Origin of the sequence: Actinoplanes sp. NPDC024001, assembly GCF_040638955.1 — a bacterium.
In the GTDB taxonomy this organism is placed as follows: Bacteria; Actinomycetota; Actinomycetes; order Mycobacteriales; family Micromonosporaceae; genus Actinoplanes.
On sequence record NZ_JBEZZB010000011.1, the window covers coordinates 1 to 57671 of the forward strand.

At 69.9% G+C, this 57671-nt stretch carries 51 protein-coding genes (1 of these 51 running past the window's edge); 34 read left to right on the top strand and 17 right to left on the bottom strand.

Translation table 11 applies throughout. The annotated features are described in order from the left end of the window. Positions 1-86 precede the first annotated feature (86 nt). A complete protein-coding gene (locus tag AB0F81_RS06460) occupies positions 87-494 on the bottom strand; it encodes a four-helix bundle copper-binding protein (RefSeq protein ID WP_360191938.1) in 408 nt (135 codons plus the stop codon). A gap of 153 nt (positions 495-647) precedes the next feature. On the opposite strand from AB0F81_RS06460, the gene AB0F81_RS06465 reads away from it, so the two are divergent. Then, positions 648-1193 carry an STAS domain-containing protein gene (locus tag AB0F81_RS06465; protein WP_360191941.1) on the top strand — a complete coding sequence of 182 codons (546 nt, stop codon included), beginning with the start codon at positions 648-650 and terminating at the stop codon, positions 1191-1193. Between the two features lie 33 nt (positions 1194-1226). Here AB0F81_RS06465 and AB0F81_RS06470 read toward each other — a convergent pair whose 3' ends face one another. After that, positions 1227-1808 carry an STAS domain-containing protein gene (locus AB0F81_RS06470; protein WP_360191944.1) on the bottom strand — a complete coding sequence of 194 codons (582 nt, stop codon included), beginning with the start codon at positions 1806-1808 and terminating at the stop codon, positions 1227-1229. After that, positions 1805-2089: a hypothetical protein gene (locus tag AB0F81_RS06475; RefSeq protein ID WP_360191947.1), complete on the bottom strand. Its 285-nt coding sequence runs from the start codon at positions 2087-2089 to the stop codon at positions 1805-1807. Before AB0F81_RS06475 ends, AB0F81_RS06470 begins: the two co-directional genes overlap by 4 nt. 419 nt (positions 2090-2508) lie before the next feature. Between AB0F81_RS06475 and AB0F81_RS06480 the strand changes: the two genes are divergently transcribed. The 9 genes from AB0F81_RS06480 (at position 2509) to AB0F81_RS06520 (ending at position 10845) form a co-directional block, all read left to right on the top strand. Next, the gene (locus AB0F81_RS06480; RefSeq protein WP_360191950.1) at positions 2509-2886 is read left to right on the top strand and encodes an SPW repeat protein; all 378 of its coding nucleotides are present in this window, start codon (positions 2509-2511) and stop codon (positions 2884-2886) included. Between the two features lie 383 nt (positions 2887-3269). Further along, positions 3270-3953 carry a response regulator transcription factor gene (locus tag AB0F81_RS06485; protein ID WP_360191953.1) on the top strand — a complete coding sequence of 228 codons (684 nt, stop codon included), beginning with the start codon at positions 3270-3272 and terminating at the stop codon, positions 3951-3953. Then, on the top strand, positions 3950-5290 hold the full coding sequence (locus AB0F81_RS06490; protein ID WP_360191956.1) for a HAMP domain-containing sensor histidine kinase: 1341 nt from the start codon (positions 3950-3952) through the stop codon (positions 5288-5290). The genes AB0F81_RS06485 and AB0F81_RS06490 overlap by 4 nt, the downstream gene beginning before the upstream one ends. Further along, positions 5278-5856: a GerMN domain-containing protein gene (locus tag AB0F81_RS06495; protein ID WP_360191959.1), complete on the top strand. Its 579-nt coding sequence runs from the start codon at positions 5278-5280 to the stop codon at positions 5854-5856. The genes AB0F81_RS06490 and AB0F81_RS06495 overlap by 13 nt, the downstream gene beginning before the upstream one ends. Before the next feature lie 131 nt (positions 5857-5987). Further along, entirely contained in the window at positions 5988-6245 is a 258-nt protein-coding gene (locus AB0F81_RS06500) for a DUF3040 domain-containing protein (RefSeq protein WP_360191961.1), read from the top strand. A 96-nt stretch (positions 6246-6341) separates the two neighbouring features. Beyond that, a complete protein-coding gene (locus AB0F81_RS06505) occupies positions 6342-7958 on the top strand; it encodes a BCCT family transporter (protein ID WP_360191964.1) in 1617 nt (538 codons plus the stop codon). A 137-nt stretch (positions 7959-8095) separates the two neighbouring features. After that, positions 8096-8476 carry an STAS domain-containing protein gene (locus AB0F81_RS06510; protein WP_360191966.1) on the top strand — a complete coding sequence of 127 codons (381 nt, stop codon included), beginning with the start codon at positions 8096-8098 and terminating at the stop codon, positions 8474-8476. A 65-nt stretch (positions 8477-8541) separates the two neighbouring features. Beyond that, the gene (locus AB0F81_RS06515; protein ID WP_360191969.1) at positions 8542-9186 is read left to right on the top strand and encodes a hypothetical protein; all 645 of its coding nucleotides are present in this window, start codon (positions 8542-8544) and stop codon (positions 9184-9186) included. A 90-nt stretch (positions 9187-9276) separates the two neighbouring features. Next, on the top strand, positions 9277-10845 hold the full coding sequence (locus AB0F81_RS06520) for a methyl-accepting chemotaxis protein (protein ID WP_360191972.1): 1569 nt from the start codon (positions 9277-9279) through the stop codon (positions 10843-10845). A 115-nt stretch (positions 10846-10960) separates the two neighbouring features. On the opposite strand, the gene AB0F81_RS06525 is transcribed toward AB0F81_RS06520, so the two are convergent. After that, on the bottom strand, positions 10961-11593 hold the full coding sequence (locus AB0F81_RS06525) for a superoxide dismutase family protein (protein ID WP_360191975.1): 633 nt from the start codon (positions 11591-11593) through the stop codon (positions 10961-10963). Between the two features lie 187 nt (positions 11594-11780). Between AB0F81_RS06525 and AB0F81_RS06530 the strand changes: the two genes are divergently transcribed. Together AB0F81_RS06530 and AB0F81_RS06535 are read left to right on the top strand one after the other, a co-directional pair. Further along, positions 11781-12983 carry an L-dopachrome tautomerase-related protein gene (locus AB0F81_RS06530; RefSeq protein ID WP_360191978.1) on the top strand — a complete coding sequence of 401 codons (1203 nt, stop codon included), beginning with the start codon at positions 11781-11783 and terminating at the stop codon, positions 12981-12983. Between the two features lie 253 nt (positions 12984-13236). Next, positions 13237-13665, top strand: a complete 429-nt coding sequence (locus AB0F81_RS06535) for a hypothetical protein (protein WP_360191981.1) — start codon at positions 13237-13239, stop codon at positions 13663-13665. Here the strand turns inward: AB0F81_RS06535 and AB0F81_RS06540 are convergent. From AB0F81_RS06540 to AB0F81_RS06550, 3 genes are all read right to left on the bottom strand, one after another. Beyond that, positions 13580-14707 carry an alkane 1-monooxygenase gene (locus AB0F81_RS06540; protein WP_360191984.1) on the bottom strand — a complete coding sequence of 376 codons (1128 nt, stop codon included), beginning with the start codon at positions 14705-14707 and terminating at the stop codon, positions 13580-13582. The two genes, AB0F81_RS06535 and AB0F81_RS06540, sit on opposite strands and share 86 nt — an antisense overlap. A gap of 171 nt (positions 14708-14878) precedes the next feature. Next, positions 14879-15469 (bottom strand): TetR family transcriptional regulator, encoded by a 591-nt coding sequence (locus AB0F81_RS06545; RefSeq protein WP_360191987.1) that lies wholly within the window; start codon positions 15467-15469, stop codon positions 14879-14881. 41 nt (positions 15470-15510) lie between these two features. Next, positions 15511-16053: a GNAT family N-acetyltransferase gene (locus AB0F81_RS06550; RefSeq protein WP_360191990.1), complete on the bottom strand. Its 543-nt coding sequence runs from the start codon at positions 16051-16053 to the stop codon at positions 15511-15513. Between the two features lie 48 nt (positions 16054-16101). Here AB0F81_RS06550 and AB0F81_RS06555 point away from each other — a divergent pair, with 48 nt between their 5' ends. After that, on the top strand, positions 16102-16674 hold the full coding sequence (locus AB0F81_RS06555) for a CGNR zinc finger domain-containing protein (protein ID WP_360191993.1): 573 nt from the start codon (positions 16102-16104) through the stop codon (positions 16672-16674). A gap of 35 nt (positions 16675-16709) precedes the next feature. Here the strand turns inward: AB0F81_RS06555 and AB0F81_RS06560 are convergent, their stop codons facing one another. Continuing rightward, positions 16710-17897, bottom strand: a complete 1188-nt coding sequence (locus tag AB0F81_RS06560; RefSeq protein ID WP_360191996.1) for a cytochrome P450 — start codon at positions 17895-17897, stop codon at positions 16710-16712. A gap of 149 nt (positions 17898-18046) precedes the next feature. On the opposite strand from AB0F81_RS06560, the gene AB0F81_RS06565 reads away from it, so the two are divergent. From AB0F81_RS06565 to AB0F81_RS06595, 7 genes are all read left to right on the top strand, one after another. Then, positions 18047-19465, top strand: coding sequence for a M1 family metallopeptidase (locus AB0F81_RS06565; protein ID WP_360191999.1), 1419 nt, complete (start codon positions 18047-18049; stop codon positions 19463-19465). Positions 19466-19559: 94 nt separating this feature from the next. After that, entirely contained in the window at positions 19560-20750 is a 1191-nt protein-coding gene (locus tag AB0F81_RS06570) for a hypothetical protein (protein ID WP_360192002.1), read from the top strand. 275 nt (positions 20751-21025) lie between these two features. After that, a complete protein-coding gene (locus tag AB0F81_RS06575) occupies positions 21026-22201 on the top strand; it encodes a Cmx/CmrA family chloramphenicol efflux MFS transporter (RefSeq protein ID WP_360192005.1) in 1176 nt (391 codons plus the stop codon). A gap of 137 nt (positions 22202-22338) precedes the next feature. Continuing rightward, entirely contained in the window at positions 22339-23631 is a 1293-nt protein-coding gene (locus AB0F81_RS06580; protein WP_360192008.1) for an MFS transporter, read from the top strand. A gap of 14 nt (positions 23632-23645) precedes the next feature. Further along, positions 23646-26093 carry a glycoside hydrolase family 78 protein gene (locus tag AB0F81_RS06585; RefSeq protein WP_360192011.1) on the top strand — a complete coding sequence of 816 codons (2448 nt, stop codon included), beginning with the start codon at positions 23646-23648 and terminating at the stop codon, positions 26091-26093. After that, on the top strand, positions 26090-28276 hold the full coding sequence (locus AB0F81_RS06590; RefSeq protein ID WP_360192014.1) for a glycoside hydrolase family 3 C-terminal domain-containing protein: 2187 nt from the start codon (positions 26090-26092) through the stop codon (positions 28274-28276). The genes AB0F81_RS06585 and AB0F81_RS06590 overlap by 4 nt, the downstream gene beginning before the upstream one ends. Next, a complete protein-coding gene (locus tag AB0F81_RS06595) occupies positions 28273-29730 on the top strand; it encodes an NAD(P)-dependent oxidoreductase (protein WP_360192017.1) in 1458 nt (485 codons plus the stop codon). Before AB0F81_RS06590 ends, AB0F81_RS06595 begins: the two co-directional genes overlap by 4 nt. 21 nt (positions 29731-29751) lie before the next feature. Here AB0F81_RS06595 and AB0F81_RS06600 read toward each other — a convergent pair whose 3' ends face one another. Further along, entirely contained in the window at positions 29752-30747 is a 996-nt protein-coding gene (locus AB0F81_RS06600; protein WP_360192020.1) for a LacI family DNA-binding transcriptional regulator, read from the bottom strand. A gap of 309 nt (positions 30748-31056) precedes the next feature. On the opposite strand from AB0F81_RS06600, the gene AB0F81_RS06605 reads away from it, so the two are divergent. Further along, on the top strand, positions 31057-31431 hold the full coding sequence (locus tag AB0F81_RS06605) for a DUF1330 domain-containing protein (RefSeq protein WP_360192023.1): 375 nt from the start codon (positions 31057-31059) through the stop codon (positions 31429-31431). A gap of 63 nt (positions 31432-31494) precedes the next feature. Then, a complete protein-coding gene (locus AB0F81_RS06610; RefSeq protein ID WP_360192026.1) occupies positions 31495-31770 on the top strand; it encodes a hypothetical protein in 276 nt (91 codons plus the stop codon). A gap of 151 nt (positions 31771-31921) precedes the next feature. On the opposite strand, the gene AB0F81_RS06615 is transcribed toward AB0F81_RS06610, so the two are convergent. Together AB0F81_RS06615 and AB0F81_RS06620 are read right to left on the bottom strand one after the other, a co-directional pair. Next, positions 31922-32587 carry a TrkA family potassium uptake protein gene (locus AB0F81_RS06615; RefSeq protein ID WP_360192029.1) on the bottom strand — a complete coding sequence of 222 codons (666 nt, stop codon included), beginning with the start codon at positions 32585-32587 and terminating at the stop codon, positions 31922-31924. Continuing rightward, complete coding sequence (locus tag AB0F81_RS06620; RefSeq protein ID WP_360192031.1) at positions 32580-34148, bottom strand: potassium transporter TrkG; 1569 nt, start codon at positions 34146-34148, stop codon at positions 32580-32582. Before AB0F81_RS06620 ends, AB0F81_RS06615 begins: the two co-directional genes overlap by 8 nt. Before the next feature lie 168 nt (positions 34149-34316). Here AB0F81_RS06620 and AB0F81_RS06625 point away from each other — a divergent pair, with 168 nt between their 5' ends. From AB0F81_RS06625 to AB0F81_RS06635, 3 genes are all read left to right on the top strand, one after another. Then, entirely contained in the window at positions 34317-36305 is a 1989-nt protein-coding gene (locus AB0F81_RS06625) for an amino acid transporter (RefSeq protein ID WP_360192034.1), read from the top strand. Positions 36306-36711: 406 nt separating this feature from the next. Beyond that, entirely contained in the window at positions 36712-36915 is a 204-nt protein-coding gene (locus AB0F81_RS06630; RefSeq protein ID WP_360192037.1) for an aldo/keto reductase, read from the top strand. 116 nt (positions 36916-37031) lie between these two features. Next, a complete protein-coding gene (locus tag AB0F81_RS06635; RefSeq protein ID WP_360192040.1) occupies positions 37032-37583 on the top strand; it encodes an aldo/keto reductase in 552 nt (183 codons plus the stop codon). 216 nt (positions 37584-37799) lie between these two features. On the opposite strand, the gene AB0F81_RS06640 is transcribed toward AB0F81_RS06635, so the two are convergent. Next, on the bottom strand, positions 37800-38429 hold the full coding sequence (locus tag AB0F81_RS06640; protein WP_360192043.1) for a hypothetical protein: 630 nt from the start codon (positions 38427-38429) through the stop codon (positions 37800-37802). A gap of 347 nt (positions 38430-38776) precedes the next feature. Then, on the bottom strand, positions 38777-41521 hold the full coding sequence (locus AB0F81_RS06645; RefSeq protein WP_360192046.1) for an AAA family ATPase: 2745 nt from the start codon (positions 41519-41521) through the stop codon (positions 38777-38779). Between the two features lie 127 nt (positions 41522-41648). Here AB0F81_RS06645 and AB0F81_RS06650 point away from each other — a divergent pair, with 127 nt between their 5' ends. Genes AB0F81_RS06650 through AB0F81_RS06665 form a run of 4 tightly spaced genes read left to right on the top strand, consistent with a single transcriptional unit; the run spans position 41649 to position 44725 of the window. Continuing rightward, positions 41649-42440: an alpha/beta hydrolase gene (locus AB0F81_RS06650; protein WP_360192048.1), complete on the top strand. Its 792-nt coding sequence runs from the start codon at positions 41649-41651 to the stop codon at positions 42438-42440. 23 nt (positions 42441-42463) lie between these two features. Continuing rightward, complete coding sequence (locus AB0F81_RS06655; RefSeq protein WP_360192051.1) at positions 42464-43399, top strand: alpha/beta hydrolase; 936 nt, start codon at positions 42464-42466, stop codon at positions 43397-43399. 1 nt (position 43400) lies between these two features. Next, complete coding sequence (locus tag AB0F81_RS06660; protein ID WP_360192054.1) at positions 43401-44237, top strand: alpha/beta hydrolase; 837 nt, start codon at positions 43401-43403, stop codon at positions 44235-44237. Between the two features lie 23 nt (positions 44238-44260). After that, positions 44261-44725 (top strand): DUF4396 domain-containing protein, encoded by a 465-nt coding sequence (locus AB0F81_RS06665; RefSeq protein WP_360192057.1) that lies wholly within the window; start codon positions 44261-44263, stop codon positions 44723-44725. Between the two features lie 82 nt (positions 44726-44807). On the opposite strand, the gene AB0F81_RS06670 is transcribed toward AB0F81_RS06665, so the two are convergent. Beyond that, a complete protein-coding gene (locus AB0F81_RS06670; protein ID WP_360192060.1) occupies positions 44808-45749 on the bottom strand; it encodes an alpha/beta hydrolase in 942 nt (313 codons plus the stop codon). A gap of 208 nt (positions 45750-45957) precedes the next feature. On the opposite strand from AB0F81_RS06670, the gene AB0F81_RS06675 reads away from it, so the two are divergent. Continuing rightward, positions 45958-47106 (top strand): zinc-dependent alcohol dehydrogenase, encoded by a 1149-nt coding sequence (locus tag AB0F81_RS06675; RefSeq protein ID WP_360192063.1) that lies wholly within the window; start codon positions 45958-45960, stop codon positions 47104-47106. A 13-nt stretch (positions 47107-47119) separates the two neighbouring features. Continuing rightward, the gene (locus AB0F81_RS06680) at positions 47120-47689 is read left to right on the top strand and encodes a hypothetical protein (RefSeq protein WP_360192066.1); all 570 of its coding nucleotides are present in this window, start codon (positions 47120-47122) and stop codon (positions 47687-47689) included. A 9-nt stretch (positions 47690-47698) separates the two neighbouring features. On the opposite strand, the gene AB0F81_RS06685 is transcribed toward AB0F81_RS06680, so the two are convergent. Next, positions 47699-49786 carry an ATP-binding protein gene (locus AB0F81_RS06685; RefSeq protein ID WP_360192069.1) on the bottom strand — a complete coding sequence of 696 codons (2088 nt, stop codon included), beginning with the start codon at positions 49784-49786 and terminating at the stop codon, positions 47699-47701. A 182-nt stretch (positions 49787-49968) separates the two neighbouring features. Between AB0F81_RS06685 and AB0F81_RS06690 the strand changes: the two genes are divergently transcribed. From AB0F81_RS06690 to AB0F81_RS06700, 3 genes are all read left to right on the top strand, one after another. Further along, positions 49969-51117 carry an endo-1,4-beta-xylanase gene (locus AB0F81_RS06690; RefSeq protein WP_360192072.1) on the top strand — a complete coding sequence of 383 codons (1149 nt, stop codon included), beginning with the start codon at positions 49969-49971 and terminating at the stop codon, positions 51115-51117. 9 nt (positions 51118-51126) lie between these two features. Beyond that, a complete protein-coding gene (locus AB0F81_RS06695) occupies positions 51127-53325 on the top strand; it encodes an alpha/beta hydrolase-fold protein (RefSeq protein ID WP_360192075.1) in 2199 nt (732 codons plus the stop codon). A 133-nt stretch (positions 53326-53458) separates the two neighbouring features. Further along, a complete protein-coding gene (locus AB0F81_RS06700; RefSeq protein ID WP_360192078.1) occupies positions 53459-54610 on the top strand; it encodes a hypothetical protein in 1152 nt (383 codons plus the stop codon). Positions 54611-54689: 79 nt separating this feature from the next. On the opposite strand, the gene AB0F81_RS06705 is transcribed toward AB0F81_RS06700, so the two are convergent. Both AB0F81_RS06705 and AB0F81_RS06710 read right to left on the bottom strand, forming a co-directional pair. Then, on the bottom strand, positions 54690-56015 hold the full coding sequence (locus AB0F81_RS06705; RefSeq protein WP_360192081.1) for a hypothetical protein: 1326 nt from the start codon (positions 56013-56015) through the stop codon (positions 54690-54692). A 47-nt stretch (positions 56016-56062) separates the two neighbouring features. Beyond that, a protein-coding gene (locus AB0F81_RS06710; RefSeq protein WP_360192084.1) for an ABC transporter permease subunit crosses the window boundary here: on the bottom strand, positions 56063-57671 show its 3' portion. It continues 350 nt past the right edge of the window; only the last 1609 of its 1959 coding nucleotides appear in the window; its start codon lies off the right edge, out of view — the gene reads right to left on this strand; the stop codon is at positions 56063-56065.

A 57671-nucleotide genomic window follows, 5' to 3' on the forward strand; every position in this document is an offset into this window, starting at 1 on the left:
TTGGTCGTTGTCGTGGGGGGGGGGGGGGGGGGGGCCCCCGCGGCGGCGCGCGCGGCCGCCCCCCCCCCGCCCCCCCACGGCCGTGATCAGTTCATCGCCGCCAGCAGTTCTCGGCACGCCTGCCCGCAGGCGCGGCAGGCGCTCGCACAGATCCGGCAATGCTCATGCATGTCGGCGTGCTGGGCGCACTCGTCAGCGCAGGTGCGGCAAGCCGTGATGCACGCCTCCAGGAGGCTGCGGCTCAGGTTCGCGTCGTAGCCGGTGTGCCGGGACAGCACCCGCGCGGCGGCGCCGCAGACGTCGGCGCAGTCGAGATTCGTACGGATGCACTTGGTCAGGTCCGCGACCATGTCCTCGCTCAGGCAGGCGTCGGCGCACGCCGTGCATGCCTCGGAACAGGAAATGAGCGCGTCGATCGCCGCGGCCAACTTGGCGCGATCCAGATTGATGGACTTCGGATAGGTCTCCAGCATGGACATGGTCGTTGTGGCCATCGAAAGCCTCCTGTACGAGGGCGCCGGTCAACGATGCGCCTACCCGCGAGCCCGCCCCGGCTATCGTGCGAGAGCTGATTTCGTGAACGTGGCGCAGCACCGTGAACCTGGGCCGGCCTGTCCACGCTTGTTGATTAACGTCAAGAAAATGTCATGTGGCTGCCGGAGTGCTGCCATGTCGCCCGGCGACCCTTTGTCGACACCGACGAAGGAGAGTGCCCGGAGATGGTGAAGCCGCAACCAGGCTCGGCAGCAACAACAACGAACATCCGGCAATCTGTTGTCGGCTACGACCGGAGCGTCAGCCCGATCAGGGTGGAGGCCCATGCGGGCATGGCCCTGGTGACGGTCCGCGGCGACCTGCGCGCCAGCGGCGCTTCCATGCTGCGTGACGTCCTCACCTGGGCGGTGGAGCATCACCGTGGCGTGGTCGTCGACCTCTCCGCCGCCGCGACCATCGACCGGCTCGGGCTCAGCGTGCTCATCCAGGCGCAGGACCGGGCCCACGCTCGCGCGACCGGCCTCTGCTTCGCCGAACCGTCGGACGTCCTGCGGTCGGCGTTGTCCGCTCTGCGTGCCGACGCCATGTTCGTCATGTTCGACCTCTGCGCCGATGCCTTCGCGTGGTTGCGTGCCGCTGTGTCGGACCGGCGAGGCCCGACCGGCGAGGCCGTGCAGCTGCCCGCTGCCGCGGCGTAGCGATCCCGGGGCCGCCGGTCCTGGGCCCGGTGCTCAGGCCCGGCGATAGGAGTCGAGCGCCGCGGTCGTGTCGGCGAACACGTCGAAGACCCTTTCGAGCCGCATCGTGTGCAGGACGGTCAACACGTAGCGCGACGGAGCGGCCAAGGCGAGGGTTCCGCCGCGCTGTCTGGCGTCCTGCCGGGCCCGGACCAAGAGACCCAGGCCTGCGGAGTCGATGACTCCTGCCGCGCGCATGTCCACCAGCACGTGCCGATGCGACTGTGTCGCCTGGCCCAGTGCCTCCTTCAGCACCCCTGACGAGTCGGCGTCGATGTCCGTCAGCGGCGCTATGACGATGAGGTCGAGTTCGGCCAGTACGTGCAGGTCGTACGCGGCGCCGTGCAGTTGCGCGGTGTCCGCTGGGCGTGGGCTCGGCAGCGCCGGTGGTTCGACACTGCACGGCGGGCAATGGTGTCTACCCGTGGCGAACGGGGAACCGGTCCAGCCCAGAGGACCCATCAACGGCCACACGACATCGCTGTCGTGGGTCATCTCGACCGTGGTTTGGTCAGCGCCGCACGCGTCGCAGATCAGGATCGTCGTTCGCGCGTCGACGCCGGGTACCGCGGTCACCGTACCCGGCTGTCGCGGTCGTGCCGGGCCGGAGGCCTGTCGGCTGTGGCCGCAACCAGGCTGATCGTCAGAGCAGCGAAGATCACCTGCATGACGACGTCGCCGGTGGTCAGCTCGGCGGGTTGGCTGTCGGCTAAGTGACCCGTGATCGTGGCCAGCACCGCGGCGCCTACGGCGGCCGCCATCGGGACCCAGAATGGGATCCGGCGACTGCCCGGCATGATCAGGTTGCCTATGGCGCCGACCGTTACGCCCACGGTGACTGCTGCCACCAGATGCATGACAGTCATCGGTATGACTCCCTTGAGTCGAATGATTTGCTCGAGGGCCGCTGACCTGGCCTGTCCGACCGTTTCAGTGTGAGCGGTCCAATTGGCAGAACACCTCCCACGCCATGACGGTTGCGTGACAACGGCGCGGCGAGCCGTCGCCGGCAGCGTGGATGTCCCGGACCCGGGAATGCCTGATCCGCATTCAAAGCCGTCGGCAGTGCCTGAATGGGGCGCGCAGGTTTCGTTCGCCGGACTCCGGGCCGGTGACTGAATCGGCTGTCTCCGATGCTTCGCCGTGCCGTCCTGTTCCCGCATATCATGAGAATCGTCATCGTGATCGGGAGATCCGAAGGGACAATGCAATGCATTTGCGCGTCCATTTTCCTGCTGTGCGACCGCATTCGACGGCCAGCGGTTCACGAGGTCCGGTGCGGCGTCTGGTCGACGAGATGATGCACAGTCCCAGCGAACTGATCGTGCTGGTGGGGACCTGGCTGATCCTGGCGCCGATGGTGCTCGACCACGGCGCCGCGGACATCGCCTTCATCGGCTGGAACGACGTCATCGTCGGGCTGGCAATCGTCGCTCTAGCCTTCCTGCGCGTCGTCATACCTGCCGGTACGGCACCACTGAGTCTGGTCACCATGGGCCTCGGCGCGTGGTTGACCGCCGCGCCGTTCGTCCGCGGCTACGACTCCGCGGCACCGCTGGCGACCGTGAACGACATCATCGTGGGCTGCGCCGTCCTCGCTCTTGCCGCTGCCAGCTACAGGACTGAGCGTGCAGGGGGTCCTCGGTGGCGATGAGCCCCACGGTCCCCGGCGATTCGCGCCATGACGTGGAACGCGTGCTCGGCATCTGGGCTGGTGGGGCTGCCTCACCGGTCGCGTGCAGGCCGGTGAGAGTCATGTGACCGCAGTGCGAGTGGCGGCGCCCGAACCGGTACGCCGCCACTCGCGCTGCGTATTAAGACCTCCTCATGGCCTCGACAGCAAATATTGTGTACCGGTGTGGCGGTTTCGGTCCTGTTGTATGACAACCACATGACAATTCCACCATTCGTCGCCGTTGCCATGAGTCGCCTGATGATCTGCAGCGTCTGCCGCCCCATCGATGACAGTTGCATGACAAATCGCGTTGACGCCCTTGCGGTCCGCTCATTGCTCGCCGCGCAGGGCATCATGCGGTTATGAGCGCCGTGCTGCTGATCGAGGACGACGACCGCATCCGCATGTCTCTGACCATGGCACTGGAGGACGAGGGATACACCGCCCACGCGGTGGCCACCGCCGAAGAGGGCCTGGCCGTGCAGCGTGAGAGGGCGGCGGACACGGTGCTGATCGATCTGATGCTGCCGGGCATGGATGGCTACGAGTGCATCCGGCGGATACGCCGTACCGACGACGTGCCGATCGTCGTGGTCAGCGCCCGTGACGACACCCATGACATCGTGGCCGCCCTGGAAGCGGGAGCGGATGACTACGTCGTCAAACCGGTCGCCGTCAAGGAGCTCGCGGCCAGGCTGCGCGCGCTGCGGCGCCGGGGCCGGTCCGCCCCACCGGCCGGACCCGTGACGTCCGTGCTGACCTTCGGAGATCTGGAGATCCGTCCGGAAGCCGGTGAGATCAGACGGGCCGGCGTGCCGGTCTCGGTGACCCGGACCGAGTTCCGGCTGTTGTGCGAGCTGGCGGACCATCCCGGCCTGGTCCTGTCCCGGCATCAGCTCCTGCTCCGCGTCTGGGGTCACGAGTTCGGCGACGAACGAGTCGTCGACGTGCATGTGGGCCGGTTGCGTCACAAGATCGAAGCGGACACGGCGAAGCCCCGGCACTTGGTGACGGTGCGCGGTCTGGGCTACAAGTTGCAGCCATGAAGCTGATCGGCCTGCGCGCCCGGGTCAGCGCCGCCTTCGCGATCGGAGCGTTGCTGCTCTCGGCGTGCATCAGCTTCGTTTCGTACGAGTCGACCCGCAACACCCTGTTCGCCGAGCGTGAGCGTACCGCCGTGCGAGCCACCTACTACGACGCCGCGGTGGTCAACGCCGGCATCTCCGGCCCGTACCCGGACCTGATCGCGGTGCTGCGCTCTCTGGACACCGGCGCTGACCGGTATGTGTTGTTGTACTTCGACGGGCGATGGCATTCACGCAGCGCCGACCCGGCTGCTGATACCGCCGTACCGGTAAGGCTTCAGGAGATGACCGCCGCCGGTGAGCCGGGGGCACAACGTATCGCCCGCAACGGTGAGCCGGCCCTCATCGTCGGTATCCCTCTGTCGAGGGGAGCGGCTTTTTACGAGATCGTCTCGTTGGGTGAACTCGAACGCACACTGCAGCTGCTGGCGCTGGTGCTGACGGCCGTCGCCATCATGGTCGCCGCCGGCGGCGCGGCGCTGGGCTGGTACGTCACCCGGCACGCGTTGCACCCGATCGCCGCGGTCGCCGACGCCGCTCGTGGGATTGCCGCAGGTGATCTGACCACCAGACTCCCCGCCATCGAACCGGACCTGGCACCACTGACGGTTGCCTTCAATGACATGGCCGACCAGTTGACCCGCCGGCTCGAACGCGATCGGCGGTTCGCTGCCGATGTCAGCCACGAGTTGCGGTCACCGCTGCAGACCCTCGAAGCCGCAGCCAGCGTGATCGCGAAGCGCCGGGACAACCTCGACTCCAGGTCGGCGGCTGCGGTCACTCTGCTCACCGCAGAGGTCGGCCGGTTCCAAGCTCTCGTCAACGACCTGCTGGAGCTGTCCCGCAGTGACCAGCCGGCTCAGCGGCAAGCCGTCGACGTAGCGGAGTTGGCTCGACGCGTCTGCCGCTCACGCCAGCTTCCCGAGGAGTTGGTGCAGCTGGCCCCGGACGTCCCGACGGTGTGGCAGGTCGACCGGCGCCGCCTTGAGCAGGCCCTCGGCAACCTGATCGACAATGCGGTCCGCTATGGCGGTGGCCCGACCGCGGTGCGCGTCGGGGCGGGCTTCGTGGAGGTCGACGACGCTGGGCCGGGGGTCGCCGAGGCCGACGGGGCGGTCATCTTCGATCGCTTCGTCCGCGGCCCGGCCGCGAACGCCCGGGGCGCCGGTGACGGCACTGGCCTGGGCTTGGCGATCGTGGCCGAGCACGCAGCCGCCCATGGCGGCACCGCTATCGTCACCGAGCGGCCCGGTGGCGGCGCCCGATTCCGCATCGACCTACCCGGATGCCTGCCATGATCAAGTTACGCTTCCTCACCACCGTGACGGCGACGGCGTTACTGCTGGCGGCCTGCGGGGTGGCCGCGCAGGACGAGCCGCACCGGGTCGAACTCCCGCGCCGCCCCCTCAACGTCACCTCATCCGCTGCCGTGACCCAACCCGCAGGCGACGCCGCTCAGGTGCTGTGTCTGGTCCGGGAGAACCGGCTCTCGCAGACAGTCCGGCGCGTAGATTCCGTCTCCGACCCGCAACGGCACCTCGACCAACTGCTCGCCGGCCCGACCCCGGCCGAACAGGCTCAAGGCTTGTCGTCGGCACTTGCCGCCACGGACCTGCGGGTTCGGCTGCCGGCCGGCAGCATGACCGCCGATGTGGAGATCAGTGAACCCGACGAAGGCGCCGCGCGCAGCGACGAGGTGCTCGCCTACGGGCAGATCGTCTGCACTCTGACGTCACGCTCCGACATCGCCGCGGTGTCCTTCCGCCGCGACGGCGAGCCGCTACAGGTACCCCGCGGTGACGGGACACTGTCCAACGGCGTGCTGCGTGCCGGTGACTATCGCTCGCTCATCGGGCCTTCATGACGGCATCGACGGCGAATGTCACAAGAGTGTCATGAATACGCGGGCGGGGATGCCGCAGGATCGGGGTATCACGTCAAACCGAGTATTCGCACGCCGCTGGAGTGCGCGGAACCGATGGGCGGTGAAGGAGAGTGTCCGCCAAAGACACGCGACGGGAGTTCGACGAGATCGTGGGGCGTCTCGCAGCCGAGGAGCCATCGCTGGCCCGCCCGGTGCGGATGATCCCGCGTCGGGTGATGGTGACCATGTGGGCCGTCGCCGGTGCGCTGGTGTGGGCCGGTCTGTCGATCCTCATGGTGGTGTGGGGTGCTCCCGGTGTGGTGCTGACAGCTGCGACCGTGGCGGTCGTCGTGGGAGTGGCGGTTCAGCGCGGCAGGTCTCAACCCTGACGTTGAGCGGCGGCCGCGAGGCGCCACGGCGGCCAATCGCGTACGTACCTCAGTGTTTTGATCCGATAGCGCGCACGCCCCGAGAGTATGAACAGCATGAGGGGTGTTTCGTCCGGGTCGCGGCGTGCCGGTGCCGACCCGGTTCTCGTCACCAGCGCCATGATCGGAATCGCGGCGGTCGTGCTGTGGGGCGCCCTGGCGCCGGATTCGCTGGCCCGCGCCGGTGAGGCCGGCCTCGACTGGGTGATCGGCACCTGGGGCTGGTTCTTCGTGATAGCCGCCGACGCGTTCCTGGTGCTGGCGGTGGTGATCGCGGCCGGCCGGTACGGCCGCGTGCGGCTCGGCGCCGACGATGACGCGCCGGAGTTCACCACGCTGGCCTGGACAGCGATGATGTTCAGCGCCGGGATGGGGATCGGGCTCATCTTCTACGCGGTGGCGGAGCCTGTTCAGCACTACTCGGCGCCGCCGCCCGCCACCGGTGTCGCGCCGCAGACCGGTGCGGCCGCATCCGTGGCGATGCAGTACACGCTGTTCCATTGGACGCTGCACCCGTGGGCCATCTACGCCGTCGCCGGGCTCGCGCTCGCCTACTCCACCTTCCGCAAAGGGCGGGGCAACCGGATCTCCGCGGCCTTCCAGCCCCTGCTCGGCCGGCACGCCGACGGCGCCACGGGCCGCATCATCGACCTGCTCGCCGTGTTCGCCACCGTGTTCGGCACCGCCACCAGTCTCGGCTTGGGGGCGCTGCAGGTGGGCGCCGGCCTGGGCATCGTGGCCGGGGTGCCGGACAGCAGATGGCTTCCGGTGATCATCGTCGGTGCGTTGACCCTCGCCTTCCTCGTCTCGGCGTTCTCAGGTCTGCACCGGGGCGTCAAATGGCTGTCGACGATCAACGTCTGTCTGGCGGCTCTCGTGATGGTGTTCGTCTTCGTGGTCGGCCCCACGGTGTACCTGCTTGAGGTGCTGCCCGCGTCGGCCGGCGACTACCTGAGGAATCTGCTGTTCATGTCGACCCGGACCGGGGCGTTCTCCGACCCGGAATGGCTCGGCGCGTGGACGATCTTCTACTGGGCGTGGTGGATATCGTGGGCGCCGTTCGTCGGCACCTTCATCGCCCGGATCTCGCGCGGGCGTACCGTGCGGCAGTTCGTCACCGGCGTGCTGCTGGTGCCCAGCGGCGCCAGCACCGTCTGGTTCACCGTGATGGGTGGCAGCGCGCTGCGCGCCGAAGCCGACGGCACCGCCGATCTGGTCTCCGACCTTCGCGACGGCGCCGAGTTCGCCCTGTTCGGGCTTCTGGACGCGCTGCCCGCCGCGGAGGTGACCAGCGCACTCGCCATGGTCCTCGTGGCGCTCTACTTCGTCACCAGCGCCGACTCGGCGTCGCTGGTGCTGGCGTCCCTGTCGTCACGGGGAGCGCTGCGCCCGCACCGCGCGTTGGTGGTCAGCTGGGGAACACTGATCGGCGGAGTCGCCGCGGTGCTTCTGCTGGCCGGGGGACTGAACGCCCTGCAGCAGGCGACGATCATGGTGGCGTTTCCGTTCGTCCTGGTGATGCTGGCGCTGGCCGTAGCGCTGCTGCGAGACCTGGCCAACGATCCGGCGGCCGGCCCACCGCGGCGCGGGACACACCCGCACGGGCTCGGCGACGCGGTCCGGACGGTCGGCCTCGATCAGGACGGCGGCGTGCGGGGACGCCGCCCGAAGTAGGCCCGCGATCATCCGCCTTTCCTCCACATGTCACGAGATCGTCATGACTCTGGGCAAGCACCGCCTGATTCCGCCGAAATGCTGAACCCGTGGCGGTGGGCGATGATCGAAGGGGCACGTGCGATGGGGGTGATGAGGTGACGGCAACACCGGCAGCCGGGCAGGAGTCCGCTCAGGTCGTCCTGACGGTGACCGCACCCGCGGCGGTGCTGCGGGTGTTCGGCGATGTGGACCTGGACGTCGTCGGGGAATTGCGGGCCGCGCTCGACGAAGCGGTGCGCCGGCGGCCGTACGTCATCGTCGATCTCAACGCGGCCGGCACCATCGACAGCCTGTGCCTCGGCGCGCTGGTGTGGGGTCGCAGCCGGGCTCGCCGCGCCGGCGGCGACCTGCTGCTGGTCGCGCCGTCCCGGTTCGTGCAGACGGTGTTGCGCGGCATGCGCTTGGACACCGCCTTCCGGGTGTTCGCGACCGTGCCACAGGCCATCACGAATGCTGCTGCGACGACTCGCCCCTGACGGGCCGGTGGTTCAGGTCGGCTTCCCGGTCGCACCGGCTTCTGGCCCGATCCGAGGTGAGGCTCATGTCGTTGCAGCTCGAGGCAATCATCCCGACCTCGAACGGCGCTTTCCTCATCCGCGATGTCTCGGCAGACACCGTCGAGGCGCAGCGGCCGGCCTCCGAGGCCGCTCGGATACCTGGCAGCCGCGGCGGCCGCATGTTCGGTGCAGCCGGTCCCGTGCTCCTCATCCGGTGCGCGCACCAGTACGGTAGGCCCTCGCTGCGGATCACGACCGGGTCCGGGCCCGCGGAGCCGGAGTGGCAACGCGAGGCTGTCGTAGCGTTGAGCGCGCCGACCGGCCGGATCTGCCTGGACGCCGGAGACAACGACGTGCCGTCGCTGTTCGCCGAGGTCGCCCTCGCCGGCGGGCCCGGGATCTACCCGGTGGAGATCTGGCACGCCGGGCGACAGGAGATGCGGGCGCAAGCCGCCCAGGTGCAGGCAACCACCCTGTACGCAAGCACGGCCGACACGATGGCGGCCTGGCGCGGACTCGACGGTCTGGAGCGCTACCTGCTCCGGATCGCCAGTGCTCCGCAACGTGAACATCCAGCCCGCAGGCGGCGCCTTGGGCGCGATGTCCATGAGGTTGCGGCATGGCCTCAATCGGTCGACCGAAGTGTCGATGGGACAGTGCGGGAGGCAATAGCTGACGTCGTTTCATGACCAGCCCGCGCTTATTAGGCATATGGTCTAGAAGTGGTCTATATGGGTATGGCTGCCGATCGTCCGAAGGCACAGCGATTCCTTGCGAATATGAGCGTCAACATCAAGATCGTTGCTGCGGTCACCCTTGCTGTGCTGGTGGGAATCGCGGTGGGTGTCGTCGGTCTGCGAGCGCTCGGCACTGCAAGCGCCTCCGCCGAGCAGATCTACGCCAGCAACCTGGCAAGCGTCAAAGCCGTGGGTGACATCAAGTCGGCGATGGCGCAGACCCGAGTGGACCTGGCCAACCATGCGATCTCTACCGACGACGCCACTATGGCCAAATACGAGGACAGGTTCGACGCCGACCTGCAGGCTGTCGAGGCGGGATTCACCGCGTACGCCAACAGCAACCCGGCCGGTGATCCCGCCGTGATCGCGGGCCTGCAGGCGGACTGGCGGACGTTCGTGCAGGTCGCCGACGAGAAGCAGATACCTGCCAGTAGAGCCAACAATTTGGCGACCTGGCAGAAGACTCGCGACGCTGAGATCACCCCGCTGCGTACCAAGACCGACCAGAGCATTGAGGTTCTGGCGGCCGCTGAGAACGCCGACGCCAGGAACAACGCCACCGCGGCGCAATCAGGCTACGAGTCCAGCCGTACCACCTCGATCACGTTGCTGATCGCCGGATCCTTGCTCGCCCTGCTCCTGGGCGTCCTCGTGGCGCGCCAGATCGTCCGATCGCTGGGCAAGGTCCGGCACGTCTGTGAAGGGCTGGCCGCCGGCGACCTCACACGTACGACCGGCCTGCGCTCCGGCGACGAGCCCGGACTGATGGGCCGTGCTCTCGACGAAGCAATGATCCGCCTCCGGCACACCGTCACGACCATTGCCTCGTCTGCCACGTCGTTGGCCGGTGCATCGGAGCAGATGTCCAACACCGCGCAGCAGATCGCGGCGTCGGCTGAGGAGGCCACCGCCCAGGCCCAGACCGTGTCGGCGGCCGCCGAGGAGATCTCGCGCAGCGTCAGCACCGTCTCGGCGGGCAGCGAGGAGATGGGCGCTTCGATTCGCGAGATCTCTCAGAACGCGGCCGAGGCCGCACAGGTCGCCACTGACGCTGTCACCATCACGGCAGCCACCTCCCTGACGATGAACAAGCTCGGCGCGTCGTCCACCGAGATCGGCAACGTGATCAAGACCATCACGGCTATCGCCGAACAGACCAACCTGCTCGCACTCAACGCCACCATCGAAGCAGCCCGCGCCGGCGAGCTGGGCAAGGGGTTCGCGGTCGTTGCCTCTGAGGTCAAGGACCTGGCTCAGGAGACGGCTCGAGCCACCGAGGACATCTCCAAACGGGTCGAGGCGATCCAGACCGACACCGGCGGTGCGGTCTCCGCGATCGAGGAGATCAGTCACGTCATCGCCCGGATCAGCGACTTCCAGACCACCATCGCCTCCGCCGTGGAGGAACAGACCGCCACGACCGCCGAGATGAACCGCAGCGTCTCCGAGGCCGCGACCGGCACCAGTGAGATAGCAGAGAACATCACCGGCGTCGCCGAAGCGGCCCGCCTCACCAGCGAAGGCGTCAGCCAGACGCAGCAGGCGACCACTGAGCTGGCACGCATGTCTGCGGACCTGACCGCCCTGGTCGGCAACTTCCGATACTGATCGCTGACAGCGCCCCGGAACATGCGCTGGGCGCCGATCACCACGCCGGCATCGCGATAGCCGTCGGCACGAGGATGTCGGTTCCTCCGCAGGCGCGGAGAAAGGGCGCTGGAGGTCAGCCGGGCAGGGTCAGGCAGCCGACCCGGGCGCCCGCCTGTCCGGCCTCACCCGGTGCGGTCTTGGTGGGCTGGGCGTGGATGACCAGGGAACGCGGCGCGCGAGGCGGATCGAAAGTCCACGGTTGGGTGGCGGTGGCCGTGGCGTTGCCGCCGGTGTCGGTCGTGAAGTCGAGCCACACCTCGTTGCGGGGATTGGCGTAACTGGGGTCGACCGACGGCGGGGAGGCCGCCGCGGCCGGGTCCGTCTGTCGTTGATAGTGCGGCCCGGCCGCCTCACCGGTCGGCCCGCACGGGTTGACGTGCAGGTGAGCGCCGTAACCGCGGCTCGGCTGCAGTCCGCTCACCGTCAGTTGCACCGCGGTGCTGTCGGCGGCCGGCAGGAGGTTGACGTCAACGGTCGCTCCGGCCGGAACGAGCGCCGGGTCGTAGGTGACGGCGGTCGCGCCCCCCGCATACGGCGCGAACGTGCCGGCCGCAGCGGCCGGAGTGCCGGACGCCGGTGAGCTGGCTGCTGTCGCCGACGGTGTCGGCGCTACGGCCGGCTCGTCGATGTCTTCGGCGCACCCGGCAAGCGTCACGGGTGCCAATGTCAGGACAGTGGTCATGAGCAGGCCGGCACGGTGACGCATGGTGTCTCCTGTCGTCGAGGGCTCATTGCGTACCGGCATACCCGACAACAGTGGGTAGAACCCTCGAAAGCACAACGTGAGCCTCGCGTGTTCACGGTCCAGTGAAGCGGAGCGGCGGTTTCCCGGCACGCTCTCCGGGTACGCGCCTCGCCGTACCCCGCTGCCCGACGGACGAAGGAGCATGCGCATGAGGCGGAGAACCCTCGGAGCGACGGCACTGGCGGCGACGACCACAGCACTCGTCTCCCCGGCCGTACCCGCTGCCGCCCATCGGCCGGGTGACGGCACCGGCAATCCACCGGCCGGTGTGCCCACCGCCCGCGGACCCCGGCAGAGTCCACCGGCTCCACAGATCGGCCGGCTGGACGTGGTGCACCGCTTCACCGGCCCGATTCCCGCCGGCGTCACGGTCTCCGCTCGCGGACGAGTCTTCGTCACGTTCCCGCGCTGGGCGGATCCGGTCGACGCCACCCTGGTCGAACTCGTCGACGGTCGCGAGGTGCCGTTTCCTACCGCCGCGGTCAACCGGCCGGACACCGCGAACGCGGCGCAACACTTCATCTCCATCCAGTCCGCGGTGGTGGACCCGGTCGACCGGTTGTGGGCGCTGGACACCGGCCGGCTCAACTTCGGACCGCTGATCCCCGGCGGCCCGAAACTCGTCGGCATCGACCTGCGCACCAACCGGGTGATACGTACCATTCGGTTCCCGGCGGACGTGGTGCTGCCCACGACGTATCTCAACGACGTCCGGTTCGATCTGCGCCGTGGCCGTGCCGGGCTGGCGTTCATCACCGACTCCGGCGACGAAGGACCCAACGGCATCATCGTGGTCGACCTGGCCAGTGGCCGTTCCTGGCGCAAACTGACCGGTCACCCCAGCGTCCGGGCCGAACCCGGTTTCACCGCCGTGATCGAAGGCGAGCCGATCGCCGGGTTCCGCACCGGCAGCGACGGCATCGCCATCGACGCCCGAGGGGAGCGGCTGTTCTACTCGCCCATCGCGAGCCGCACCCTGAACAGCGTGGCCTTGGACGCTCTCGCTGATCCCGGTGCGGACGACGACACGGTCGTCCGGACCGTCCGCAATCACGGCCTCAAGGGCCAGAGCGACGGGCTGGAATCCGACGACCGCGGCCGAGTCTACGGCGGCGACACCGAACGCAACGCGATCGTCCGGCGCCGGACCGACGGCCGGTACGAGACCGTCGTGCAGTCACCGGCGCTGCTGTGGCCCGACACCTTGTCGATATCCCGCGACCGTCACCTGTACGTGATCGCCAACCAGCTGCACCGCCAGCCGCAGTACCAGGGCGGGACCGACGAGCGCGAGAAGCCGTACGCGCTGCTGCGCACCCCGATCGACGCCGGACCGGTACGTCTGCGCTGACGCCATGCTGCCCGGGCCTCTTGTTACAGCCCGCCGGACCCGGGTGAGCGAGCCCTGTCTGCCGACGCGGATGGCTCAGGAGGACGGCCTGCTCGCGGCGCGCCGGGTGTGGGAACGATTCTCGGTGTCCGTCGCCTGATCCGCTTCGACGACGGCGTCGGTCCGGGGAACACTCCGAACGGCGTGACCGAAGGACAGCGGGACCCCGCTGTCCTTCGGCCGGGTCACGGTCGGCGGGCCGTAGACTGCCGCAATGGCAGTCGGTCGATGGGTGCTGTTGGCTCTGATGGTGCTCGCGGCCCCGCTGCTGTGGTGGGCCGGGGTCGCCGGTACCGCCTCCGCCGCCCTGGCCGCCCGCCCACCCGGCGACGAGAGCCTGCCGTCCTTTGTCGCGAGCTACCGCAGCGGCGGGCTGGTCATGACCGCCGTCTTCGCGCTCCTCAACCTCTGGCTGGTCCTCGGCCTGCTACCGGCGGCCCGCAGGCTGCGCGAGGGCCGGACCGGCACCATCGTCCGCGTGATCGTCGCGACGGTGCTGCTCACCGGCCTGGCCTGGGCGCCTCGCCGCAGACGACGGAGTGCCGAGGCTGACGAGGCTAGCCCGGTCCACTTCGGTATCCGGGGGCGGTGTTGGCGCGGGTCGCGTCGCCGCCGTAGTGAGCGAGCACCCGCCGGTCCATGACGCGCCGCCACAACGGTGGGATCAGGGCGAGCAGCAGCATGGTGGCGTACCCGGCGGGCAGTTGGGGTGAGACGTCGAAACTGCGCAGCGTCTGATAGCGGCGCAGCGGGTTGGCGTGGTGATCGCTGTGCCGTTGCAGCTGGAAGAGGAAGATGTTGGTGGTCAGCCGATCGCTGTTCCAGCTGTGCCGCGGGTCGACCTTCTCGTAACGTCCGGCGGCGTTGCGTTGCCGCGCGAGGCCGTAGTGCTCGAGGTAGTTGACCGCCTCCAGCACCGAGAAACCGACCACGGCCTGGAGCGCGAGGAAGGGCAGCACGGCCGGGCCGAAGGCCACGGTCAGGGCGGCGAAGAGCACGACGGTCATGGCCCAGGCGTTGAGGATGTCGTTGCGGGGATGCCATCGGCTGCGCGAGCGCAGCCGATGGCGGTGGGACTCCAGGCGCCAGGCCGATCGCAGGCTGCCGATGACCGTACGCGGCCAGAACCGCCAGAACGACTCGCCGAGACGGGAGCTGGCGGGGTCGTCCGGTGTCGCGACGCGAACGTGGTGCCCGCGGTTGTGCTCGACGAAGAAGTGCCCGTATCCGGTGGGCGCAAGGGCGATCTTGGAGAGCCAGCGCTCCACCGTCTCCCGCTTGTGGCCGAGCTCGTGGGCGGTGTTGATCGCGATGCCGTTGACCAGGCCGGCGGTGAGCACCAGGCCGATGCCACCGATCACCCCGGGGCGGGAGACCCAAGCCGCGCAGGTGGCGACGAGGGCGGCGTACTGCGCCGGCAGGAACAGGTAGGTGATCCATCGGTAGTACGGGGAGGCCTGCAGCGCCGGGACCACCTCCTCGGGGGGATTCGCGTGGTCGTCCCCGATGAGCACGTCGATGACCGGGATGACGCCCAGGATGAAGACCGGGGTCAGCCACCAGGCCCAGGCGGAGCCGGTCGCGCCGGCGAGCAGGAGGGCGGCGAAGGGGAGCGCGGGCACGACGAGCGCCAGCGGCCAGAGTGGGCGCTTGGTGTCACGCCACGGCGTAACGGCGAGGTCCATGCCCATAGATGGTTTACAAAGTCTGGGTACGTGTCAAGGAACCGTGCGTCTAGCTGCGCTCTGTCGACTTCTTTGACATGAGCGCAATTGATGTAAAGTGCATGGAGTGGTCGGAGGGACGTCCCTGTCGTACCGCCCCCGTTCAGACGGGGACGCCCCCCGATCATCGGCTCAGCGCATCAGGCGCACGAACACCTCGGCGAGCACGTCGGCAGACTCGGCCGGGGACGCGAGCGGCACGATGATGTGGCTGACGGTCAACCGCACGACGGACTCAGCGGCCAGCGTGACCGCCGCCGGGTCGAGGTCGGGCAGGTGGACCGCCGCCCACTCCTCGATCACCGCTCCCGCGGCTGCCAGCACCGCGCCGGACCGCGTGGTCAGATAGGGCAGCAGCTCGTCAGCGCCACCGCGCGCGCTGGTCAGGATGGCATGGACCAGCGGATTGCGGGCCGCCTCCTGCAGTGTGTGCAGAATCGCGGCGTGCCCGGCCGCGCGGATGTCGCCGCCGTGGTCGAAGAGCTGGCTGCGCACCTCGGTGACGAACTGGTCGATCTCGCGGAGCGCCAGCGCTTCGGCGAGGCCGGCCCGGCCGTCGAACTCGTTGTAGACCGTCTGCCGGCTGACCCCGGCGGCACGAGCCACATCGGCCATCCGCACATGCTCCCAGCCGCGCTCCACCGCGAGCTGCCGGGCGGCGCCGATGAGGGTGTCACGAAGCCGCGCGCGGCTGGCTTCGCGGTACGAAAGGCTGCTGTCCATCGGGTCCAGAGCCTAGTCATCGCGGCGCCCTGAGCGCGCCGTCAGGGCTCCCGTGGGCGATCCAGCCGGTAGACGTAGTGGCGCCGGTCGTCGATCGGGTTGTCCGGGTCGAGCTCACCCTCGGCGACCCGCCTCAGGCCCGCTTTCTCCAGCACCCGCCACGACCCGACGTTGTCGGCGTGCACCGCCACGATCACGCACTCGGCGTCGCGATGGTCGGCCCAGAGCTGGTCGAGTGCCGAGCGGATCAGCCGGGTGCCGATGCCACGCCCGACGTCTGCCGCGTCCCCGATCAGATAGTCGATCGTCATCGCCCGGGGCGGCACGGCGGTCAGCGGCGTCAGCTCGTGCAGATATTCCGGGTAGTCGTGCAGGAACGAGCGTTGCAGCAGCCCGAGCGGTGCGCCGTCGAGAAACGCCAGCAGGTCCTCGTTCGGCTCCTCGCGGCGTGCGGAGGGCCCGAAGTCGCGCGCCACCGCCTCCATCGACGTCTCGTGGTGCCACCAGCGAGCCACGTGCGGTGCCGCGAGCCACCGCGCCAGCAGCGGAAAGTCGTCCGGGGTGACGTGCCGCCAGGTCATCATCGGCTGACGGTAACACGCAAGGTTTACCGTCAGCATAGAATATTGTCCATGCTGGACGTGGAGCTGCCGATTCTGGGCACCGAGCCGCTGGTCGTGGAGTTCGCCAACACCCTGTACGGGGACGAGGACTTCCTCGGCACGCCCGAGCTGGCAAGGCTCTGGTTCACGGCTGCCGGCACCGCGGCACCGCTGGACACGGCGGCGGCCGCCGCCCTGCGAGACAGCATCCATGCCCTGTTCGCGGCGACGGTCACCGCGGCGCCGCCGCCCGCCGCCGCGATCGAGCAGGTCAACGCCGCCGCCGCCCAGGCGCCGACGTTTCCCCGACTGATCCAGCAGCCCGCCGGAGCGCTCGTGGCGGCCCGCCAGGACACCGCGACCGGTGACGCCGTACTTCTCGGCAGTCTCGCCGCCGCCTGCATCGCGTTGCTCACCGACGACCGCGCCCGGCTGCTGCGCCGCTGCGAGAGTCCGGACTGCTGCCTGTTCTTCGTGCAACACCATCCGCGCCGGCGTTACTGCCACGACTCCTGCGCCCACCGCGACCGCCAGGCCAGGTACTACCGCCGCCGCACATCAGCATCACGCCTGTCGCCGGGGGCGAGCAGCCCGGACGCCTAGCGCGCCGCGTGGACGAGCGGGCGATCGTTGCCGTCTCAGGGTGCTTTCGCAAACCGGAGCGGCAGTTCGTTGGGCCCGTGGGTGCCGATCGCCGGCCGCCAGGTCATCTCGCCGGCGATCACCGGCGGGCCGAGACGGCGGACCAGGATCGACAGCGCCTCGCTCAACTCGGCGTGGGCCAGCGCGGAGCCGAGGCAGTAGTGCGGACCGGCGCCGAACTGGAGGAGCGGCGCCGTGCGGTCGGCCGTGATGTCGAACCTCTCCCCGCCGGGGTAGGCGCGCGGGTCGCGCTGAGCGGTCTGCACGGCCATGGTCACGAAGGTTCCGGCGGCTATCGGCAGACCCTGGAACTCGAAGTCCTCGGCCGCGCGGCGGAAGAGGCTCGCCGCCGACGGCCGCCAGCGCATCGACTCGTTGACGGCGTCCTCGGTCAGCTCGGGCCGATCCCGCAGGAGGGTCCACTGCCGCGGATTCTCGGCGAAGCTGACCATCATGTTGGAGAACTGGTGGCGGGTGTTGTCGTGCGCTCCGAAGACCAGCGTGACCAGCAGGTTGCGCAGCTCCTCGCGGGTGACCGTCTGCTCGACCTGCCAGGCGGCGACCATCCGGGAGATCAGGTCGTCGGCGGGATGCCGGGTCCGCTCGTCGATGAGCGTGTCGAGGTAGCCGTCCAGTCCGGCGACGGCCTGTTCAACGCGTGCCGCCGTGTCACCGCCGGTGGCCAAGGCGAAGATCAGCCCGATGTCGCTGGACCAGGTGCTGAATATCTTGTGGTCGGCGGCGGGCACCCCGAGCAGCTCGCTCATGACCGCCAGCGGCAGCCGATTGGCGAAGGCGTCGACGAACTCGGTCTCGCCGGCGTGGGCGATGTCCTCGGTCAGCGCCTCGGCCGTCGCTCGGATGAACGGCCGCAGCAGGTCGACAGTGTGCGGGGTGAAGGAGCGGCTGACCAGGCCGCGCAGCCGGCGGTGCTCGGCGCCGTCCCAGTTGACGATCATCGGCACCCACCAGTCGTGGATCGGCCCGGAGGTGATGCCGTTGCGCCGCAGGTAGTCGTCGCCGCCGTGGTCGAGCCGGCGGTCGCGCAGCAGTTGCTGCGCCTCCGCGTGACGCAGCACCAGCGGCCCGAGCGGGCTGTCGGCGTACCAGCCGGCTTCCTGCGCGGCGACCACCTCCGCCGCGTCGAAGTCGAACGCCGGATCGACAACGTTGAGGAACGACATGCGGTGCCCCCGTCCGGTCAGGCGTGTGTGACCGAGTGTGTCGCACCGTCCACAAGAGCGGAATGGTCCAACGGCCGGTCGGGCGTTCGTCGGCCCGACGAATTCGATCGAGCGATGCGGTGATCGGCCGGGACCGATAGCTTGTGTCCATGGTGCGCAAGGTGAGCGTGGCTCTGGTCCTGGCGGTGTCCACATCGGTCGTGCTCGCGGGCGTGCCCGCCGGCGCCGCCGTCCGTCCCGGGACGCCGGGGTCGGCCGGCGTGGGCGACCCCTATTACCCGCTGGACGGCAACGGCGGTTACGACGTCAAGCACTACGACCTGGCGGTCACCTACGCGCCGGCCACCGACGCGCTGGCCGGCACGGTGAAGATCCGGGCCCGGGCCACCCAGCATCTGTCGGCGTTCAACCTCGACCTCGACGGCCTGACGATCCGGTCGGTCACGGTGGACGGCCGCCCGGCCACGTGGTCGCGTGCCGGCACCGAAGTGACCGTGACCCCGCGCCGCTCGCTGAGCAGGGGAGAGTCCTTCGACACCAGGATCGTCTACGACGGCGTGCCCAAGGTGATCCAGGACCCGGACCTCGGCGACGGCGGCGCCTTCACGACCGACGACGGGGTGATCATCCTCGGTGAGCCGGACGTCGCGCAGGCGTGGTTCCCGTCCAACGACCACCCGAGCGACAAGGCCTCCTTCTCGATCGCGCTGACGGTTCCGAAGGATCTGCAGGCGATCTCCAACGGCACCCCGGCCGGTCGATCGAGCGCCAAGGGCTGGACCACGTGGCGCTGGCAGCAGCGCGAGCCGATGGCGACGTACCTGGCGATGGCTGCCATCGGCAGGTTCGACGTGACGTCCTACCAGAAGAACGGGATCCGGTTCGTGGACGCGATCGACCCGGCTCTGCCGCCGGCGACGTATGAGCGCGCGGCCAAGTCGTTCGCCCGCCAGCCGGAGATCATCGACTTCCTCTCCGGCTACTTCGGGCCGTACCCGTTGCGGTCGGCCGGCGGCGTGGTGGACGCCAACGGCCAGTGGGGTTACGCGCTGGAGACGCAGGGCCGCCCAATCTACACGCCGCAGAACTTCCGGACGCAGGAGGGCGGCTACCGCATCATCGTGCACGAGCTGGCCCACCAGTGGTACGGCAACAGCCTCACCCTGGACCGCTGGCGCGACATCTGGCTCAACGAGGGTTTCGCCTCCTACGCCGAGTGGCTGTGGAGCGAGCACGAAGGCCTGGCCACCGTGCAGGAGTCCTTCGAGGAGGCGTACGCGACCCCGGCCACCTCGTCGCTGTGGCAGGCCAAGGTCGCCGACCCCGGCCCGCCGAACCTGTTCATCGGCGCCGTCTACGACCGCGGCGCGATGACGCTGCACGCACTGCGGCTCACCGTCGGCGACCGGGACTTCTTCCGCATCCTGCGGTCGTGGGCCCAGCTCAACCGCAACGACAACGTGACGACGGAGGGCTTCATCGCCCACGCCGAGCGGGTCTCCGGCCGCGACCTCGACGCGCTGTTCACCGCCTGGCTCTACACGCCGTCGAAGCCGGCCCACCCGTGAACCTGTGACGCCTGGCCCGGCGCCCACGATGCGGGAGCATGGCAGATGTTTCGATCCGATGCGGGCTGCCTGCCGTAGTCCGTATCGCTGAGACATGTATCCCGGTGAATGGGGGTGCCAGGTGGCCGATCAGTTCGACCGGGCGTCGTCGGGTCCGCGACACCCGAGCGTCGGGTCGCGCCTCTGGTTCCGCAGCAACACCGACGGGCCGGTGGACGTCACCGATGCCGGCGGCGGATCACCAGCCGGCAACTCGATGGCCGGCCGGCCCACCGTCCCGTTCACCGGCAACGCGCCCACCCTGCCGCCGAGCAGCGTCGCTGAGGAGATGCCGGTCGCCGGGCGGCCGGTCAGCGCGCCGCCCATCGGCTCCCGGCCGATCGGTAACGCGCGGGCGGACGCTGCTCCGGTCAGCGCGCCGCCGGGCCGCTCCGGTCCGCGGGTCGCAGGCCGGGTCGTGCTCATCTATGAGCAGCAGATCCGCAGACCCTGGCGGCTGTGGGCGTTCACGGCGGTGCTCGTGTCGTTGACCGTGGGGGTGGTGCTGGGCCAGGCCGAGGCCTACCAGCCGGCCGCTTCGCGTTCGGCAGCCGGGCAGGCGAGTTCGGCTGTCCCGGTGGTGCAGCCGTCCGCCGCGATCCCGCCCTCGGCGCCGGTGCCGCTGACCGCTCCGCTGGGCGCGATCAAGCAGCGGCGACTCGAGATCACCGGCGCGGCGACCACGTTGCGCATCCGTACGGCGGATCTCGGCGAGTCGCTGTTCACCGTCACCGCGGCCGACCAGAGCGCCGCGCCCCAGTTGACCGAGACCGGGGACGCCTCGCTGCTCACCCTGGTCGCGGGGGCGACCGGCACGGTGGGCGCCGAGGTGGTGCTCAACGTCAAGGTGGCCTGGACACTCAAGCTCACCGGCGGCGCGATCGACCTGGACGTGGACTCGCGTTCCGGCGGTCTCGTGGGTGTCGAGCTGGCCGCTGGTGTCTCCCGCGGCGTGCTTCAGCTGTCCCCGCCCGGCGGCACGATGCCGCTGGTGATCGCGGGCCCGGTGGGGGAGCTGACCGTTCGTACGGGGAGCGCCCCGGCCCGGGTGCGCCTGGGCAAGGGCGCCGGCCGGGCAACGGTCAACGGCAAGTCCCGGCGCGGCGTCAAGGCCGGCGTCGTCCTGCGCGACGACGGCTGGCCCGCCGCGGCGGACCGGTATGACATCCGTGCCACCGCTGAGGTGAGCACCCTCCTGGTCGAACGGTTGCCCGCACGTGCCGGAACCGGCGCCTCAGGCCGGTGACCCGACGGTCATCGAGCCACGAGCATGACGACACAGAGCTGATCGCCAAGCGAAAACCGGTTGCCTGATGACCGGTGGGCTTGAGTAGGGTTTGCGCCATGTCGAGCCCTGAGGCAGCCAAGGTGGGGGCTTTCGGTCACGCCGTCAGCCCCCTGAGCCACTGAGCTCATAGCCCGCCCCCAGCAGCCATGGCTGCGTGGGACATCGGCGCGCACCCTGGGCGCTGACCGCGGTGACGAGACGTCTCCTCGTTCTCTCTCACCTCGGAGCTCTCGATGCCTCTGCCTCTCTACCTGCTTGCCCTGGCGGTCTTCGCCATGGGCACCTCGGAGTTCATGCTCGCCGGCCTGGTGCCGGACATCGCCACCAGCCTCGACGTGTCAGTCGCCGCCGCCGGACTGCTGACCTCGGCGTTCGCCGCCGGCATGATCGTCGGCGCGCCGCTGATGGCAGCGCTCGCCCGCCGATGGCCGGCCCGGGCCGCCCTGCTCGGCTTCGTGCTGACGTTCGCCGCGGCGCACGTCATCGGCGCACTCACGACGAGCTTCACCGTCCTGCTCGGCACCCGGGTGATCGCCGCCCTGGCGAACGCCGGCTTCCTGGCTGTCGCGCTGAGCACGGCGGCCACGCTCGTCGCCGCTGATCAGAAAGGTCGGGCGCTGGCGGTGTTGCTCTCGGGTACGACCGTGGCCACCATCGCCGGCGTTCCCGGCGGCGCGGTGCTCGGTACGGTGCTCGGCTGGCGGGCCACCTTCTGGGCGATCGCGTTGCTCTGTCTGCCCGCGGCCGTCGGCGTCGTGAAGGGCATCCCTTCCGCGGCGGCCGGTAAGGACGCTCCGGCCGGCCCGTCGCTGCGAGACGAGATCGCCCAGCTCGCGGCGCCCGGGCTCGTCCTGGTCATGCTGCTCGGTGCCCTGGTCAACGCGGCCACCTTCGCCACGTTCACCTTCCTGGCGCCGATCGTGACCGACACCGCCGGGCTGGGCGACCTGTGGATTCCGGTCGTACTGGTGCTGTTCGGTGCCGGTTCGTTCGTCGGGGTCACTCTCGCGGGACGGCTCTCCGATCAGCGTTCCGGTCTCGTGATCGCGGTCGGCGGCCCGTTGTTGCTGCTCGGGTGGGTCGCAATGGGCGCTCTGGCCACCCAGCCGGCAATGCTCCTGCTCCTGACGTTCGCACAGGGCGCGCTGTCCTTCGCGGTGGGCGGCACCCTGATCGCCCGGGTGCTCTATGCGGCAGCCGGCGCCCCCACCATGGGCGGGTCGTATGCGACCGCGGCGCTCAACATCGGCGCCGCCGGTGGGCCGATCGTTGCGGCGGCGACGCTCGGGACCGGTGCCGGCGACCTGGGCCCGGTGTGGGTCAGCAGCTTGCTGGTGGGGGTCGCGCTGCTCATCGCCCTGCCGCTGCGGCGATTCCTCGCACCCCGCGTCGGCCAGCCCATTCGGTAAAAGGCGGGAGCCCCAGGCACTTGCGCGCGCTAGTTAGCGATGCTTAACTTCCTCGAAACTAGTGCGCGCTAGTGGCCTGCAGCACTGACAGCAGGCCGGCGCCGTTTCGGCTTCGCACCTGTTCGTGGAGGACTCCCGTGACCCTTGCCGCCGGCGATCCGCCGCCACCGGCCATACCTGCCGAAACACCCCCCGCCGACGGCGTCGAGAGGGTGAACGCCACCTACATCTGGCTGATCGTCGCGGCGCAGTTCGGTGTCTTCGTCGCCTTCATCACCCCGATCGCGATCTCCCTGGCGATCCGCGTCGGCCAACTCGCCCCGGGCCACGAGGAATACCTCGGCTATATCACCGGCACCGGCGCGCTGGTCGTGATGCTGCTCGGCCCGATTCCCGGCATCCTCAGTGACCGCACCCGCACCCGGCTGGGCCGCCGCCGGCCGTGGATGATCGGCGGCACCGTCCTCGGCGTGATCTCCCTGGTCGTGATGGCCCTGGCCCCGAGCGTGTGGATCCTCGGCCTCGGCTGGATTCTCGCCCAGCTGGGATGGGGAACGGTGCTGGGCAACCTGCAGAACTCGACCGCCGACCGGCTACCGGAGGAGCAGCGCGGCAAGGTCGCCGGGCTCAGCGGCTTCGCCCAGCAGATCGGCCCGGTGCTCGGTGTCGTGCTCGCCGGAGGCCTGGCCGGCAACAGCCTGCTGCTGTTCCTGGTGCCCGGCGCCGTCGGCGTCCTGCTGGTCGGCCTGTTCGTGCTTCTCGTGGCCGAGCGCGACAGCCGCGGCCGGGACCTCGGCGCCCCGTTGAACGGCAAGGCACTGGCCGCCAAATACGTCTACAACCCCCGCCGTTACCCGGACTACTCGTGGAACTGGCTGGGCCGCTTCCTCTTCTACTTCGGCCTCACCCTCAACACCACCTTCACCGCGTTCTTCTTCGCCGCCCGCCTCGAGGTCACCGTCGAAGAGGTCGCCGGTCTGATCGCCGTGCTGGGTGGGGTCGGTGTGCTGGCCACCGCGGCCGGTGCGATCGGCGGCGGGTTCCTCTCCGACCGGCTGCACCGCCGCCGCCCGTTCGTCCTCGCCTCCGGCGCGGTGTTCGGGCTCGGCGCGGTGCTGATGGCGATCGCGCCGAGCACGCCACTGCTGTTCGCCGGATCGCTGATCTGCTCGGTCGGCATCGGCGGGTTCGCCGCCGTCGACCAGGCGCTGCTGCTCGACGTGCTGCCCGAACGCGAGACCGACGCCGGCCGGTTCATGAGCATCACCGGGTTCGCCACCTCGATCCCGCAGGCGGTCGGCCCGTTCGTCGCCCCGCTGTTCCTCGCCGTCGGCGGCGGGGAGAAGAACTACACCCTGCTCTACCTGGTCGCGGCCGTCTGCACGGTGCTCGGTGGCCTGGTCGTCCTGCGTATCAAGTCCGTCAAGTAAGGAAAGGCCCCTTCGTGTCCTTCATCAGTGCCGCGCCGGGTGAGCACGCGGTCTACTTCCGCCGCGACTTCACCGCCGCGAAGCCCGTCCGGGCCACCCTGCAGGTCACCGCTCTCGGCATCGTCGAGCCCTACCTGAACGGGACCCGGGTCGGCGACGACGTGCTGACCCCCGGCTGGACCTCGTACCGGCACCGCATCGACGTGCGCAGCTACGACGTCACCGACCTGATCACCGAGGGCGAGAACGCGGTCGGCGCGATCGTCGGCGAGGGCTGGGCGTCCGGCCGGCTGGGCTGGGAGAACAAGAGCGCGCACTACACCGACCGGCCGGCGCTGTACCTGCGGCTCGAGCTCGATTTCGGTGACCGGGTCGAGACGATCACCAGCGACGCGAGCTTCCGCGCCGGGTCCGGCGCGGTGCGCGCCAACAGCCTCTACGACGGTGAGACGTACGACGCGCGCCTCGAACCGCGGGGCTGGGACCGTCCCGGCTTCGACGACTCGCAGTGGGCGCCCGCCCAGCTGTTCGAGTGGAACCTCGACGCGCTGAACGAGCAGCCCGCGCCGCCGATCCGCCGGATCGAGGAACTCGCCCCGGTCGAGATCAGCACCAGCCCGTCCGGGAAGACGATCGTCGACTTCGGGCAGAACATCTCCGGCTGGGTGCGCTTCACCGTCACCGGCGCCGCGGGGGACACCGTCACCCTGCGGCACGCGGAACTGCTCACCCCGGCCGGGGAGCTGGAGACCGAGCCCAACCGTACGGCTGAGGCGACCGACCGCTACACCCTGCGCGGCGGCGAGCCGGAGACCTGGGAGCCGCGGTTCACCTTCCACGGGTTTCGCTACGTGCAGGTCGACGGGCCGATGCCGGAGTCATTGACCGCGGTGGTGGTGCACAGCGAGATGACCCGCACCGGCTGGTTCGACTGCTCCGACGACCTGATCAACCGGCTGCACGCCAACACGGTGTGGTCGATGCGGGACAACTTCGTCGGCGTGCCCACCGACTGCCCGCAACGCGACGAACGCCTCGGCTGGACCGGAGACCTGAACGCCTTCGCCCCGACCGCCGCCTTCCTGTACGACGTGCGCGGCGTGCTGCGCTCCTGGCTGGCCGACCTGGCCGCCGAGCAGAAGGCGACCGGCTTCGTGCCGTGGGTGGTGCCGGACGTGACCTCGACTCCCACCCCGCCGACCGCCCTGTGGAGCGACGCCGCGGTCAGCGTGCCCTGGCTGCTCTACCAGGAGTACGGCGACCCGCAGATCCTGGCCGACAGCTACGAGTCGATGGCCGCCTTCGTGCGCCAGGTCGAGGGCCTGCTCGACGAGCACGGGCTGTGGAGCTCCGGCTTCCAGTTCGGCGACTGGCTCGACCCGGACGCCCCGGCCGACAACCCGGCCGGCGGCAAGACCGACCGGCACCTGGTCGCCTCCGCATACCTGTGCAAGACCACCCGGGAGATGGCGCAGGCCGCGGCGGTGCTCGGCCACGCCGAGGACGCCGCGCACTTCACGGCGCTCGCCGAGAAGGTCCGGGCCGCCTTCCGCCACGAGTACCTCACCGGATCGGGCCGCGTCGTCAACGAGTCCGCCACCGCCTACGCCCTGGCCATCACGTTCGGCATCCTCGACGACGACCAGCGGACCAGGGCCGGCGACCGGCTCGCCGCCCTGGTCGCCAAGGCCGATTACCGGATCTCCACCGGATTCGCCGGCACCCCGCTGATCACCGACGCGCTCTCCAGCACCGGCCACCTGACCGAGGCGTACCTGCTGCTCACCCAGAAGCAGTGCCCGTCGTTCCTGTACCCGGTGACCATGGGCGCCACCACGATCTGGGAGCGCTGGGACGCCGTGCTGCCCGACGGCACCCTCAATTCCACCGGGATGACCTCGCTGAACCACTATGCGCTCGGCGCGGTCGCCGACTGGCTGCACCGGGTCGTCGGCGGTCTCGAACGCACCGAGCCCGGCTGGCGGCGGATGCGGATCGCGCCCCGGCCCGGCGGCGGTCTGACGAGTGCCCGGGCGGCACACGACACCGTGCTCGGCCGCGCCGAGGTGGCCTGGCGCATCGACGGCGCCCTGATGTCGATCGAGGTCACGGTGCCTGAGGGCAGCGAGGCGACCGTGGTGCTGCCGCTGCACCCGGCCGACGCGGTCGAACAGGTCGGCCCCGGCACCCACGCCTGGCACTACCCACTGCCGGAGGACTTCGGCGTCCGGCAGGAGTACACCATGGACACCCCGCTGAAGACCGTCGCCGACGACCCGGTGGTGTGGCCGCAGGTCAGCGCGGTGTTCGCCAAGTACTTCCCCGGCATCCCGATCGACGGCTCGGCCCCCGAGGCCGCCGCGATGTCGCTCACCACCGTCCTGCAGTACATCCCCGGCATCCCCGCCGGCCTTGAGGACGACCTGCGCGCCGCGCTCACCCCGGAAGGAACCACCCGATGATCGACATCTCCGCGCTGACCCTGGAGCAGAAGGCGTCCCTGCTGTCCGGCCGCGACCTGTGGTCGACCAAGGCGGTCGAGGACGCCGGCGTGCCGTCGATCGTGCTCACCGACGGGCCGCACGGTGTCCGCCGGCAGGTCGGCGCCGCCGACCACCTGGGCATCAACGGCAGCGAGCCGGCCACCTGCTTCCCGCCAGCCGTGGCCGTCGGCTCCTCCTGGGACCCGCAGGTCGCGACCCGGATCGGCCAGGCCCTCGGCGTCGAGTCCAAGGCCATCGGCGTCACCGTCCTGCTCGGCCCGGGCGTCAACATCAAACGGTCACCGTTGTGCGGCCGCAACTTCGAGTACTACTCCGAGGACCCGTACCTCTCCGGGGTCTTGGGCGCCGCGCAGGTGCGCGGCCTGCAGGGCGAGGGGGTGGCCGCGTCGGTCAAGCATTTCGCGGCCAACAATCAGGAGACCGACCGGATGCGCGTCAGCGCGGACGTCGACGAGCGTGCCCTGCGCGAGATCTACCTGCCCGCCTTCGAACGGGTGGTGACCGAGGCCGGCGCGGCCACCGTGATGTGCTCCTACAACAAGATCAACGGCGTATACGCGTCGCAGAACCGGTGGCTGCTCACCGATCTGCTGCGCGACGAGTGGCGCTTCACCGGCCTGGTCATGTCCGATTGGGGTGCGGTCAGCGACCGGGTCGCCGCCCTCGAAGCCGGCCTGGACCTGGAGATGCCCGGCACCGGCGGCGTCACCGATCAGCAGATCGTCGACGCGGTCCGCTCCGGCGACCTGGACGAGACGGTCGTCGACGAAGCAGTCCGCCGGGTTCTCGCGCTGGTCGAGCAGTGGCCGGCTACCGGCGGGGAGTTCGACGCGGATGCCCACCACGCCCTCGCTCGCACGCTCGCCGCCGAATGTGCCGTGCTGCTCAAGAACGACGGCGCGACGCTGCCGCTGGACCCGTCGGCGGCCGTCGCCGTGATCGGTTCCTTTGCGGCCGAGCCGCGCTATCAGGGCAGCGGCAGCTCCCGGATCAACCCCACCCGCCTGGACATCGCCCTGGAGGAGATCCGGGCCATCGGCCGCGACGTGCGGCACGTGCCCGGCTTCACCGTCGACGAGGCCGTCGCCGCCGCCCGTGACGCCGACGTGGCGATCGTATTCGCTGGCCTCGGCGACACCGAGGAGTCGGAGGGCTTCGACCGGGAACACCTGGACCTGCCCACCGAACAGGTCGACGTCATCCGCGCGGTGGCCGGCGCGGCTCGTCGTACCGTGGTCGTTCTTGCCAATGGGGGTGTGGTCAGCCTGGAAGGCTGGCATGACCAGGTCGATGCGATCCTGGAGGGCTTCCTGCTCGGCCAGGCCGGCGGCGGCGCGATCGCCGACCTGCTCTACGGCGTGGCCAACCCGTCCGGGCACCTGGCCGAGACCATCCCGCTGCGGCTGCAGGACAACCCCAGCTACCTGAACTTTCCCGGCGAGCAGCAGCACGTGCGCTACGGCGAAGGCGTGATGGTCGGCTACCGGCACTACGCGAGCGTGCCGGCGCCGGTGCGCTACCCGTTCGGACACGGCCTGTCCTACACCAGCTTCGCCACCCGTGCGGTCGGCGTCGAGGTGACCGGCGACGACACCGTCGAGGTGACGGTCACCGTCGCCAACACCGGGAAGCGGGCCGGCAAGCACGTCGTACAGATCTACGTCGCCACCGATGCCGGCCCGGTGCGCCGCCCGGCCCGCGAGCTGCGTGCCTTCACCAAGCTCGACCTGGAACCGGGGGAGGAGCGCACCGTCACCCTGAGCCTGGACCGGCGGTCCTTCGCCTACTGGGACATCGAGCAGCAGGGCTGGGTGGTCGCGCCTGGCGAATACCGGATCCAGGTGGGCGAGAACGCCGCCACCGTGATCGCCGAGGAGAGCGTCACGCTGACCGGCGACGTGATCGCCGCTCCGCTGTCGATGGACTCCACCGTCGGCGAATGGTTCGCGCACCCGATCGCCGGGCCGGCGCTGATGCAGGGCATGGCCGCCGCGATGACCGAGGAGCAGCGGGCCCAGGCCGAGGAGCAGCATCACCAGCTGCGGATGGTCGAGTCCATGCCGATGCGCCAGTTCGCCGGGTTCCTCGGCGACGCGATCCCGCCGCAGGCCCTGGAGCAGCTCATCGAGGCGACTCGGTGAAACGGGTCTTCCTCACCGGCGGTACCGGCAACTGGGGCCGCCACATCCTGCACGAGCTCGCCGGCCGCTTCCAGGTTGTTGCACTCGTCCTGCCGGGTCAGCAGCTCGCTGCCATCCCTGACGTCGAGGTGGTCCACGGCGACCTCACCGACTACGAGACCGTTGAACGCTGCGTGCGCGGCGCCGACTTCGTGCTGCACGTCGGGGCGGTCGTCTCCCCGTTCGCCGACGACCACCCCGAGCTCGCCCACAAGGTCAACGTCGGTAGCGCCCGCAACATCGTCAACGCGGTCCGGGCGCAGCCCGACCCGGGCGCGATCGGCGTGGTCATGGTGGGTTCGGTCGCCGAGACCGGCGACCGCAACCCACCCCATCATTGGGGCCGGGTCGGCGATCCGCTGCGGGTCTCACACTTCGACGAGTACGGGCAGACGAAGGTGATCGCCGAGAAGGTGCTGGTCGACTCCGGCCTGCCGAAGTGGGCGTGGCTGCGCCAGACCGGCATCTTCCACCCCGGCATGCTGCAGATCCGCGACCCGATCATGACGCACTCGCCGTTCGCCGGGGTGATGGAGTGGGTCTCCGCCGAGGACGCCGCCCGGCTGATGGCCAACATCTGCGAGGACGACGTGCCGGCCGAGTTCTGGGGCGGCATCTACAACATCGGCGGGGGAGACGCCTGGCGGCTCACGAACTGGGAGTTGCAGCTCCGGATCAGCGCCGCGCTCGGCGTCCGAGACGTACGCACCTGGTACGACCGGAACTGGTTCGCCACCCGCAACTTCCACGGCCAGTGGTACACCGACTCCGACCGCCTGCACGCCCTGGTGCCGTTCCGCCAGGACACCTTCGAGCAGGCACTGTCCCGCGCGGTCGCCGCCAACCCGGGACTGGCCCGGGCCGGCCGGGTGCCCGGCTGGCTCGTCAAGCACCTGGTGATAAAACCGCTGACCCGCAAGCCGCGAGGCACCATGGCGTTCCTGCGCGACCGCGACGAGGAGAAAATCAACGCCTACTTCGGATCCCGCGAGCAGTGGGCGGCGATCGGCGACTGGTCGACATTCGTGCCGCCCGAGCCGGACCGAACCCCGGCCCTGCTGGACCACGGCTACGACGAGGCCAAGGACCCCGCCGAGTGGGACAGCACCGACATGCGGCAGGTGGCCGACTTCCGCGGTGGACGGCTGCTGTCCGACACCGTGGGTCGCGGCGACATCGCCAACCCGTTGCAGTGGCAATGCGCCGAGGGGCACGCCTTTCACGGCAGTCCCCGGCTGATCCTCACCGGCGGCCACTGGTGCCCGCGGTGTGTCCGCGACACCGCCGGATACACCCGTCAGGCCCGGCAGAACCGCTTCCTCGGCCAGCTGTTCACCGCGCTTCCGGAACCCCGGCAAAGCCAGCTCAGCCGTGATGGTCACCGGCACAGCAGCGGACGTTGCGCCGCACAGTGACGTGGCTGCGGTAGCGCTGACTCAGCCGCGCGGCGTGGCGGTGGACTCGCGAGGAACCAGGTTCGCCGCCACGTCCGGTGCGCCGCCGGGCGCCGGGCGCCCGTCGGCCAGGTGCAGGGCCTCCTGCGCCACGTGCCGGCCGACGCCGATGGTGTCCATCCGCACGCTCGACAGCGCCGGCACGAACATCGCGGCCAGCGGACTGTCGTCGTGCCCGATCACTGAGAGGTCGCCAGGCACGGACAAGCCGGCACGCAGGGCGGCGCCGGCCACGGTGGCCGCGATGTCGTCGTTGTACGCCACCACGGCGGTCACGCCCTGTGCCCGCCACTCCGCGACCGCTTTGGTGGCCGAGTCGTCGCGGTGGTCGACGTCGCGGGCCGCTGGGTCGTCGAGGCCCAGCCGGCGTGCGCACTCGCGGGCGGTCGCCAGGCGTTGCCCCTTGAGCGAGCTGAGACGCGGATCGGTGGTGCCGGCGAACGCGAGGCGCCGGTGGCCCAGCCCGTGCAGGTGCTCGACCTGCAGGCAGGTGCCCGTCGTGACCGAGGAGGCGGCGGCCTCGTCAGGCTGATGATCGGGATTCGGGTAGATCTTGGTGATGCCGCTGGCCCGTAACGACGCCACGGTCTCGGTGTCAAACGCCCCGAAGCCGACGACCACGTCCGGATCGAGGGACTCCCACAGCGGCCGGCTCTGATCGCCGGGATGCCGGGTGTAGGTGACCAGCGAGTATCCGGCCTCGTCGAGCGTGTGGGCGGCCTCCTCGAGATACTGGCGCATGCTGTGATCCAGCGGCCAGTCCGGCAGCACCAGCAACACCAGACGGCTGCGGCCACGGGCCAGGGTCTGTGCGGCCCGGTGCGGCCGGTACCCGAGCCGGCTGGCCGCCGACAACACCCGATCCCTGGTCCCGTCGGAGATCTTCTGTCCAGGGGTGTTGTTGAGCACGAACCCGACCGTCGCGCGCGAGACGCCGGCCGCCTCGGCGATGTCGGCGGCAGTGATGCGCCGTGTCACGGTGTCCCTCGCAAGGCTCGCTCGGTCGAATCCGTACACTATAACTTGCGCGTGCTAGTGGGCTGTTACCACCACAAGAGCATCTGACCAGCCACGTTTCTTGACCGGCAATGCCGGGCCGTGCCGCGCTAAGACCGCTTGCGCCGCGGTGACCGCACGGGCCGGAGCCGCCGTCATCGTTAGGACGTGCCGGAACGCGAGGTCATCCGACACTTGCACTAGGAGTGCAAAATCCCACTCCGGTTGGTGTGACCGTGGCCGGGGGTGGCTCGCGATACTTGCGCGGGGCGTCGAGAGAGAGGCATGTCGATGGCTGTGGATGCCGAGGGCGATTTCCTGACCGCTTTCCTCGCCGACGAGCCGGACCAGCCGGTGGTGATGCTCAACCTGCTGCGTTTCGCCGAAGGCGGCCGGGATCTGTATCAGCAGTATGCGAAGGCCTTCGGTGAGCAGATCGCACCGCGCTTCGGAGTCGAGGTCGTCTACGCCGGTGACGGCACCAGTGCGCTGATCGCCGAGCCGGGTCAGCAATGGGACGCGGTCCTGTTGGTGCGCTATCCGTCCCGGAAGGACTTCGCTCGCATGATCACCGACCCCCAGTACCAGCAGATCAGCCACCTGCGGTCGAAAGCGCTGAGCGAGGCGGTGCTTCAGCCGACACGCCCCTGGAGTCGGCGGCCCTGACCCGTTGCGCTACGACGTCCGCCGGCCTGGACGTCTCCCAAACTCGTCGACCCTGACATCGCGGTGATCGGCACACCCGCAATGATCGAATACCACGGCGCCATGCACATCGTCGCCCGCGGCAACGACAACAGCATCATCTGGCACTGGTGGGGCACCAACGGTGACACGTGGAACCGAGAGAAGCTCCCCGGAGCGTTCATCGGTATCCCGGACCTAGCCGTTTACGGCAACCAGTTTCAGGTGTCCGGCCGCGGGATTGACGGGATGCTCTACACCGTCTGGTATGAGAACGGCAGGTGGAGCACCAGCTACCACGGCATTCCTGTAGGAGATTAGCGGCTTCGAGACGCCGCTCGCAGGTGGCTGCAGACACCCGGATCCGCCGGGGCGGGTGAGAAGGTGCGTCTTCTCGTCCGCCCCGGCAACACAATTCAGCCGCCGGCGCGACCGGATCCTGCAGCCCTGTACGGCAGCCGCGCTCCGGGTATCAGGCCAGGTTGGCGAAGGTCTCCACGGCGCGGGTGCGGCCGGCCACGATGAGGATGTCACCGGCGTAGACGGTGGTGTCGGCGGTGGCGTAGGTGAACTCCTCGCCCGGCCGTTTGATCGATACGACGGTGACGCCGTACTTGGCGCGCAGCCCCGCGTCGGCCAGGGTCCGGTCGTATGCCTCCTCCGGCGCCAGCGTCTTGACCAGGGCGTAGTCGTCCTCGAACTCGATGAAGTTGAGGATCTGGCCGGTGACCAGGTGGGCGACACGTTCGCCCATCTCGTGTTCGGGCAGCACCACGTGGTGGGCGCCGACGCGCTGCAGGATCCGGGCGTGCTGCCGGCTGATGGCCTTGGCCCAGATGTTGGGCACGCCCAGGTCGGCCAGCAGCGAGGTGGTGAGGATCCCGGCCTCGAGGTCGGTGCCGATGCCGACCACGGCGTGGGCGGTCTCGTGCACACCGAGTTGGCGCAGCGCCTGTTCGTCGGTGGTGTTCGCGATGGCGGTGTGGGTGAGCTGGTCGGCGTAGCTCTGCACCACCGCGGCATCGGAGTCGATGCCGACCACCTCCCAGTCCTGGCGCATCAGCTCCAGGGCGAGGGAGCCGCCGAAGCGGCCCAGGCCGAGCACGACGATACGGTTGTCGGTCGTCTTCCTAGCCAACGATGGGTCGCTCCTCGGGTAGTTCGTAGCGGCGGGTGCGTTCCCGCAGCGCGAGTGCTGCCGTGGCGGTGATCGGGCCGAGCCTGCCGATGAACATCAGCAGGATCAGGATGACCTGCCCGGCGGTGCCGACGTGGGCGGTGATGCCGGTGGAGAGCCCCACGGTGGCGAACGCCGAGATCGTCTCGAACAGCACCCGGTCCAGCGAGAACGGGGTCAGAGCGAGCAGGGCCAGGGTGGACGTCGCGATGACGCCGACGCTGAGCAGCGCGACGGTCAGCGCCTGCCGCTGCACTCCGGCGGGCAGCCGCCGACCGAGGGCGTGCACGCTGGGTTCACCGCGGATCTCAGCGAGGATGACGAACCCGAGCAGGGCGAAGGTGGTGACTTTGATGCCGCCCGCGGTGCCCGCGCTGCCGCCGCCGATGAACATCAGCGCGTCGTGGACGAGCAGGGTGATGTCGCGCAGCTGGGACATGTCGAGGTTGTTGAAGCCGGCGGTGCGGGTCATCACCGAGGCGACGAAGCTGGCGTGCAGCTTGTCCACCAGGCCGAGCCGGCCCAGGGTAGCCGCGTTCGACCACTCGGCGACGCCGATGGCCAGCCATCCGGCGGTGAGCAGCAGCCCGGTCATCCCCAGGGTGATCTTGGTGTGGATCGACCAGCGGCGCGGAGTGCGCAGTTCACGGCGTAGCTCGGACAGCACGGGAAAGCCGATGCCGCCGATCACCACCGCTGCGCACAGCGGCAGGCAGATCATCGGGTCGGCGACGAAGCCCATCAGCGAGTCGGCGTAAAGGCCGAACCCGGCGTTGTTGAACGCCGACACCGCATGGAAGACGCCCAGGTAGAGGGCGTGCCCCGGAGCGCGGCCGTAACCGTCGGCGAACCGCCAGGTCAGGATCGCGGCCACCGCGACCTCGACGCCGACACTGATCCGCAGGACGTTGAGGACGACCCGGCGCACGTCACCGACGCCGATGCTCTTGGTCTCGGCCTGGGTGCCGAGTTGCAGCCGCATCCGCAGCCGGCGGGCGACGAGCAGGCCGAGCAGCGACGCCAGGGTCATGATCCCGAACCCGCCGATCTGGATCAGCGCGAGGATGACCCCTTCGCCGAACCCGGACCAGTACGTCGCCGTGTCCTCGATGACCAGGCCGGTCACACACACCGCCGAGGTGGCGGTGAACACGGCGGTCACCAGGTCCGCGCGGTGGCCGCCGGCGGTGGCGAACGGCAGTGACAGCGCCATCGAGCCGACCACCACGGCGGCGGCGAAGCCGAGCACCACCATGCGCGCGGGATGTGCCACCGCCTGCCGCAACAGGACACTCACCGCGGCCGGGGTGTGCCAGCGCCGTACCTCTGCGCGCGCCCGCAGCCAGAGATGGTGGAGCAGCGACCGCAACCGCGCACCGCGCCGCCTCCGGGCCGGCGCTGGCGCCGGCGCCGGCCGCGACAGCGGCGACCAGACCAGCAGCCCCACTCCGAGGACGAAGGCCAGGAACACACCGACGATTGCCAGTACGCCCACCAGCAACTGTGCCCAGGTCGACTCCACCGGCCCATGATTCACCCCGGGCACCGCTCAGCGCCTCGCCCGGCGGCTGGCCGGCAGTTTATTAACGCTCTTTATACGCCCCGGCGCTGCCGGGAAGGCGGTCGAGGGCAGAACCGGGACGTAGCGTGAACGGCCGTGCCAGAACGTGCAACGGACGGAAAGACCCAGATGGATACCACGACACCGGCGGCGGACCCGGTGATCCCGGCGGTGGTCGAGTCGCCGGAGCGACGGCTACCCCCCTCGTACGGATTCGCGGGATGGCTGTTGCGGCACCAGGTCCAGCCGGTCGGTCCGGCGGCGGGGGAGGCGCACGCCGAACAGCACTCCTGGTGGAAGGTCATGTGCCTGACCGGAGTCGACTACTTCTCCAGCCTGGCCTACGTGCCGGCGATCGCGGTCGCCGCGGCCGGCGCGGTCTCTCCACTGGCCACGCTGCTGATCGTGGCGTTGACCCTGTTCGGGGTTCTGCCGATGTACCGGCGGGTGGCGAACGAGAGCCCGCACGGCGCCGGCTCGATCGCGATGCTGGAGCGGCTGCTGCCGTTCTGGCGGGGCAAGCTGTTCGTGCTGATCCTGCTCGGTTTCGTGGCCACCTCCTGGATCATCACGATCACCCTGTCGGCGGCGGACGCGTCCGTGCACATGGTGGAGAACCCGTACCTGCCGGGATTCCTGCACGGGCACGAGGTCGCGCTGACGGTGGCGCTGCTGCTCGTACTCGGTGGGGTTTTCCTGCTGGGGTTCAGCGAGGCGGTCAGCGTGGCCATCCCGCTGGTGGCGGTCTTCCTCGCCCTCAACGCGCTGATCATCGGGGCCGGGTTCGCCGAGATCGCGGCCGACCCGTCGGCGTGGTCGACGTGGACGGCGGCGCTGACCGACCTCGGTGGTGGCCTCGGGGTGCTCGGCCCCGCGGTGCTCGCCTTCCCGCTGCTGGTGCTCGGCCTGTCCGGGTTCGAGACCGGGGTCAGCATGATGCCGCTGGTCGCCGCGGACGGCGCCGACGAGCAGCAGCGGATGCGATCGCGAGTCCGCAACAGCCGCAAACTGCTCACCACGGCCGCGGTCATCATGAGCGTCTACCTGCTGGCGGCGAGCGTCGTCACCACCGTGCTGATTCCCGCCGAGGAGTTCGCGCCGGGCGGCGCGGCCAACGGGCGAGCCCTGGCGTGGCTGGCCCACGAACAGCTCGGCGAGGCGATCGGCACCGCCTATGACATCTCCACGATCCTGATCCTGTGGTTCGCCGGTGCCTCGGCCATGGCCGGGCTGGTCAACATCGTGCCCCGCTATCTGCCCGGCTACGGCATGGCGCCGGAGTGGGGCCGCGCGGTACGGCCGGTCGTGCTCGTCTACACCGCGATCAGCGTGATCATCACCATCGCGTTCGGCGCCGACGTCAACGCCCAGTCCGGCGCCTACGCCACCGGCATCCTCGCGATGATGGTCTCCGGCGCGTTCGCGGTCACCGTGTGGGCGGTGCGGCATCGGCGCGGCTTGGCCACCATCGGCTTCGGCCTGCTCACCGCGGTGCTGCTGTACGCCCTGATCGAGAACATCCTCGAGAAGCCCGACGGCATCGCGATCTCCGGCCTGTTCATCGCCGGGATCGTCACCGTCTCGCTGGTTTCCCGGGTCGCCCGCACCACCGAGCTGCGCGCCGACCGCATCGAGTTCGACGAGGCCGCCCGCCGATTCATCACCGACACGCTGCGCTACGACGGGCGTATCAATCTCATCACCAACCGGCGGCAGGCCGGCGATGCCGCCGAGTACGAGCAGAAGGAACGTGAGCAGCGCTACGACAACCCGGTGCCGGGCAGCGCCGACGTGATCTTCCTGGAGATCGACGTGATCGACCCGTCGGAGTTCAGCAACACCCTCACCGTGCGCGGCGTCCAGATCGACGGCCACCGGGTGCTGCGCGCCGAGGCGCCGGCCGCGCCGAACGCGATCGCCGCGATCCTGCTCACGCTGCGCGACACCACCGGCGTGCGGCCGCACTGCTACTTCGCCTGGGCGGAGGGCAGCCCGCTCGTGCACATGGTCCGGTACTTCCTGCTCGGGCGCGGCGACACCGCTCCGGTCACCCGCGAGATCATCCGTAAGCACGAGCCGGACCCGGCGAACCGGCCCGGCATCCACGTCGGTTCCTGACCGCGTGATGGATCGAGAAAGAGCAACCTGGCCAGGTTCGGCAGTACGCCGCCGGGTGGCTTGCTCGATCCTGCCGCGACTCCGGGACGCTTAAGGAGCCTGGAGCAGACCCCGGACGCCTGCCGGGCGATGGTCGACCGCGCGGCGCTCAAGGTCCTCGTCCGCCCCTGAGAGGAACTTTCGATGACCTGGACTGATGGCGAACGCTGGTTCCGCCGCGCCCGGGCCTCCGGCATCGGACGCATCCGCGAGGCCGAGCCGGGCACGCAGGACGGCAATCGACGCGGCCGATCACCGCAAGTACGACCGGTACGGCCCCGCGATCGTCGGCTCCGTCACCGGCCCCGACGCGCCCGCGGTGACTATCCGGCTGCTGCCCACCGAGTGACCAGAGAGGCATTTCACCATGGAACTGCGACCGCTGGGACGCACGGGCGTCCACGTCAGAAAGCTGTGCCTCGGCACCATGATGTTCGGTGACTGGGGCACCAAGGACCACGACGAGAGCATCAAGATCATTCATCACCGCGGCGGCTCACGCCGGTGGATCATGAAGTCGGTGGAGGACTCGCTGCGCCGGCTTGGCACCGATTACCTCGACCTCTACTAGATCCACCGATGGGACCCGGCGGTCGACCTCGACGAGACCCTGGGCGCGCTGACCGACCTCGTCCGCGCGCCGGCAAGATCCGCTACCTCGGCCACTCCACGTTCCCGCCGTCGACGATGGTCGAGGCGCAGTGGGTCGCGGAAAGACGAGGCCGGGAGCGGTTCGTCACCGAGCAGCCGCCGTACAACATCCTGGTACGCAACATCGAGAACGAGGTGCTGCTGGTCACCCAGCGGTATGGGATGGGCGTCATCCCGTACAGTCCGCTGGCCGGGGGCTGGCTGTCCGTCCTCTACCGCAAGGACGCGCAGGAAGGCCCGATGTCGCAGGCGCGTAAGCGCCCCGCCGCCCGCTTCGACCTGTCGCTGCCGGAGAACCAGCGCAAGCTCGAGGCGGCCGCGCAGCTCGCCCGGCTGGCCGACGACGCCCGGCTGACGCTGATCCAGCTGGCGATCGCGTTCGTGCTGCGCCACCCGGCGATCACCGCGCCGATCATCGGTCCGCGCACCATGGATCACCTGGAGTCCCAGCTCGCCGCCGCGGACGTCGTGCTCTCCGGCGACGTGCTGGACCGCATCGACGAGATCGTGCCGCCCGGCCTGACCATCAACCCGGCCGAGAACGGCTGGGTGAGCCCGTCGCTGCAGCCGGCGGCGCGTCGCTGCTGAACGACCCACGCGAGCACGCCCGTCCCGGTCGGCGGGTGCTCGCGTGCTCTCGACGAAGGGGAAGTTCCGGTGCCGGCACCGCGCCCGCGACCCGGCTACGGCCGGCGCCCCACTAGCTCGGCAGCGCGCCTGGCCTCGGCGATCGTCCCCGGCGGCGCAGACGCTGAGACGATCCTGGTGGATCGCGGCGACGCCGCCCCGACCTTGCCTACCCGGTCAGTGCACCGTGTCGTTGAGCTCATTCCTGCGCGATGTTCGGTTCTTTGACGAGCCGGCAGTGACCGTATCGATCAACTTGGCAAGCGTCACGCCAACGAGCGCGGTGGCCAGCAACAGGCCTGTGGCGAGAAGTGGCTGATTGGTGCGCTGAAGCGTAAGTTCGGCATTTCCGAAAGGAATCTGTTCGCCGGTCGCGGGATCAGGCATGGAAACCCAATCCCTGGATATCCCTACAAGCCCGATCTCCAAGTCGTCGACGGTGACGGTCTCGCCCTGAAGGATGCAGTAGCGATGGCCGTCCAAGTCGATCTCGATAATGTCCTTACCGTTGCGCCCTTGGTTGTTCATGGGAATCTCATCGGTCAAATCCGGACACCGGGTCTTGATTTGCTCTGCGTCCCACTGATTTTCCAGGAGTGCCCATTGGCCGAAGATCTTCTTGCCGTCGTAGAAAGGGGCAAGCTTGGTCCGGTAGTCGGTGTTGACCCAGAGGTGGTCGGCGCCGAAGCCGCGAGGATCCGCACTAACCAATACTGCGCAGACGGCGACAAGGGCCATCGTCAGTAGTGACCACGCGATGAGTGATCGATTCCTGCGAAAACGCCCCGCGGAATGCTCCACGTCCATGTACGTGAGCGTAAAGGTGCTTAGCTACGGTTTTCCACCGTTCGAGTGGCAGCGTAATAGAGCGGATCTTATGCCGGTGAACGTTGCCGCACTTCAAGCCTCAGTTATGCCAATTGTTCATCCGTTCACGTGTGCAGGAAACGGGCCTGGCAGACATCAGCGGAGAGTTGTCTCGATTCAAGATGCAGGTTCAGCTTTCCAGGACCACCCCTGCCTTCCGGAGGCATTGATGGTGTCTATGAGTGAACTGTCGATGGCCGTCGCTGAGCACCGAACTCGGCGCCGAGGCCGTCGGTCTCCATGGCGGTGCCGGTCACCACCGCATTGGCACGCGGCCGCGGACATGATCAGGAATCGCGGGGGAGTACGTCGTCGAGTTGGCGCCGTGACGTCACCGCCAGCTTCCGGAACACCTTGCGCAGGTGGTAGTCGACGGTGTTCGGCGAGATGAACAACCGGTTGGCGATGTCATGGTTGGTGGCGCCGGTCCGGGCCAGCTCGGCCACCGCCGTCTCCTGCGGTGTGAGCGCGTCACTCCCGCTTGCCGGGCGCGCCGGAACCCGATGGCCGGTGGCCTCGATCTCGCTGCGGGCCCGGTCGCCGAACAGGCGCGCGCCGATGGTGTCGAACAGGTCCGCCGCGGCACGCAGCTGGCTGCGCGCGTCCCGGCGCCGGCGTTGCCGGCGCAGCCACTCGCCGTAGAGCAGGTGGGTGCGCGCCAGGTCGAGAGGGACGGCCGCGGAACACTCGACAGCCCGCAGATAGTGCCGCTCGGCCGTCTCGTCGGTGCTGACCAGAGCCTGGCAGCGGGCCAGCAGCCCGGCCGCGCGGTCGGTGCCGCCGGCCCGGGCGTGCTCGGCGAACCGGGCCAGCAATCCGCGGGCCCGGCCCCGGTCGCCGACCCGGGAAGCGCACTCCACCAGGTCGGGCAGCGCGCGGATGCCGGTCCGCGTCGACGGTCCGTGGTCGAGGCGTCGCGCGATCACATCCGCCGCCGGATAGTCACCGCGGGAGATCTCCAGCAGCATCAGGGCGATCCGGTGAGAGGTGACCAGCGCACCCGCACCGACATAGGTCATGCCGGCGACGGCGGCCTCGTGCTGCTCGCGCAGCAGGGTCTCCTCGCCGAGCAGCGCCGCCAGTTCCGGGTTGACCAGGTGGTAGCCGACCATGTGCGGCGCCATCTCGATCGACAACCGCACCTGCTCGGCCTCGCTCATCAGCGCGGTGGCGGTGCGCAGGCGCCCCTCGTCGGTGATGCAGATCGCCCGGCTGTTGAGCAGATGGACCAGGTCGAACAGGGCGCCGCGGCGACGCATCACGGTTTCCGCCCGATCCAGGACACGCAGCCGCAGGTCGCTGTCCCACAGCAGATGCGCCGCCCACATCGCGGCGCGCGCCGCCAGGATGACGTCGTCGTCCGACATCGACGGGTCCAGGTAGCCGCGCACGGCGTCACGCAGCGGCCCGGCGGCGGCCGCGACGCCGTCGAGCACCGCGGTGGCGTGCGCGAGAAGCAGACATCCGACGGTGCCCGGCAGATCGCCGGCGCTGTCGCGGACGCGCCGGGCGATGGCGGGCAGGCTGGTGCCCTCGATCAGGTCGTCGGCGGTGAGCGCCTCCAGGAACGCCTCGAACAGGGCGTCGCGGCAGGCGAGGCCACCACCGAACGCGGACGCCGCCTCCATCAGCATCGCCGGGCGCCGGGCGCCGGCACCCGGTGCGGACAACATCACCGCGGTGCGCGCGGAGGCGACCAGGACGCGGCCGCGGGCCGCTCCCGCCAGCCGGTGACCGGCCAGGCTCTGCAACAGGGCATCAGCCTGTACGTACGCGCCCGCGCGCACCGACGACTCCAGCGCCGCGAGGGTACGGGCGATGCGGCCCTCACCCTCGCCGGACAGGGCAGCGGCGCGCACCAGCAGCGCAGCCCGGCCGGTCGACCCGCCGGCGTCGCCGGTCCGCTCCGCGGCAGCCTCCAGCTGGGCGGCGACCGTCTCGTCGGGACCGTCCGCGGCGGCCGCCAGGTGCCACACCCGCCGCTCGGCGTCACGTGCGCCGGACAGGGCACCGGCCAGCGCGGCATGGACCCGGCGCCGCTGTACGGTGCTGGCGGCGTTGTAGACGGCCGCCCGGACCAGCGGATGACGGAACTCGACGTACCCGCCGTACCTGATCAACCGGGCCTGCTCGGCCGGCTCCGCGCTGGATGCCTGCAGGCCGAGGGCCTGCGCCGCCCGGGCGATCGTCGCGCCGTCGCCGGTGTCCTCGGCGGCGGCGATCAGCAACCACAGGCGGGTGTCGTCGGGCAGCCGCTCGACGTGCCGCAGGTAGTGCTGCTCCAGGGTGTCGCCGACCGGCACCGGCTCGGGCAGCGCGGACCGGCCGGTCAGCTGGCCGGTGGTCAGTTCGCGGGACAGGTCGACGATGGCCAGCGGATTGCCGCCGACCGCGGTGACGATCCGGTCGGCGACGCCGGCGTCGACCGGCTGCTCGACGACGCTGCGCAGCAGCTGGCGCGCCGGTTCGGCGGCGAGCCCGCCGAGCGGCAGCGCCGGCAGGTCGGTGAACACGGCCGGCCCGCTGTCGGGCCGGGTCGCGAACAGCATGGCGATGCGCTCGCTCCGCAACCTGCGCGCGACGAACGTCAGCGCCGCGGCGGACTCGGTGTCCAGCCAGTGCGCGTCGTCGACCCAGCAGACGACCGGTCCCGCGGCGCTCAACTCGGTCAGCAGCGCGAGCAGGGCCATGCCGAGCACGGCCCGGTTGACCTGCCGGTCCAGCTCCATCCCGACGATGGCGAGCAGCGGCTCACGGTACGGGTCGGGCAGCGCGGCCACCCGTTCCTCGTGTCCGCGCAACAGCCGTTGCACAGCGGCGAACGGCAGATCCTGCTCGACCTGAACGCCGCGCAACCGCAGCAGCCGCATCTCCGGCATGTCGGCGAGAACCGACTCGATCAGGGCGGTCTTGCCGACGCCCGGATCACCGGTGACCACGTGCACCCGGCTCGCCTCGCGCCGAACAGCCCGGAGGCTGGAAGACAGTAGTTCCCGCTCGGTCTCGCGGCCGATCACTGGCACCCCGGCCATGCACATCCCCGTTGTCGCGTCGTAGCCGAGCGCGACACTAACAGCGCCACGCTCCCACGAGCTGCCCCGTCCCAAGACTACGAATCACGTGTTTCGGCGCGGTTCCCGCGGCACCGAAGATCGCTGCGTGGGTTACGTGATCGCCGAGGACGGCGCGCAGCTGTACTACCGGGACTGGGGACCGTGCGGCGGACCCGTCGTGGTGCTGAGTCACGGCTGGCCGCGGCACAGCGACCAGTGGGAGGTGCCGGCCCTGTTCCTGGCCCGGCACGGGTTCCGCGTCATCGCCTATGACCGGCGCGGGCACGGCCGGTCCGCGCAGACCTGGGACGGCAACGATCTGGACGGTTACGCCGACGACCTGGCGCTGGTGGTCCAGCACCTGGAGCTCGGCGCGTTCAGCCTGGTCGGTAGCTCCACCGGGACCGCCGAGGTCTGCCGTTATCTGCGGCGGCACGGCACCGACCGGGTGCAGCGGCTGGTGCTGGCCTCGACCGTCACCCCGGGCGGTGTCCCGGCGGCGGTCGCCGCCGCGCTGCTGGAGGGTTCGCTGCGCGACCGCGCCCAGCTCTACGCCGACCTGGCCGCGGACGTCTACTACGGACGCGACGGGGTCTCCGCCGGGGTCCGGCTGGCCTTCCAGTGGCAGGCGCTGCAGGCCGGGGCGCACAACGCGTACGCCGCTCTCGCCGCCTGCACCGCGGTCGACCTGCACGCCGACGTGGCGGCCTGCCGGGTGCCGACGCTGATCGTGCACGGCGACGCCGACCGGATCGCCCCGGCCGACACCGCGGGCCGGGCCACCGCGGCGCTGCTCGACCGGGCGTCGCTGCTGCTCTATCCCGGCGCCGCGCACGGGCTCACCGAAACCCACGCCGAGCGGTTCAACGCTGATCTGCTGGCTTTCCTGCAGTCCTGACACACCCGATTTCCAGGAGAGACATGATGTCCCACCCCGTGCTGGAGCCTGCCGCGCAGGCGTTCGCCGACGCGACGGCGAACCCGCCGTATCTGTTCGATCTCGGCCCGGTCGCCGGTCGCAAGACCGTCGACGAGGTGCAGAGTCCTGAGGTGGAGGTGCCGGGAACGACGAAGGTGTCGTTCACCGAGCCCGCCTTGACGATCTTCCGGCCCGACGGCGCCGACGGTCCGCTGCCGGTGATCCTCTACATCCACGGAGCCGGCTGGGTGTTCGGCAACAACCACACCCACGACCGGCTGGCCCGGGAGCTGGCCGCCGGAGCCGGGGCGGCGGTGGTCTTCCCCGATTACAGCCTGTCGCCGGAGGCGCAGTATCCGACGGCGATCGAGGAGAACTACGCGGTCGCCCGATGGGTGCTCGAGCACGGCGCCGAGCACGGCCTGGATGCTTCGCGGATCGCGGTCGCGGGTGACTCGGTGGGCGGCAACATGTCCGCCGCGCTGACCCTGATGGCCAAGGAGCGCGGCGATCTGAGGTTGGCCGCGCAGGTGCTGTTCTACCCGGTCACCGACGCGAACTTCGACACCGGCTCCTACGAGCAGTTCGCCGAGGGCTACTTCCTGCGCCGTGACGCCATGCGCTGGTTCTGGGACCAGTACACCACCGACGAGGCCCAGCGCGCGCAGATCACCGCGTCGCCGCTGCGAGCGACGACCGGCCAGCTCGCCGGCCTGCCGCCGGCATTGATCATCACCGCCGAGGCCGATGTGCTGCGCGACGAGGGTGAGGCGTACGCCGCCAAGCTGCGCGCCGCCGGCGTCCCGGTGACCGCCGTGCGTTACCAGGGGATCATCCACGACTTCGTGATGCTCAACGCGCTGCGTGACACCCACGCCGCCCGCGCCGCCATCAGCCAGGCCATCGCGTTCCTGCGCACCGCCCTGAAGGAGAACTGACATGAGCCTGCAGACCGACCTGGCCCAGATCGAAGCCGCCAACGCCTCCGGGAAACCGCCGGTCGTGTTCATCCATGGGCTGTGGCTGCTGCCGACCAGCTGGCAGCGGTGGGCCGAGGTGTTCGCCGAGGCCGGCTACGCCCCGGTGCTGCCGGGCTGGCCGGACGACCCGGACACGGTGGAGCAGGCCAACGCCCACCCGGAGGTGTTCGCGAACAAGAGCGTCGGGCAGGTCGCCGACCACTTCTGCGACCTGATCGGCAAGCTGGACCGCAAACCGGCGATCATCGGCCACTCGTTCGGCGGGCTGCTCACCCAGATCAGCGCCGGCCGCGGCCTGTCCGCCGCGTCGGTGGCGATCGACCCGGCGCCGTTTCGGGGCGTGCTGCCGCTGCCGATCTCCGCGTTGCGGGTCGCCAGCGTCGTGATCGGCAACCCCGCCAACTACCACCGGGCCGTGCCGCTGACCTACGACCAGTTCCGCTACGGCTTCGCGAACGCCGTCACCGAGGACGAGGCCCGGCAGCTGTACGCGACCTACGCGGTCCCGGCCTCCGGCGAGCCGCTGTTCCAGGCCGCCACCGCGAACCTCAACCCGTGGACCGAGGTCAAGGTCGACACCGGCAACCCGGACCGCGGCCCGCTGCTGATCATCTCGGGGGAGAAGGACCACACCGTGCCGTGGGCCATCGCCAACGCCTCCTACAAACAGCAGAAGGACAACCCCGGCATCACCGAGATCGTCGAGATCCCCGGCCGCGGTCACTCGCTGACCATCGACAGCGGCTGGCGCGAAGTCGCCGACACCGCCCTCACGTTCATCCAACGCTTCCATTAGCCGTACCCGGAAAGGTTTTGATCTTGAGCGAGCATGCCCACCATGCCGCGGCGGGCGCGGGGTGGAACATGGCGATCAGCGCCACCCTGCACTGCCTGACCGGCTGCGCCATCGGCGAAGTCCTCGGCATGGCCATCGGCACCACCCTGGGCCTCAGCGACGGCGCCACCATCGCCCTCGCGGTCACGCTGGCGTTCCTGTTCGGCTACGCTCTGACCGCACGCCGCGTGGTCCGGACCGGCCTGCCCTGGCGTCAGGCCATCCGCATCGCGCTGGTGGCCGACACCCTGTCCATCGCCGTGATGGAACTCGTCGACAACCTGGTGCTGCTGGCCATCCCCGGAGCGATGGACGCCGGACTCGCCTCCCTCACCTTCTGGCTGTCACTGGCCTTCGCCCTCGCGGTTGCCTTCGTGGTGACCGTCCCGGTGAACCGGTGGCTCATCGCCCGGGGTCGCGGCCACGCCGTGGTTCCCGCCCACCACTGACGCGACACGCCCGGCGCCGCACGCTTCACGGCGTGCGGCGCCGGCGCTCAGCCCGGACATCGGGGAGTGGGACGACGTTCGGTCAGGCCGCGACCGGTTCGGGCGCGGCGGCAAGGTTGGTGGTGAAGAAGGCGTCGAGCTCGTCGACGGCCGGATCGACGTAGTCGCGCTTGTCGTAGAGGTCGACGTGGCTGGCGCCGTCGATGAAGACCAGCCTCTTGGGGCCGACCGCCCGCTGGAACGAGTCGATGCTCATCCACGCGGTCACCGCGCGCCGGCCGACGATGACCAGGACCGGGCGCGGCCCGATCAGCGGGACCGCGGCCCACGCGTCGAACAGCGCGAGGTGGTCGATGCTGGTCCAGGTCAGCCGCTTGGTCGAGCGCGGGTGCCCGCCGCGCGGGGTGCAGTAGTACTCGAAGCCCTCGTAGCCGTGCTGACCACCGAGCGCGCGGGCCTGCTCGATGGTGTCGGGGAACAGCTGGAAGGTCTGCTCGCCCTGGCCGGCGGCCTCGGCCGTGCGCGCCGCGGCGGCCGCGTCGAGCATGCCCTGGAAGACGGCCGGGTCCTGGTCGCCGTCGGCGCCATGGCGGAACTGGCGGGCGATGTCGACGCCGCTGACCGTGGCGACGGCCTTGACGCGGTGGTCGCTCGCCGCGGCGTTGAGTCCGTAGCCGCCGGAGGCGCAGATGCCGAGCAGACCGATGCGGTCGGCGTCGACCTCGGGGCGGGTGGTCAGGTAGCTCACCGCGGCCTTGTGGTCCTCGATGCGGTGCGCCGGGTCCTCCAGCCCGCGCGGCAGCCCGGCCGATTCCCCCTGGTAGGCGGCGTCGAACGCGATCGTGATGAAGCCGCGCTCGGCGAGTAGCGAGGCGTACAGGCCCGCGGCCTGTTCCTTGACCCCGGTACCCGGGTGGCCGACCACGACGGCCGGCAGCGGTCGCTCGCCCGCGCCGTCGGGCAGGTAGAGGTTCGCGGCGAGTTCGATGCCCTGACTGTCGAACCTGACGTCCAGCTTCCGCATGGCGTTCCCGTCTTTCTGTCGTGTCTGTGTCCCCTTCACGCTCGCGTGCGGATGCCCCCGATCGCCCCAGTGACCGTCACGGGCGTAGTCACGGGGGTCGCAGCAGAGGACGGGCAAGGGACCGAAGCCGGCGTCGCTGTTTGCCGGCGTTGCCCGGGGGTAGCCAGTGCTGCGGCAGATCCGATGCCGGCCGCTGCAGGAGGCGCTGATGCAAGCCATGGTTTACCGCGGTCCGTACCGCGTGCGCGTCGAGGAGAAGGACCGGCCGGCGATCGAACACCCGAACGACGCGATCGTCCGGGTGACCCGTGCCGCCATCTGCGGCTCCGACCTGCACCTTTACCACGGGATGATGCCGGACACCCGGGTCGGGATGACCTTCGGCCACGAGTTCGTCGGCGTGGTCGACGAGGTCGGCCCGTCGGTGCAGCGGCTCAAACCCGGCGACCGGGTGATGGTGCCGTTCAACGTCTTCTGTGGCTCCTGCTTCTTCTGCGCCCGCGGCCTGTACTCCAACTGCCACAACGTCAACCCCAACGCCACCGCGGTCGGCGGCATCTACGGCTACTCGCACACCTGCGGCGGCTACGACGGCGGCCAGGCGGAGTTCGTCCGGGTGCCGTTCGCCGACGTCGGGCCGAGCCCGATCCCGGAGTGGATGGACGAGGACGACGCGGTGCTGCTCACCGACGCGGTGGCCACCGGATACTTCGGCGCCCAGCTCGGCGACATCGTCGAGGGCGACACGGTGGTGGTCTTCGGCGCCGGCCCGGTCGGGCTCTCCGCTGCCAAGTCGGCCTGGCTGATGGGCGCTGGACGGGTGATCGTCATCGACCACCTGGACTACCGGCTGGAGAAGGCCCGCACGTTCGCGCACGCCGAGACGTACAACTTCGCCGAGTACGACGACATCGTCGTGCACATGAAGAAGATCACCGATCATCTCGGCGCCGACGTGGCCATCGACGCCGTCGGCGCCGAGGCCGACGGCAACCTGCTGCAGCACGTCACGGCCGCGAAGCTCAAGCTGCAGGGCGGCTCACCGGTCGCGCTCAACTGGGCGATCGATTCGGTACGCAAAGGCGGCACCGTCTCGGTGATGGGCGCCTACGGACCGATGTGCAGCGCTGTCAAGTTCGGTGACGCCATGAACAAGGGGCTCACCCTGCGGATGAACCAGTGCCCGGTGAAACGCCAGTGGCCGCGCCTGTTCGAGCACGTCCGCAACGGCTACCTCAAGCCCAGCGACCTGGTCACGCACCGGATCCCGCTGGAGCACATCGCCGAGGGATACCACATCTTCTCGGCGAAGCTGGACGACTGCATCAAGCCGATCATCGTGCCGAACGCCGCGTAGGGGAGAGGACGTCATGGCCTACACACCGGACAAGCCCAAGCTGGCCGAGTCCAGCGACGAGCTGCGCGCCCGGATCCCGGGCTGGGGCGCCGACCTGGACCCGAAGGACCGGCCGTCGGTGCCGCAGGAGGTTTTCGACCCGGATCTGAGCGGCGCGCACTGGGAGTTCCCGGAACGCCAGCCGGAGCGGTGGCCGCGGGAACGCTCGATCGAGCACAAGTTCCTCACCCCGGTCTTCGGCACGTCCTGCCCGCCGCGCGGGCTGTCCGGGGCGATCCGCAAGTACTCGTACGCCAAGTACAGCGAGGGCCGCGCCGCGCACTGGCTGCTGCTGCTCGCGGCCGACCGGGTGGACGTGGCGGAGAGCCGGGTGCTGTCTCTGCTGACCGGCCGCCCGGACCGGCTGATCGCCGAGACCGGGATGCGCGGCGAACTGTCGCATCACGGGCTGCGCTCCCGGCTGGGCCGCAACCGTGCGGACGTCAAACACCACCCGCTCGACCCGATCGTCGCCGCGGCGCCGTGGATCATCGGGGCGTGCCTGGGATACGCGATCACGCGCCGCATGGCCCGCAACCGCTGACCGCCGGTGTCAGGTGGCCGCTGGGCGGTTGCCGGGTGCGGTGGGCAGGCGGACGGTGAAGGTGGTGGCGGCTTCGTCGGGTTCGCTGACGGCGATGGTGCCGCCGTGTTGTTCGACGATGGTCCGGGCGATGGTGAGGCCGAGTCCGGTGCCGGGGATGCCGCCGTGGCGGGCGGCGTCGTTGCGGAAGAACATGTCGAACAGCCGGCCGCGTTCGTCGGCGGGGATGCGGTTCCCGGTGTTGGAGACGGCCAGGGTGAGGGTGTGCGGGTCGCAGCGCAGGTTGATTCCGACGGTGCTGCCGGGGCTGGCCCGGGTGAGCGCGTTGGCGAGTAGTTCGTCGACGACTTGACGCAGCCGAGCGGGATCACCGTGCAGCGGTGCTGTCGGTGGGGTGTTCGCCTCGATCGCTACCGGGACGGTCGAGGCCGTCCGGGCGGCGTCGACCGCCGCGTGCACGACGGTGGCCAGATCCATGGGCCGGGCGTCCAGGTCGATGTGCCCGGAGCGCATGCCCGACACGTCGAGCAGCTTCATGACGATGCCGTTGAGAGCATCGGTGTGACGCCGCATGACCTCCAGCATGGACCGCTGTTCCTCGGATGTGTCCGGGTCGTCGAGCATCACCTCCGTGTAGGCCTGAACGCTGGTCAGCGGAGTCCGTAGCTCGTGGCCGACCAGGGCGATGTACTCGTCCCGGGACTGCTCCAGTTCGGCGGCGAGGCGTTCGGCGCGGCGACGGGCGAGAAACTCGCCGATGTGCGCGCCGATGCCGGTCATGATCGCGGTGCGGGTGTCGTCCGGGGCCTCGGCGGTGTCGCTGTAGCAGACCAGCACCGCCAGGATGGCCGACCCGCTGGGAACCGGAGTGGCCAGGGCGGCGCGCAGCGGCCCCCAGTCGGCGTGCAGGTTCGCTACCCACACCGGGGCCGCGTTCTGCCAGGCGCGGCCTGGGATGTCTTGGCCGTACAGCAGTGGGTCCGGCAGCTGGTACGGCCGGCCATAGCCGGGCTCGGCCCAGCAGCTGGCGCGGCGCAGTACGCGGGCGACGTCGTCGACGGTCCACAATTCCGCCGCCGTCCAGCCCGCTCTGCTGCCGATGACCTCCACGATCCGGGCCAGGATCTCCTGGGGTGGGTTCGGTTTGGAGGTCAGCCGGGAGATCTCCAGCTCGCATTCCTTGTAGCGGGCGGCGCGACGGTGCAGGGTCACCTCGTGCAGCGCGACCACCGCGGCCAGCCCGGGGTGGCCGGACACCGGCCGGCCGTTGGCCCGGAAGTACCGCCGCGGCGCCGCGGGCGCCCGGACCACGACTTCGACATCCCGTATCCGTTCCCCACGCAGCGCGCGTGCCAGCGGCAGGTCCTCGCCGTGCATGCGCCGTCCGTCCGGGTGAAACAGAGAGCGACGCTGCGCCCACTGGTCGATCGTCACCCCGTCGAGCAGGTCACCGAACAGCCGCCGGGCGCCCTCGTTGAACAGCACCGGCAGGCCGGCGGCGTCACAGCCGACGACGGCGGTGTCGAGGCTGTCGAGCAGCGCGTGCAGAGTTTCGTTCTGCTCCTGCAGCTCGCGCCGGGCGAAGACCTCGGCGGCCATCTGCTCGGTCCGGGTCCGTAGTTCGGCGGTGAGCTCGTCCAGCGCGGAGGAGTCTCCGCGGGCCTGCATGAAGGCGGTGACGTCCTCGGTGCGGTGCAGGATCCAGCGCAGTTCACCGTCCGCGCCGAACACGGGAGCGTTGGCCGGCGCCCAGTACCGGGTGTCGAAACCACCTTCAGGCCGCGGGATGTCGTACTTCTGGATCGCCATCACGTCGGTGACCCGACCGCTGAGCACCCGCCGCAGCGAGGCTCCCCACATGCGCACGCCGCTCGCGGCCGGGTCGTCGGGGTTGTCGGGAAACGCGTCGAAGACCGGCCTGCCTACCAGTTCCTCGCGGCTGCGCATGGTGGAGTCCAGGTAGGCGTCGTTGGCCTCGACGATCACCAGGTGCGTGTCGAGCACGAGCACGGGCGTCGGCACCGCCAGGAACAGCAGCCGATGATCGACGCTGTCGACCCGGCCGTGTGTTCCGACGTGCTTGTTCACTTCCCCCACCCGGACATCGTACGCAAATAGTAATCGCAGTGTGATTCCGGGCAGTACTCGGGTCGAGTCGCTGAGGGGTGCGCTCTTGACCGCCTGGACAGCGAGGCATAGATTGCCTTCGTTCGTTACTTACGAAACGAGACCGAAACTTTCGAGAAACGCTCCGTCCCTCCCCCTCGCAAGGAGTCCCCGTGCGTCGTCCTTGGCTTTCTCTCGCTGTCGCCGGTGCCACAGCGCTGCTGGGTGGACAGCTCGCCTTCGCCGGTTCCGCCGCGGCCGGCGCCGGCTCGCCGGCCGCCAAACCATCACCGGGCCAGGCCTACCCGGCCGATTCGTTGCGGGCGCTCGCCGCGAAGGTGGGCCTGCGCATCGGCACCGCGGTCAACATGGATGAGCTGGGCACCAACGAGAAGTACACGCAGATCACCGCCGAGCAGTTCTCCAGCGTCACCGCGGAGAACGTGATGAAGTGGTCCGAGGTGGAGGCCGTCCGCGGCACCTACACCTGGGAGAAGGCCGACCAGATGGTCGCGTTCGCCAAGCAGAACCGGCAGTTGGTGCGGGGCCACACGCTGTTGTGGCACAACCAGCTGCCCGCCTGGCTGTCCACCGACGGATACACCACCACCCTGTCGAACGACGAGGTGAAGGCGGCCCTGAAGAAGCACATCTTCGCGCAGATGCGCCACTTCAAGGGTGACGTCTGGCAGTGGGACGTGGTCAACGAGGCCTTCGACGACAACGGGGAGCCCCGCCAGACCATCTGGTACAAGGCCTGGGGCGGCATCGGCTACATCGCCGACGCGTTCCGCTGGGCGCACCAGGCCGACCCCAAGGCCCTGCTGTTCTACAACGACTACAACCTGGAGTTCACCGGGCCCAAGAGCAACGCGGTGTACGCCCTGGTGCAGTCGCTGAAGGCGCAGCGGGTGCCGATCCACGGCGTCGGGTTCCAGGGTCACCTGTCCACCCAGTACGGCTACCCCGACCTGTTGAGCAACCTGCAGCGCTTCGCCGCGCTGGGTCAGAAGGTGGCGCTGACCGAGGTGGACGTGCGCACGCTGACCAAGGCGGACGCCGTCAACGAGCCGGTGAACGCGCTGGCCCCGTACGCTCAGGAGAGCTATTGGTCGCGCACGCTGAAAGCGTGCCTGGCCGTGCGTGCCTGCATCTCGTTCACGCCGTGGGGCTTCGGTGACGCCTACTCGTGGGTGCCGGGCTGGTTCTCCGACCCGCAGGAGGGCGCTGCCCTGATCTACGACGAGCAGCTGAACCCGAAGGGCCAGTACCACGTGCTGCAGCAGGATCTGGCGCTCGCCGCGGGCGCTCCGCGCCGATAGGTAGCTGACATGACGACGACATCTCGCCCTCAGCGGCGCACCCGCCGATTCTGCACGCGCCGGATCGGTGCCACGCTCGTCACCGTCGCGGTGGGCGTCACCACCGCTGCCGGCCCGGTGCAGCCGGCAGCGGCGGCGGCGCCATGGCTGACCGTGTCCGACGGCTTCGCGTCGTTCGCCGTGCCGGCCGACGACATCCGCGCCGCCATGGGCGACGTCACGTCCGTCGTCGTCGAGGGGAACTTCGGCCCGTCCTTCAACCTGTCCGAACTCGGGCTCGTGCGATCCGGCAACGCCTGGACGTCGAGGATCGGCCCGCTGCCGGCGGGTCTGTATCACTACCGCTTCCGCGGTGACGACACCAAGATCGTCAAGGACGCGACGAATCCGACCGCGGTCACCTCGGAGCCGACCTGGAGCACGTTCCTGGTGCCGGGGGACTCCGCGCGGCTCATCGCCGATGTGCCGGCGGGAAGCGGCGGGGCACTGGAGACCATCGCCTATCCGGGCGGGACCGCGACGGTCTGGACCCCGCCGGGGTACGACGCCGACCGGCGGCGGCCCTATCCGGTCCTCTACCTGCAGCCCGGTGCAGGGGGAGGGCACGCTGACTGGACCGAACTCGGGCGTGCCGGGCAGATTCTGGACAACCTGTCGATCCAGCGCCGGATGGAACCGATGGTGGTCGTGATGGGCGATCGGACCGACGGCCCGCTGGCGCAACTCGTCCGGGCCGTTCACGGCCGGTTCCATGTCGCCCGCGATGCCGCGCATCGGGCGGTCGCCGGCGCGTCGGCGGGCGGCGCCGGCGCGGTGCGGAGCGTGCTGACGCGCCCGGGCGAGTTCGCCTGGGCCGGATCGTTCGGTGGGATTCTGCCCGATGGGGTTCCGCGCGTGAAAGCCGCGGCGGTCAACGCGAGTACCAGACTGCTGAGGCTCTACACCGGTAACCGCACCGACCCGGCGTACAACCCGACCTACCGGTTGCTGGGGGCGCTGGGCAAGGCGCACGTCCGGCACGAGTTCGACGGGGTGAATCCGGATGCCGGCCACAACTGGAAGGCGTGGCAGGAGAACCTGGCCGACTTCCTGCCCCGGCTCTTCCGGGCGGCCCCGGACCGCGGTCCCAGCGCGGGTCATCTGCCGCTGCGACACGAGTTCACACCGCCACCGCCGGGCACCACGCCCACGCCGTGGCTGTCCCGGGAGGCCAACGGGGACACGTTCATGACGGTCGAGACCGGCACCGGGTTCGCCGGCGCCCAGCACGTCACGCTCTGGGGCAACTGGGCGCCCGGCGGCAGCTGGGTCAACGTCCCGATGACCCGGGCCGGCGACCGGTGGCGGGTGACGGTGGGGCCGCTCAAGCCCTGGTTCTACTACTACAAGTTCATCGTCGACCGGGTGTCGTACAAGGACACCTCGAATCCGTCACGGGTCACCTCGGAACCGACGTGGAGCACGTTCCTGGTACCCGGCAGGCGGGCACGCCTGCTCGCCGACGTTCCCGCCGGGCGCGGTGGTGCCCTGGAACGGCTGGCCTACCGCAGCACTGTGGCGGCGGAGGATCGCGAGGCGTACGTGTGGACACCGCCGGGCTACGACCCGGCGCGCCGCGAGCCGTATCCGGTCCTCTACCTGCAGCACGGCAGCGGACAGAACTACACCGACTGGGTCGAGATGGGCCGCGCCAAGCAGATCCTCGACAACCACTTCCGGGACGGAGCGCTCGTACCGATGGTGGTGGTAATGGCCAACGGCAACGTGCCGAGTCTGTCCCGGGAACTGTTCGACGGCATCATCCCGGCGGCGAGGGCCCGCTATCACATCTCCGACGAGCCGCAACGACAGGCGCTCGCCGGGCTGTCGATGGGCGGGTTCCAGACGCTCGACGTGCTCCGGTCGCACCCGGGCGAGTTCGCCTGGATCGGCACCTTCTCCGCCGGCGTCTTCGGCGAGCCGACAGGTTACGACGTGGCGGCGATCAACGCCGGTACGAGGCTGCTGCGGGTGTACACGGGCAACGTCACGGACTTCACGTACCCGATCACGATGGCGACGCTGGACGCCTTCGACCGGCTCGGCATCAGATACGAGTTCGCCGGGGTCACCCCGGGCCCGCACGGGTGGGACACGTGGCAGAAGAACCTGGTCGACTTCGCGCCACGCCTGTTCCGGTCCGCGGAATCTCCGTCGCCTCCGACGTAGATCTCCGCGCGTACCGCCTCGGCCGGCCTCTTGCCACGAAATCAGGCGACAAGCCATCCGCCCGGCCGTGCCTTGCGAATGAGACGGCAGATAGCGGCTGTCTCACCCGCAAAGGACAAGGGAGGAAGGCACAGTGCTCAGCAGACTGCGTACTTCGAAATCGATAGCCCTCGCGGCCCTCGCGACGGCCATCGGCCTCACCGGCACGGCGGTTCCGGCGACGGCAGCGGCGGCCCCGCTGCCGTCGGATACCAGGACGCCCAGTACCCCGGCGGTCGACCCGACCGGCAAGTTCATCGTCGCGCGCGGCCTGGACGGGTCGATCCTGTTCAGCCGCGGCACCCCGTTCACCAACAGCCACGCCGACTTCGTCTCCATCGGACAGCAGGTCGTCGGCGACCCCACCGCTGTCGCCGGCCTCGAGGGCACCCATGTGTTCGCCCGGGACACGGCGAACCAGGCGATCACCGCCTTCGCGCCGCTGGGCAACACCCCGTCCCGCTTCGAGGTGATCCCCGGGCTGCTGATCTCCAGCGAGATCGCAGCGGTCACCATCCCACAGCGCGGCAGCAACGCGCCGCAGGTCCGGGTCTTCGCGCGTGGCCTGGACGACGGCGCGCTCTACACCAACCTGCTCATCCAAGGAGCCCCACAGGGCTGGGTCAACCTGGGCGGGTTCCTCACCAGCGAGATCTCCGCGGCCCTCACCGGCCCGCTCGACTTCACCGTCAACATCCGGCTCGCCGCCCGCGGCTCGGACTCGCGCATCCACTCCATGGTCTTCAACAACACCACCGGCGTCGTGTCGCCGTGGACCGCGGTCGGCGACCTCGTTGCCTTCGGCAACCCGACCCTGTCCAAGAACGGCGGCATGCCCGACCTGCGAGGCAACGAGATCTTCGTACGCCGGGCCCCGGATCGTGCGCTGTTCACGTGGAACTTCGACAACCCCGGCTGGGTCAACCTGGGCGGCGTCTGCACCAGTGACGTGTCGGTGTCGGTGTCCTCGGACAACGGCCTACAACTGCACGTGAGCGGGACCACGGGCAACGTCTACCTGAACCGGCGGCCGCCCGGCTCGACCCGGTTCGGCGGGTTCGTCAATCTGCGGGGCATCGCTACCGGCAACCCGGTGGCGACTGGCGGGGCGCCGCAGTTCGGGCGCACGGTTGCCGACCAGGTCTTCGTCCGGGGCACCGACAACCGGCTCTACGGCAGGATCCAGCTCAACTTCGTCGGCGGCTTCGACCCGTACGTTGCGCTCAACGGGCCGCCGCTGGGCTGATTCCTGGCCGGTCGTCAGCGCATCAGCCGCTGGAACACGCGCACCGGTGGCGCGCCTTCCATGGCGAGCGCAGTTCGGGTCACACGCCTGACCGGCCGCGTGGTGCGACGCGGCCGGTCAGGTTCCATGCGATGGGGCGCGCGACGCCGGCGGCGTTGCGCGCGTTGGCGACCAGCAGGCCGGCATCGGTCAGTTCGACAACCGAGGTCACGGTCCATCCTGCCGGGGTGGTGAGCCGAGTGCGCATGCCGTTGTCCCACAGCGACACGCGGCTGGTGCCGTCGTCGTGCTGGGCCAGGATCACCATCCGGCCGCCGTCGGCCACCGCCACGCCGGACGCGGACTGTTCCCCGGCCTCACGGGCGACGACGGTCAGGGTGTTGGCGGCGTCCCAGTACGCGGCCTGCCGGCCGTTGGTGTCGGTCAGGTATCCGGCGACGCCGCCGTCGGACGCCAGAGTGTCGGCGGACGAGGCCGGCGTGCAGTCGAGCCCACCGGTGGGCTGCCCGGCGCCGGTGGCGCGCGACAGGGTGATGTCGGCGCCGGGGACGCCGCCGACATGCCGGACCAGCGCGAAGGCGATCTCGCCGTCGTCGCGCAGGTACCCGCTGTAGACGGTGCTCCCGTCGGCCTGGACCTCTGACGTGCAAGCGGGCCCGAGGAAGTAGGAGCTGATGACGGGGAACCGCAGCGTGGCGCCGGCTTTCCACAGCACCGGCCGGGAGGTGCGGCCCTGGCCGAGGCCTTCGCCGACCCACACGATGGCGGTGTCGGGGCCGCCGACGGAGCTGACCGAGCGGCGGCTGCCGGTGTCGAGGTCCGGTGTTCCGCTCAGCGGCGTACGCACATTGTCGCGCGTCACCAGCTCGGACTCACCGATGACGGGGATGTCGTCGTCGTAGGTCAGGACGGCCCATGGGCCGTGCGGGCCGACCGCGGTGACGGAGGTGGACGCGCCGCCGATCAGCGTGGTGTATCGGCCGTCGATCGACCAGCGAGCCGCGCGGCCATCGCTCAGCGTCACCGAACCGGCGGCTTCGCCCGGGTCGGTCAGGCCGTTCACTCTGCCGGACGTCGCGCCGGCCGGCAGGGCGAGCTGCTGTCGCAGCCAGCCGACTCCCGGCACTTCGGCCCATCGCTGGGGGAGTTCGAGGTACGAGGCGGAGCCGTCCGGCGCGGTGGTGGTCTGCTCGACATTGCCGGCGACCACACCGAGTGGCGAGACGTCGACCGCCCAGACCGATATCTGCCGGTGCGCACCGGCGGCCGGGACGGGCAGCAGGTGGCCGCGGACGGTGGGTGCGGCCGTGGCCGGTGAGGCGCCGGCCCAGCCGAGCGCCCCGACGAACAGCACCGGTGCGAGGATTGCCCGGGCAACCCGGCCCGGTGAGTTCGCATAGAACATGTTCTATTTCTAGCACTGGTGGCCGGCCGAGCGCAGCCCGTCGGTGCTCAGCCCTTCACCGCCCCGGCGGTGAGGCCCTCGGTCAGAAAGCGCTGCCCGAACGCATACATGATCACCACGGGGAGGCTGACGAGCAGTGAGGCCGCAGCGAGCTGGCCCTGCGGCACGACGTCTCCGGCGATCATCGACTGCATCCCCACGGGCAGTGTCTTGTACTCGTCCTTGGTGACGAACACGAAGGCGAAGAGGAACTCGTTCCAGGCGTTGGTCAGGGTGAACAGCGCGACCGCCAGCAGTCCCGGCTTGGCCAGTGGCAGGACCACCCGGCCGAACGCCTGGACCCGGCTGCACCCGTCGACCAGCGCGGCGTCCTCCAGGTCGGCGGGGATCGACGCGAAGTATCCGGCCAGCAGCCAGGTGGCGAACGGCAGCGTGAACGTCGGGTACGTCAGCACCAGCGCCCACAGCGAGTCGGTGAGCCGCACCCTGATGAGCAGCTGGTACAGCGGGATGAACAGCAGCGCGCCGGGCATGACGTAGGTGAGCAGCACCGTGACGGTGAAGCCCTGCGCCCCGCGGAACCTCAGCCGGGCCAGCGCGTAGCCGCCGAGCACCGCGCAGAGCAGGGCCACCACGGTGGAGGCCCCGGAGATCAGCAGGGTGTTGAGATACCAGCGGCCGAAGGGCTGGTTGGTGAACAGGGCACCGAACTGTTCCAGCGTCCACGGCGTCGGCCACAGGTCGTCCGTACGCATGACGACCTGGCTCTCGGACTTGAAGGCCGTGACGGCGATCCAGTACATCGGGAACAGCACGAAGACCAGCAGGCCGGCCAGCGCCACCCCGGAGCCCACGCTGGACACGAACGACGACGCGCGGCGACCTCCCCGGGCCTGGAACGCCGAGATCAGGCGGCCGACCGCCGCCGCGACCAGCAGGATCACGCCGAGGACCACCGCCGCCTTCCAGAAGATCTGCGGTGACGCCCAGGCGAGCAGGGCGGTGACCGTGGCCGCTGCCGCCCACGCGAACCGCCGCGCCGTGCGGGTCCGCACGGGTGGTTCGGTGCCGGTGTCCTCGCGCAGCAGCCGGACCAGGAAGAACACCAGCACGCCGATGATCGGCAGCATGACGAGGGTGACCGCCGCGCCCGCGCCGTACTGCAGCTGCAGGATCGCCTTGGTGTAGGCGACCAGCACGTACGGGGTGGTGGCGTCGCCCGGGCCGCCCTGCGTGAGCAGCCAGATGAGGTCGAAGTTGTTGAACGTCCAGATCGACGACAGGGTCACCGTCACGGTGATCACGTGGCGCAGTCCGGGCAGGGTCACGTGCACGAAGCGCTGCCAGGACGAGGCGCCGTCGATGGTCGCCGCCTCGTACTGCTCCGCCGGGATGGCTTTCAACCCGGCGAGGAAGCAGACGGTGAAGAACGGCACGCCCTTCCACACGTTGACGAGGATCACCGACGGCATGGCCAGCGCCGTGTCGGACAGCCAGCCGGCGGGCCAGCTGTCCACCAGCTGCGCGGAGGCCAGCAGCGGCCCGATGCCCGAGGCGGTGAGCAGGGTGTTGACGCTGCCGAAGATGGGATCGAGCAGCGACCGCCAGCTGAACGCGGTCACCACGGTCGGCACCACCCACGGCACCAGCAGCAGC

Excerpts from the sequence above, each read along its gene's own strand:
- AB0F81_RS06495 (WP_360191959.1), top strand. The coding sequence starts at position 5,278 with ATGCCTGCCATGATCAAGTTACGCTTCCTCACCACCGTGACGGCGACG.
- AB0F81_RS06520 (WP_360191972.1), top strand. The coding sequence starts at position 9,277 with ATGAGCGTCAACATCAAGATCGTTGCTGCGGTCACCCTTGCTGTGCTG.
- AB0F81_RS06660 (WP_360192054.1), top strand. The coding sequence starts at position 43,401 with ATGAGCCTGCAGACCGACCTGGCCCAGATCGAAGCCGCCAACGCCTCC.
- AB0F81_RS06525 (WP_360191975.1), bottom strand. The coding sequence starts at position 11,593 with ATGCGTCACCGTGCCGGCCTGCTCATGACCACTGTCCTGACATTGGCA.
- AB0F81_RS06545 (WP_360191987.1), bottom strand. The coding sequence starts at position 15,469 with ATGGACAGCAGCCTTTCGTACCGCGAAGCCAGCCGCGCGCGGCTTCGT.
- AB0F81_RS06590 (WP_360192014.1), top strand. The coding sequence starts at position 26,090 with ATGATCGACATCTCCGCGCTGACCCTGGAGCAGAAGGCGTCCCTGCTG.
- AB0F81_RS06680 (WP_360192066.1), top strand. The coding sequence starts at position 47,120 with ATGGCCTACACACCGGACAAGCCCAAGCTGGCCGAGTCCAGCGACGAG.
- AB0F81_RS06625 (WP_360192034.1), top strand. The coding sequence starts at position 34,317 with ATGGATACCACGACACCGGCGGCGGACCCGGTGATCCCGGCGGTGGTC.
- AB0F81_RS06695 (WP_360192075.1), top strand. The coding sequence starts at position 51,127 with ATGACGACGACATCTCGCCCTCAGCGGCGCACCCGCCGATTCTGCACG.
- AB0F81_RS06675 (WP_360192063.1), top strand. The coding sequence starts at position 45,958 with ATGCAAGCCATGGTTTACCGCGGTCCGTACCGCGTGCGCGTCGAGGAG.
- AB0F81_RS06540 (WP_360191984.1), bottom strand. The coding sequence starts at position 14,707 with ATGGACCTCGCCGTTACGCCGTGGCGTGACACCAAGCGCCCACTCTGG.
- AB0F81_RS06460 (WP_360191938.1), bottom strand. The coding sequence starts at position 494 with ATGGCCACAACGACCATGTCCATGCTGGAGACCTATCCGAAGTCCATC.
- AB0F81_RS06550 (WP_360191990.1), bottom strand. The coding sequence starts at position 16,053 with ATGATGACCTGGCGGCACGTCACCCCGGACGACTTTCCGCTGCTGGCG.
- AB0F81_RS06515 (WP_360191969.1), top strand. The coding sequence starts at position 8,542 with ATGTCGTTGCAGCTCGAGGCAATCATCCCGACCTCGAACGGCGCTTTC.
- AB0F81_RS06670 (WP_360192060.1), bottom strand. The coding sequence starts at position 45,749 with ATGCGGAAGCTGGACGTCAGGTTCGACAGTCAGGGCATCGAACTCGCC.
- AB0F81_RS06605 (WP_360192023.1), top strand. The coding sequence starts at position 31,057 with ATGGCTGTGGATGCCGAGGGCGATTTCCTGACCGCTTTCCTCGCCGAC.
- AB0F81_RS06705 (WP_360192081.1), bottom strand. The coding sequence starts at position 56,015 with ATGTTCTATGCGAACTCACCGGGCCGGGTTGCCCGGGCAATCCTCGCA.
- AB0F81_RS06655 (WP_360192051.1), top strand. The coding sequence starts at position 42,464 with ATGATGTCCCACCCCGTGCTGGAGCCTGCCGCGCAGGCGTTCGCCGAC.
- AB0F81_RS06570 (WP_360192002.1), top strand. The coding sequence starts at position 19,560 with ATGTATCCCGGTGAATGGGGGTGCCAGGTGGCCGATCAGTTCGACCGG.
- AB0F81_RS06630 (WP_360192037.1), top strand. The coding sequence starts at position 36,712 with ATGGAACTGCGACCGCTGGGACGCACGGGCGTCCACGTCAGAAAGCTG.
- AB0F81_RS06645 (WP_360192046.1), bottom strand. The coding sequence starts at position 41,521 with ATGGCCGGGGTGCCAGTGATCGGCCGCGAGACCGAGCGGGAACTACTG.
- AB0F81_RS06565 (WP_360191999.1), top strand. The coding sequence starts at position 18,047 with ATGGTGCGCAAGGTGAGCGTGGCTCTGGTCCTGGCGGTGTCCACATCG.
- AB0F81_RS06530 (WP_360191978.1), top strand. The coding sequence starts at position 11,781 with ATGAGGCGGAGAACCCTCGGAGCGACGGCACTGGCGGCGACGACCACA.
- AB0F81_RS06475 (WP_360191947.1), bottom strand. The coding sequence starts at position 2,089 with ATGCATCTGGTGGCAGCAGTCACCGTGGGCGTAACGGTCGGCGCCATA.
- AB0F81_RS06490 (WP_360191956.1), top strand. The coding sequence starts at position 3,950 with ATGAAGCTGATCGGCCTGCGCGCCCGGGTCAGCGCCGCCTTCGCGATC.
- AB0F81_RS06535 (WP_360191981.1), top strand. The coding sequence starts at position 13,237 with ATGGCAGTCGGTCGATGGGTGCTGTTGGCTCTGATGGTGCTCGCGGCC.
- AB0F81_RS06555 (WP_360191993.1), top strand. The coding sequence starts at position 16,102 with ATGCTGGACGTGGAGCTGCCGATTCTGGGCACCGAGCCGCTGGTCGTG.
- AB0F81_RS06640 (WP_360192043.1), bottom strand. The coding sequence starts at position 38,429 with ATGGACGTGGAGCATTCCGCGGGGCGTTTTCGCAGGAATCGATCACTC.
- AB0F81_RS06485 (WP_360191953.1), top strand. The coding sequence starts at position 3,270 with ATGAGCGCCGTGCTGCTGATCGAGGACGACGACCGCATCCGCATGTCT.
- AB0F81_RS06465 (WP_360191941.1), top strand. The coding sequence starts at position 648 with ATGTGGCTGCCGGAGTGCTGCCATGTCGCCCGGCGACCCTTTGTCGAC.
- AB0F81_RS06505 (WP_360191964.1), top strand. The coding sequence starts at position 6,342 with ATGAGGGGTGTTTCGTCCGGGTCGCGGCGTGCCGGTGCCGACCCGGTT.
- AB0F81_RS06560 (WP_360191996.1), bottom strand. The coding sequence starts at position 17,897 with ATGTCGTTCCTCAACGTTGTCGATCCGGCGTTCGACTTCGACGCGGCG.
- AB0F81_RS06635 (WP_360192040.1), top strand. The coding sequence starts at position 37,032 with ATGGTCGAGGCGCAGTGGGTCGCGGAAAGACGAGGCCGGGAGCGGTTC.
- AB0F81_RS06575 (WP_360192005.1), top strand. The coding sequence starts at position 21,026 with ATGCCTCTGCCTCTCTACCTGCTTGCCCTGGCGGTCTTCGCCATGGGC.